Origin of the sequence: Spongiimicrobium sp. 3-5 (genome assembly GCF_046557915.1) — a bacterium.
GTDB lineage: Bacteria > Bacteroidota > Bacteroidia > Flavobacteriales > Flavobacteriaceae > JBHEBG01.
Window position 1 is genome coordinate 230,687 of record NZ_JBHEBG010000003.1, and the last position, 57,671, is coordinate 288,357.

The following is a 57,671-nucleotide window of genomic DNA, read 5'->3' on the forward strand; positions in this document are numbered from 1 at the left end:
AATAAAAAAATAGCTTTGGCGGTACAGTTTCTCAAAACTTCCGACAAATCGGTCAACGAAATTGCCTATGATTGTGGTTTTGAGGACCCTTCCCACTTTATCAAAGTCTTTAAAAAGCACCAAAAGGTTACTCCCCTTGCGTATCGGAATGCCGTTACCCTCTAGTACTCCTAGCAATCATCAAAATTGTTACTATAGGTTCATTTTCCTATGAACCGATTATACCATTTATAGAACTTATGGCACCATTTTAACGGGACGGTACCCGATACTTTTGTGATATAAATATTCAGTTAAAGAAATTGAACAACCAGTAATCACTTAAAGTATCATTTTATGGACTCGAAAAACTTTTCCAGACGCAACTTTATACAAAAGGGAGCACTAGCAGGTATTGCGACTACAACCATTATTGGCAATGGTTTTGGTAGATCGAATAAGCCGTCGATAACAGATAAAAAGGGCACCGCTACATTTAATTACCCGTCATCAGCGACCAAGAAACTCACGGAGTTATTGAATGTAAAGTACCCTATAATACAGGCTCCGACCGGGGGTGTGGTAAACAGTTCCTTTACCGCCGCGGTAGCTAATAGTGGGGGGTTGGGGGCTTTGCCCTTAAGTTGGTCCGAACCCGATTATGCAATTAAACAGATCGAAGCCATTAAAGGAAAAACCAAAAACCCCTTTTTTGCAAATTTTGTACTGAATTTTGAGCCAAAGGCTTTTGATGTGGCCATAGCCAGTGGCGTGCCCATTATACAGTTTTCTTGGGGTATGCCAACGAAAGACATGGTGGCCAAAATGAAGGAGGCGAAAGTAATCTTGGGCATACAGGTTACCAGTGAGGCCAGTGCTAGGGCAGCTTTGGATCTGGGAGCAGATTATTTGATATGTCAGGGTACCGAAGCTGGTGGTCATGTGCATGCATCCCGGCCATTGGCAGAAGCGTTACAGCGTGTTTTAAAAATTGCGGGAGATATACCAGTAGTTGCTTCCGGAGGCATAGCCACGGGGCATAAAATGCGTGAATATATGCAAATGGGGGCCGCTGGCGTTGTTATGGGATCAAGATTTGTGGCTACTATAGAAAGTGGCGCGCATGATGTTTATAAGAAGTCGCTGGTAGCATCCGCTGCTGAGGATACCGTTTTTACCACCTGTATGAATAAAGGGTTCGAAAATACGACCCATAGAATTTTACGCAACTCAACTTTTGAGATGTGGGAATCCGCAGGCTGCCCTGCAGTTGGTGAGAGACCCGGAGAAAAGGACATTGTAGTGCAATTTGGGCCCGATTACGATGTAGAACGATACAGTATTAACGCGCCCAATCTAAACTATACGGGTGAAATTGAGGCCATGGCAAACTATGCCGGAACCAGTGTGAACGATATACACGATATACCTACCGTAGCCGAATTGATAGGGCGCATTTGGAGCGAGTTCAAAGAACAGCAGCATTAAGTTACAAACCTTAATATCAAAAGAATGTCAAAAAATCTCTTTTCTAGACGTAATTTTATTAAAAAAAGTGCGCTTACCGGCATTGGTGCAACCACTGTTGCCGGTTACAGTTTTGGTAGATCAAGGAATTTGATTCTTAAGGAAACAAATGAAGCTATTGAATTTAGCTATCCTTCTTCGGCAACCAAAAGACTCATCAAATTGCTAAATATTAAATACCCGATAGTACAAGCGCCTACAGCAGGAGTAGTTACTACAGCCTTAGTATCCGAAGTAACTAAGTCTGGAGCGTTAGGAGGGCTACCCCTTACATGGACAACGCCTAAAGATTCGAGAAGAAGAATTAAAGACGTTCAGAAAATTACAAATGGCTCTTTCTACGCAAATTTTGTTTTGAATTTTGAGCCTAAAGCACTGGATAGTGCCATAAAATCGGGAATAAAAATCATACAATTTTCATGGGGTATTCCATCTAAGCAGATAGTACAAAAAATTAAGAGGGCCAATATTATTTTAGGCATACAAGTAACTAGTGAAGACAGTGCTATAAGCGCTATCCATGCCGGAGCCGATTATCTTGTTTGTCAGGGTACCGAAGCTGGTGGTCATGTACACGCTTCGAGGCCGTTACATGAAGCCTTGGAAGAAGTGCTGGCAGTTGCCGGGAATATCCCGGTGGTAGCATCGGGAGGAATTGCGACCGGAAAGGACATATATACATATTTATCATTGGGAGCTGCGGGGGTGGTTATGGGATCGCGTTTTGTAGCTACGGAAGAAAGCAGCGCGCATCCAAAATATAAACAAGCATTGATCAATTCATCGGCAAAAGACACTGTTTTTACTGTGTGTTTAAACAAAGGGTGGAGCAATGCAACACATCGAATTATAAGAAATAAAACATTTAAAATGTGGGAAGCCGCCGGTTGTCCCGTGGAAGGAAACAGACCAAATGAAAATGAAGTACTGGTAACATACAAGGATAGCGATGCAACGGTCACTAGGTATGAGGGGAATGTCCCAAATACGGATATGATGGGCAAAGTTGAAGAAATTGGCATGTATGCCGGCAAGGGTGTAGGTCATATAAACGATATACCTACGGTAGCAGAGTTAATTAATAGCATTTGGAACGAATTTTTAAACAAATAAATAACCTAAAGCACAAAAAGATGAACACCACAAGCACACAAGTAAATGGTTTCGATATTGAAGCCATTGAGAACACAGTTTTGGCATTACAGAGCAATCCTAAAATTGCTGAGTTTAAATTTAAGGCAACCAACAAATGGGAATCGGGGCCCCGAAATAAAAGCCAGATCAGAGGATTTTACGGCGCTTGCCAGGAAGATATAACAAGAACCCTCCCATTTGAGTGCGGTACGGATATGCCCACTGTTTTAAACGGTACGGATACAGCACCAAGTCCGCCAGAGTTTTTACTGCATACCTTGGCAAGTTGTATAACCACTTCCATGATGTTGTTGGCTTCGGCAAATGGTATTGAGGTAGATGGTGTTACCATACGTGTAGAAGGCGATTTAAATTTAAATGGATTTCTAGGTCTGGACGCCTGTATCTTAAAGGAATACGGGCAAATAAAAGTGCATATCGATGTGGAGGGCAATTTATCCGAAGCGGAAAAGCAAACATTGTTGGCGTTTGCGAAAAAATCACCTATCTACAACACTATACTCAACCCCGGTGCAATAGTTGTATCATTGCATGGTTAAGGCAATAAAGGGGCGTACTCTTCGGATGGGTAGCCCCTGATTTTGAGTGCTTTTTAACAACTATTCCTATTTTTCACTACTTTGTAAAGAATTTAAATACAGCAGTTTATAGTTGTTTTAATTAGTTGATCAACGCTTGCCGCTTGTTTAATCAATTGTGTATTATATCATCTAAAATTTTGAGTAACATGAAATCCATTTTAACCGTCGTCATTTTCGCTTTATTTTTTTTAAACCTGTCTGGTCAACAACAACCTTTCGAGCAAATCGATTTTTCAAAAGGGGATTATTATTTGCTGGGGGTTAAATGGACGGGGGAAGAAACCGATTTGGTAAAATCTATTGGCAATTGGTATGTGGATGAAATTGATGTTTTAAACAAGATTAAATCGGAATGGGTTTTTGATACCCCCGGAAAACAATATGCTTGCGGATACCATTACAAAATACAGTTATGCCGTAATCACGAAATTATAAAGAAGTTTTACGTTAATCTGTATTGCAATGAAATGTTGATGGAGGGCGAATACTTTTATTTCGATACAGAAAAGCTGACCTCTATCCAGCCTAATCTTAAAAAACCGATCCACAAGGCCGAATCTTTTAATTCGCTAAAGGCTGCCAGGGATTACCACAAAAGCATTCTGGGCGATTCCACTTTAATTTGGGCAAGTTCTCCAAAATGGTTGAAATTTGAAGGGACCTTCGGCTTTACCTATACCGATCCAAATGGTGATTTTGACTTTTCTGATGATGCTGAGGAAATTTTGTCCGAGCTAACGGAAGAAATAAAAACCAAATACCCAAGGGAAGTGTTTACCCTGGATAATGTAGGCAGATCAAATGACGAGCTGTATGTTAAAGTGCATTGCAATAAATCATTGGCAGATGCATTTGATATTTATTCCCGAAGGAATACCTGGGAGACACTTCCATTACATCTAAATAGCTATTGGGTGAGGTAAGAAATAAATCACAAAAGTTTTCATACAAATCATCTGTTTATGTAAATAACTAATACATTGTATGTTATAACGTATTCGGCATACTAAAAATACAGTGTAATTGTCACAAAATACTTTTTTTAAATAGGTGAAAAATGGTTAACTTTTAACAATAATAAAGCTCTAAAAGGTTCTTTCCCCCGAGTATTACCATACTAATCTTCATATTGAGCGATGGTTTTGTCTATTTCTTTATGAAGATATCTTTTTTAAGAATATTGTTATTTCTATTATGCCTTCCGTCTGGAGGAATACTTCTTTTGAAGGCGTATGGCATTGCGGATATGCATAAGACCGCTCTGGCCATTTTCCTTCCATCACTACTATTGTTATTGTTGATTTGGGTTTACCTATTCTTAAAAAAAGATGATTTAAAAAACGTTTTGCTGTTGGGGGCCGTTGGTGGTCTACTGGGAACATTTGGTTACGATCTAATCCGAATCCCCATTATGCTTTTGGGCAATCGGATCTTTGCACCCATCAACATGTATGGCATGTGGCTAACCGATGCTACGGCGAGCAGCACATTTACCGATCTGGTAGGTTGGTTATATCATTTTTCTAACGGAATTACCTTTGGCATTATGTACGCTTTGGTAATGAAGGGAAAGAATCTGTGGTGGGCCGTTCTCTATGCTTTACTATTGGAAACAATTTTTGTTGTTTCTCCCTTTGGAGAACTTTTTGGCCTTACCAGCAAACCCATGTCCTTGTTTGCGGCATATTTGGGACATGTGGCTTATGGATACCCACTGGGGAAAATGGTTCAGAATTATAAAGGTTCAATGACTACCTTAAACTTCTTTAGAAAAGGGTTGATTGTCATTTCCGTGATAGCCATCACTTTTTCAGCGGTTTTATGGGGCTCCACATCGGGAGACCTAAGTTCTGAGACGGTGTTTAGGGTGAACCAAGAAAAAATTACCCCGGGTATTTTGCGAGTCGATAAAGGTGCTACGATAACTTTTCAAAACGATACGGGTAGAGCGGTATCATTTTACTTGCCGTTACTAGATATGGAAATTAAGGTAATACCCGAAGCACAGGAAACCAAAAAATTTGAGCATCCCGGTATTTACCATGTTGTCATTAAAGATTTGGAATCGATCAAAGGAGCTTTTATACTTTATGAACCAGTAGAACAATATAAATAGGGAATTATGGAAATCAATTATTCTAAGAATGAGCTTTCTTCGTTTGCTAAGCACATCATGTATTATTTGTCGCTTGGAATTGCTTTAAACCTCTTTTACTTAATAATTACATGGTTGTTAAGTGAGCAAGATCTCTCCAAAATCTATTCCAACCCATTTTTTTCTCCCTACAACGGTTTGTTTGGATGGATGCTGCTAGGAGCTCTTGTTGGCTTGTTTCGACTTAACAAAAAATACACTTTTAGCCGCAAAAAATGGAGCAGGACTTTTCTCTTCATGGTTATTTTCTCGGTATTCATCACCTCTTTTCAAATTTATTATGTGCATAGGATAAAGAAGGGATGGAATGGGCTAACCTATACAGAAAAGGGATTACCAAAGTTTCACTCTTTCTTTTTGATTGAAGATAAAGGGCATTTTAAGGATTTGGATGCAGATATAAGAAGTTTCGAAAAACAGAAGAATTCGTATGAACCCGGATATTATTTTTATAATCCAATTGATCAATATAAAGGCGAATTTATCGATTATGATGTGATTACACCTAGAATTATGTGGATTCTAGTGGTGTTTATAGTCTTTTCCCTAATAGAACTGATGAGAAGATATGGACCTATAGGTTTTTATAAAAATTTAGGCGCATATGGCAATTTATGGAAGTATAGCTTTTCTAGTTACAACAGAAAAAAATTAGGGTTAGTACTCATGGGAGCATCCATAAACCTGATTTTTCTAGCTTTTTTGCCAAAGATCAATGGTTACCCCAGACATATAATATCCGTGTTCCTAATTTTGGGAGCTTTGGTAGCCACTATCCGCTACTTTTTGCTGATATCCGGGAATGGGGAGGCAATAACACGGGATAAGATTCCTAAATGGTTCCTATTGCTCTTGGGCGTAATTGTGTCAAGCTTATTGCTAGCCGTCTTTGGAATGAGGATAATCTACTATCTGTTGGTAATTTGCTGTTTAAGTTATTTGCTAGTGACCAAAAGGTTATCACCGTCCATAATTAAGTCCATAGTTCTGGTATTCCTTATCATGGATTCAGATATATTGATGGCAGATGATGCCACTTGGAAAGAAGGCAGTAATCTAAGTAGTGATCCCGATGGTGGAAGAGCCATTCAGCAAGCAAAAAAGGCAGGGGATGCAGGAGCCATGACCGCTAGCGTGGCTGGTTTAAAAGAAAAACTGGTATCAATTGACCCTAACAAAGGTGGTAAAAAAGAGGATAAATTTGAAAAGGGCTCTGGGGAAGGGTTCGAAAATCCCTTTGCAAAAAAACCAACGGAGACTAATGATTCCGAAGCTTCCGATAACCAAGATTCCGGTTCAGGAATTATTATCGATGAACCCCTTGGGGAAGATTAAAAACCATATCCTATGAAAACTAACAAATACTATCTTCTTTTCTTGCTTGTAGGTGTGTTTCAGGCAATGAACGCACAGCTTGACTATTCTGGTCAGTGGAAAATCGTTAACCAAGAAACAATGGATACAACCATTGCAAGAATATTCGTTAGCAAGAACGATATGATATTGCAAACAAGTAACAAGGTGCAGTATTCTGGTGTTATTGATGGTAATAATGAATTTGAACTTAACTTTGTTTATCCTACAATGGACGATGTTCCGGATCTTGAATATGCCAAAAACCCTAGAGATCCCAAACTCCTAAAACTTTATACCAAGGATGCAGAACCACTTAATCCTATTAAATTTAAGGGTGTTTTTATCCCGAACGACAGTTTGCGCTTAGTACAGATCATACCTCAATTTGACGGGGTTTCCTTACAGGCCGATGAGCCTAAGGAGATAGAATATTCGATGCTTCCGGACAATATAATTTATGTGTATGATAAAACAGGGAAAGAGTCTGGCATTGCGGCAAATTTCTCCAACCCTTTTCCTACCGTAATAATAAATCCAAACAGTATTGACATTGGTTCGGTCTCCGAGAATAAAGCAACTATTTACTTTGAAGCCGATATTAGGGATCCGTTAGCAGATATTGTAAAAAATAAAGCTGATATCAAGGAAGTTTATCTTGAGTATATAGACCCGTCAACTGAAGATTTTATCGTAATTCAAAATCTACAAATAAAAAAAACTCCGGAAAATACATCTAAATGGCGCCCTTTTGCACATAAGATTAGCGTTAGTATTCCATCAACCAGTGTACCATTAATTGGTAAGGAAACGAATATAAACCTACGTGTGGTAAACGCATTGGGTAATACAAGCACAGCATCTGTAATTCTGGTATCGGAGGAAAAGGAACCGCAAAAGGATGACTTCCTTCAGTTTTATGAATACAGTTATCAAAGTTTCAAGCATACGGATGCAATAAACAACGGATATGCAAACCCGTTACAAATCAGCTTAATAAAAGCAGACTATATTAAAGTTCCCCTAGAAGAGGAACTCGCAAGGGATACGCTAATATATAATAATCAGAAGTTGGAAATTTATCCTGAAAAAAATAGTAATAAACCCAATGAGTTTTACATCAGAACTCCCATTATGGCTCTAGGGTTTATCCCCGATGAATTAAAAGATGTTCCTAATTTGATAAGCCCAGAAACAGAAAATGATTTTGAGATAAACTACAAAGATACTGCCAAAGAATTTTATTGGACCTATTCCACAAATAGCCCTTACGATATTTACACATATGCCATTGGTTTAACCTATAAACATAGGGTGGAAAGCAAAATGTTTGAGAAGTTTGATGTAATAGGAATTGATGGTATTTATGATTTAAACGGGAATTTACTAATTAATAAGAATGCTGTTACTGTTGGTCCGGAAGTAAAGGGTAGTGCCGGAAATTATTCTTGGATAAAAAGATATTTTGATATAAAAATACCAAAAGAGAGGAGGCTGTTGGGTAAACAAGCCATATTACAGGGGGTATGGCAGAAAAAGGGCACAAATAGGATCATAAAAGGGCCAATAAGTACTTTCTTTATTAGTTCACTAAAAACAATAATAGTTGGCGTTGATGGGTTTGCGTACGATTCTGCACTGGCAGTAGTTAATAATGATGATGCGGACGGTTTTAAATCTGCCTTTAATAGCGGATTTCGGGATAAGGCACTAAAACAACCGGTATTATCTGCTATTCCTACGGTAACCTGGTGTAACTGGACCGGTATTTATAGTGGGCAACGACCGGGAGAACATGGTATAAACGGAAATTCATATTTGGGATTTAATTCGCAGGGAGAAGTATCGGGGGTAGTTAATGCTTCGGCGGTAATAGGTGGTTTTAATAATAGAGCAAGAAACAATGCCGGAAGTTTATATGACAATCTTATTACCGATTATCCGAATGGTTCCAATAACCCCAAATCATTGAATATAATTTCACTTTATCCTTGGTACTCATATTCGAAAAATGACAACGCAACTGTCACTTCAATTGGGTACAGCAAAAATGTTATAGATGATCTGAAAAAAGTCGCTAAGGAATCTTACTATATTCCCGGTCTAACTATAAGGAAAACGTACGATAAAGATATTGTTCTAAAACAACATAATCCCTTAGCCGCACGTAGATTGGATCTTGAGACATCTGCAATGTTCTTATCCAATGTTTCGGAGAATCTTAAGTATGACAGTGAAAACCTAGTGGATTTTGTTTCTTTATATTATCCAGGACCAGATAATGTTGCCCATCATATAGGCAACAAAGAACCAGAAGATATTAAAGAAGCGTACGATTTTGAACAAGATTTAGTGGGTGTTCGGTATCACAAAGGTCCTGCGTTGCCTAATGTGGCAGATCCTTTGTTGGCTATTCAAGAGCATGCACTACAAGTAACCAATTATTACTTTAAAAAGGTTACTGATTTTTTATTTCACAATGGCTTGTTGTATTCTACAATGTTTGTCCTAATTGCCGATCATGGTCTTCACGCTTATCACAATGATGAGCATCCTTCGGATAGAGAGGATACTAAGCTAAATCAGTTCAATATTTTTCCAAAAGACATTTTGGATGCAGTAAAATTGCGTTCACGTAACTTTTTATTGGATGATAAAAGGTTTGATAAATATATTGAGGAAATGGATAGGAGGAAGGTGAGAGGAGAAAAGGATTTGGATGATTTTTTAGATTCTGATGTATATACTTATTCTCCAAATGGAGGGATGGGACATTTATATATTAGAACGGCATTGCCCTATATGGACAATTTGTTGGCTTTAGAGAGTGCCAAGGCGCTTTTTTTGGCCAGTACAGGTAAAGGTGATGTGAATCTTGATAATACCAAATTAGGACCTAAAAATAGAAATCCATCAAAACAAGAAAGTTTTGAAAAAGATCATGGCGCCTTTGGTAGATTTCCTGCCATATTCGTAAAGGCGTGTCAAAATGATGATTGTTCAGTAGATGGGGAGGATTATTTGGAGAATAGAATGTTGGCCAGATATCGTTGGGTTGAATCGGTTGATCCTGCTAATGGAGAAATTAAATTGAACAGTATTAATGCTTTCTTAATGAAAAGTGGTCATATGGAGGATTGGCCAGATTTTGAGGCACGTTTGGAAGAAATGAACGATCCCATGTGGAATAGTCGCTCTGGAGACGTGGTAGTATTTACAGATGGCGAAATGGGATATTTAACGGTCAATGAAGGAGATCAAATGAATGGTTGGCATGGAGGGGCGACTATTTCCGAATCGTTTATTCCCATGTTTATTAATATTCCGGGCAATGTTGCCGATGAATCATTTATAAGAGATGCTTTTAGAAAAGTAGAATCGACATGGAAAAGCAAGACGGAGACCAGACCAAATTCTGAATTCCTTAGAAACTGGCATTTATCTGAAGTATTATCCGAAATTTATAAAAATATAGAATAACAAATTTAAAAAAAGTTAATATGCTGATCTGGTCCGGAAGAGGTTTTCTCGTAGTTGTAGTGCTCGTGGGATTGATTGTAATTTCGGAATATTTACTTCCCAAGCAATATTCTGATTATGGTTTTATCATAGCATTCTTTGGTACGGCAGTATTTAGCTGGTATTTTGGAATTAGATGGAACAATAAAAATGCCCGAGCAGTAATAGATAAGGAAACCGGAAAAGAATTCTTGCTAAAAAACAATCACAGCCTTTTTTGGATTAAAATGCAATATTGGGCCATTGTTTTTGGGTTTTTAGGAACCATTACGGCGTTGCAAATTGTTTCCGAGTCTGTATAAATATATAATTCCGCTTCCAATTTAGGAATGCGGACAACCTGCTTATTTAGCCCATTTGGATAAAAATTGTATTCCTTTAAGCGATGCCTTAACCGCTTTTTAGTTGTTACTTCTAGTCACTCAGGTTCAATAGATTAGAAATTTAAACAACTACATAATAACCTTATAAATTCTATGGTTTTTCTACAGTCCTATTAGGGGATTTATTGCTAAATTAAGGTTTTTTCCCACCCCAAAATTTTATAGATCTTCCTATACGTTTGCCAAATTGCATACCGTGAAAATACCTATGAATGGGGATTATCCGGTATGGATGGCCTTATTACTTTTGAGTTTAACACTAAAAATTAATAACACTATGCAAAACTTTGAAGATCAAGAATTAGGAACATCGGTAAATTTGGGTTACGGGCAAGCCGATAAAGAATCTGTATATCATTTCCTCTACGGTTCCGAACTCTATGGAACTCTATTTGGTGTTTTCGGAAGGTTTCACTTTGATAGGTCGGCGGATGGGGATTTATGCCGCATTAAAAAGGTTTCCTTAAAACTTTTAAACTACCGAGGAAACGTCAACATAGGTTTTTCTAGGCACTCACCATATTATGACGGGGAGAAAAATGTTTATTTTGGGGTAAAGGGTACTAGAAAAAGTTATAAAAATAAGTATAGCTTTAAAAGCCCCATAGAAATTAAAAAAGGAGAGCGTTTTCCATTAGTATTTAATCGAATATTATACCCACTACCCGGCTTTAATTTTAATGTAGGTAAATGGAATTCATCTGATTATTCAGAACCTATCGAAGGGGATATTCCTAGGACCAGGGTTTTCGATTCTGAGTTTTATTACAGAAATGGAATCGATCACTATAAACGCATTTTAAGGCCTGGAATGGTGGGGTATGACGGATTGAGTATTGAAAGTCTAGAGGAGGGCCAACAGTTTCCCTCACCAAGATGTCATCATAGCTTTGTGAACCTGTTTTTTTAATGCGAAAAGTTGCTAATCTTATTATGCTATTGCTGCCTTGGATGCTCTTGTCTTCACAACCTGAAAGCATAAAATCCTTTTTTTATCATTTAAAGCAACTGGAATTTGAAAAGGCAAAAATGGTTTCCTATCAGTTGGAAGATACCACCGTGCGCAATGAGTTGGAGCGTCTTGCCGAAATTCTATACTATGAGGGGCAAAAAGAACGGGACTATTTTCAACTGGTGTTAGTAAGCAACAGAGAAACCGAAAGTAAAGAGTTATCCGTCATTCGATCATTGCAAAAAGGATATCTGGACCTGTTCTATAACAGGGCACAAGGATCGGCCTATAGGGAATTTTATGCTGCATATCAGATGGCCAATGATTTAAATAAACCTTTTTTGATCAAAGCCTGTCTTTTGGCTTTTTTCAAATATCATAATTACGAATTCGCTCAAAATAGTGATTCCTATAAGGCCTATTTGGAACATTTTAAAAAAATATCAAGTGATTCCATGGATGAAATTTGGGTGTCGATTTACGAAATGATCTTTTGGTCCAAATCCTTTGTGGAATTTGACGAAGATTATTTCGAAGTGGCCAAAAAGCTGGACCGTTTTGAGAATGAGGTAAATATAAATAGCCCAGTGCTGGCCAATATCTACTATGAAAAAGCTTTGATGTTGGATATCCAAGGAGAAATAGAAAGTGCTTCGGAGTATTACAAAAAAACTATCTTTTTGGCAAAGGGCTATCCCTTTCATAAGAGTTTGGCTTTTTTTTCCTCAATCAAGCTAATGATGTTGGAAACCAAGAGAAAAAATTTTCAAAGAGCCAATCAATTTTTGGAATCGGCCCAAGAGCATATCAACACGGCCGATCCCTTGAGGTCGGATTATTATCTAAACCTTAATAGTGCCTTTTTTCATAGGGAACAGGAAGAAAAGAATATTCCCTATGATTTTTTGTTGGCCGCATACCGTCAGGAATTTGAGCTGGATTTTAGAAGGAATACACTGGAAATAAACAGATTGAATGTGGTTTTGGAAAATGAAAAACAACTCAAGGAAAACCTACAGTTAAGGAACAAGAATCTTCAGGCCGAAGCGGAGAACGACCGAAATCGTGGTCTATTGGTCGCATCGCTTATATCACTTATTTTAATTGCATCATTAGCGGTTCTCTTGCACAAAAACACTTCTAAAAAGCGAAAACTGGCCGAGCAACGGCAGGTATTGGAAAAACAAAAAGTGGAAACCTTGCTCAAAGAACAAGAATTAGTCAGTATCGACGCTATGATTGCTGGCCAAGAAAAAGAAAGGCAGCGCGTAGCCAATGAGCTGCACGACGATCTTGGGAGTTTAATGGCCACGGTAAAATTGCATTTTGAAAATATTAATACGGCCAAAGACGATGATTCCCTAAACAATGCAAGCGAATTGTTAGAGAAGGCCTATCAAAAAATAAGAGGGTTGGCACATTCCAAAAATTCTGGGGTAATGGCAAACCAAGGGTTGGTGCCGGCAGTTAGAAAGATGGCCAAAACTATCTCGGAAGCTAACAAGATTAAATTGGACGTTACGGATTTTGGTCTGCAAGATCGCATGGAGAACTCTACAGAGCTCATAATTTTTCGGATTGTCCAAGAATTGGTCACCAATGTAATAAAACATTCAAAAGCGACTAAAGCAGCTATAAACCTAACGCAACACGAAGATATTTTGAACATTGTGGTAGAGGACAACGGAACGGGATTCAACACCTCTACGATTAAACATTCTGGTGAAGGTATGGGGTTGCACAATATTGAAAAACGTATAGAACATTTGGAAGGTAGCTTTACCATAGACAGTGTTGCAGACAAGGGAACCTCGATCATTATAGATATACCGATATGATAACTGTAGTTTTAGCGGAAGACCACCAAGCGCTTATAGATGGCATAAGATCCTATCTAGAAACCGAGGATGACATTAAGATCGTGGGGCACGCCAATGACGGGGAAGCGTTATTGGAAATGGTCAAAAAGAAATCGCCCACATTGGTCCTTTGTGATATCCGTATGCCGAAAATAGACGGAATTGCTGCTGCCAGAATCATTAAAAAGCAATATCCCGGTACAAAGGTCATTGCCTTTACCATGTTTGATCAGGAAAATGCCATTGCCCAAATGTTGGATGCAGGTGTTGCGGGGTATATCTTAAAGAATTCTTCAATGCAAGTGGTGCTAGAGGCTATACGGGTGGTTGGCCAAGGAAAAACATACTTTGATAAGAAAATTCACCTTCCGTTTGCAACCAAGAATAAATCCAAAAGTATATTGTCCGCTCGCGAACAGGAAATCTTGGGACTTATAAGCCGCGGAAAGACCTCCTATGAAATTGCGGACCAACTTTTTATTGGGAAGACCACGGTAGATACCCATCGTAAGAACATGATTCGCAAATTGGGGTTGAGCGGTGCCGGTGAATTGTTACGGTACGCGCTGGAGAAAAAATACGATTTTTAGAAAAAAAGCTCGTGTACATGGCAAAAATCCCCACTAATGGGGATTTTTTTTTGTACCTGCCCATGGTAGCTTTGACAAAGACCAAGCATTGGGAAATGAAGCAACAGACCTTCCCAATTCCGATGCCTTTTTACAAAAACAACTAAAAACCTTTCAAATGAAAAAAACAATCTTTATTGCCGTTGTTTCACTGATAATCTACGGATGTGGGGAAACTGAAAACAAAAATGCGAATCAGGAAAATCCTGAGGAGTTTATGGTGGGAGACAGAATGTACGTTATAGATACATTGGCCCTACTTCCCGAAGACCACAGTTTTATAGAAAACTTTAGCCCAAATCAGTTATATGAGGAATTTAGTTTGGCCATGGCTACGGATAGTCTTAAGGCAAACAAAATGGCAGCCTTGGACCGTGATGATTGCGGTAATATTCCCACTAATTTGGCAGCCTTGGACGGTGGCATAGAGCGGTATGTACTAAAGTACAACAGGAGTGCTGGCGTTAATCTGGAAATTTTTGGTCATAAGGGAGGCTTGGAAAGAAAAGATGTGCTTATAGTGTCCGATTTTGTGCAACGCAAAAAAATAGTTTGCAGCTCTTCTGAAACCAGAACTTATGGGGTAGGCGTACGGTTGGTTATACACGTTAAAAACCGTAAAAAGAGTATTAACCTGTCGTTGCCAAAACTTGCTGCCAACGTTGAGTTGGAAAGGGCCAGGGCAAGTTTTAAACTTACTACTATAGGTATAACCGGGCCCAAAATAATAGACCTGTTGCCATCCTCGGATAGTTTTGATGTGGAAAATTATAAAGAGGTCATGAATGCCGTGGACTCTATTATTGGAGTGATAAAGGACGATCAAGAAGGCGTAATTATAAAGCCTACCCTGCTTCCTAACTTAAACTGAATCTAGAGCTTTGGAATGCTCTTCTAACAATCATAAAGGATCTTTGCCCTTTGCCAGGGGTAATGGAGCAAGGTTCACATTTGACCAGTTAAATTATTACAGTATGAGAACACTGCTAGTTTTAATTTTTGTATTCATGGTTGGATCATGGGTGCAATCTCAGGAAAATCTAAATCTTAAAACCATCTATTATGTTGAAAAGTGCTATGGCCCTAAATGTCTTAAAACATCTAAGACAATCAAGAAAACTATTTTAAAAAAGGGTGATGAGGTTGAGGGCTGGCAAAAAGTCAAAATAGGCGAAGTAGAAACTACAATAAAAAAGAAGTTTAAGGTTGATAAAGATGTTACGACTGGCATATCAAATATAGTTTTGGTCGATGAATGGCCCCTGCAAGCAAAGGCATTTGTAAGATTTAAGGAAGACAAACTATATGTTAATCGGTATTTGATATTTGATGAAAATGGAGAGGACGAGCATAGGGATGGTACGTATTTTTTCAAATTCAAAAATAGGGAGACCATATCCCTAAACCACAGAGGTGTTTATTTGTCCGCTTTGACCATACCAATAAAGTACAGGCCACCTTTAACCGATAAGGAAGGCAATAAAATAAAAGAAGAATTTGTTGCGGATTTCAACGCCAATTTGTTTTTATCTACTACTATTTGGGGAAAGACCAACTTTACGTACCTCAAAAATGTGGATAATAGTATTCGTGATCACAGTTTAAGGATAGGTGGTTTTATAGGAGGTTCTTCTATTAAGCTAAATCCGGGCAATACTGAAAATGCGCCTAACGGAAGGGCACTCCAGGCGGGACAAGAAATTACCAAAGGCCTTTTCTCGTTTGGCGGCGGCCTTACCTATACTTATAACACCATAGGAGTAGGTGCATTTATAGGATGGGATTTGGCAGTTGGAAGAGGCAGCAATATTTGGGACTATGATGGCGCTCCTTGGCTAGGTTTATCCCTTGGGGTGGATTTATTAAAAATAGGCAGGGGAACAAACTAGACCAATCTTAGTAGGTTTATGGAAAACTAGAAAATGTCGAATAGTGCTGTTTATTTATTCAGCTCTGGAAATCTTTAAAATTTTGGAAATTCCCTTGTTGAGGTTGATAAATTTTTAAATGAATGTCCGGGAGCATTCGTTTAACACTGATCAACTTTTTTTTATTCAAAAGTTACCCTCTCATTTTATCCAAAAACTCCCCTTTCTCAAAGGGCATACGTTTCGCGGCCAGTTCTAAAACAGTTTGGATATGTAGGCTGGGTTCTGTTACCGAGCCTTATTCACAGTTTGGCTCTCCTGAGTCGGGTTACAAAACCACATGCTCTATGAGGACAAGTCCAGTAGAGCCATTTTAAGTATTACATCCTATAAGTTCTTCAATAAGGTAAATGACCCTAATTCAGCCAAATACTATAAGTTTTTTTTGAAATTATTAGAAAGGAAACCACGAGTATAAACGGTGGACATAACCTAAATTTCGATACTCGAATTACCAGAGGGGAACGAGAAATTTCCAAAATTAGAGCCGACGTTTCCATTCGCGTGAAACAAGGAGAGTTCATTGTTTTTGCTCATGGAAATAAAAGAAATGTTCGTTTTAAGCATCAACTATCAGTGGAGATTTTTCAAACTTTTCTTTAATGGATTGCGATCTAAACGCTATGAGAATTTATAATGTAACAGGAAAAATTAGTTTGTTGAATTCACCTGTATTTGTAGATGAATGATACTTTAAGAATTTGTTACCTTTCTATTAAAAAGGCCTGAATATTGACTACCCGTTAACTAATACAAGCAATAATTTAGAAAAAATGAATAATTTAGCTGCTCTACCTATGGATAGAATTTTAAATAATGAGTAATCTTAGGCAAGATAGTGTTAAGCTTTTAGTGCTGGAATTGCAGAAGGGTAACGAAAAAGCCTTTCAAGCTCTCTATGACCGCTATCATAATAAGTTATATCATTACATTCTACAGTATGTTAAATCTGTCCACACAGCTGAAGAATTAGTTCAGGAAGCCTTCATCAAAATATGGTTGAAAAGAGCGGAACTAAATGAGAAAAAAGATTTCGCATCATTTTTATTTGTAATGACCCGCAATATGATTTATGATCATTTACGTAAAGCGGCTGTAGATAATTCATTGCGGAAAACCTATTACGAGTTTAAAGAACATGTAAACAACAAAACCCCAGATGATATACAAATGAAAGAGTATGAAAGGGTTTTGGATAATATAATTGAAGAACTGCCAAAGCAGAAACAAAAAATATACATTTTATCGAGAAAAGAAGGTAAAAACAATCAAGAGATAGCCGAAATTCTTGGGATAAGCTCCAAAACCGTAAAAAATAACCTTTGGGAGACGTTAAAAATAATTAAAGAACAATTACAACCTCTATTTAAGTTTAAAATTCCACTTGTTATTTTTATTCTCGAAGTTCTTCATCACTAATTACATTCCTTCTGTATTCCAGGTTTTAATACTGAAATGTTAAAAGTTTAATTTTTACGGGACTTTTGTCCTTTAGAAACGTACTCCTATAAAAGTGCCTAAGCACTACTAGAAGATAAATTATTATGGGTACGTCTGAACATACAATCAAAGACTTACTTTTTAAGTACACTAAGAATACCATTTCAGAGAAAGAGCTGGGTATATTGCATGCGTTACTGAAAGATGGAATGACCGAGGATGAAGTAAAAAAAGTACTAGATCAGCATTGGATAACCTTAGAAGACGAGGAAACTGATATTGAAAGTATTTTACCAGAAGTTTTTTTCGAAAAAATTCTTGAAAAAGCCAAGGATAGAGAACAGATTGCCATAAGAAAACGAACAAGTTGGTCTTCGTTGTCCAGAATTGCTGCGGTCTTTATTGGTTTAATGGCAATTGGGGGATTATTCTATTTCAGCTTGGATACCAATACCCCTACCAATTTAATATCCGAGTATACGGGAATTGGGGAACAGAAAACAATTTCTTTACCAGATGGATCAAAAGTTACTCTTAATGTAGCCTCTCAATTAACCTATCCTGAAACATTTAATGATACCATAAGGGAAATATTCTTAACAGGAGAAGCGTTTTTTGAGGTTGCCAGAAATGAACAACAGCCTTTTGTTATAAGAAGCCGGGATATGGAAACAAGGGTGTTGGGGACATCTTTTAATGTAAAAGCTTATCAGAATGATGAACAGATACAGGTTTCGGTTGCAACTGGCAAAGTAAAGGTAAGCAGAGAAATCAATAAACCTTCCCGTTTAAATGGAATGATTCTTCAGCCTGGAGAGCAAGCGGTTTACGATACCGATACCGGTAATTTTACAAAGCAATATGTAGATGCCGATATGTTAACATCATGGAGAGATGGGGTCTTAATTTTTGAAAAGATCACCGTGAGGGATGCCATAAAAACAATGGAAAGATGGTATGATGTGGATATAGAATTGGACAACTACGCCATAGCCGATTGTATAATAAGAAGTAAACTGGATAATGCAGACCTTGAAGACGTACTGGAGACATTAAAGTTTATTTTAAATATTGAGTATGAACAAATAGATGGAAAAGTAGTACTTAAAGGAGGAGCCTGTAGCTCCAATACATTAAAAACGCCAAAAAACTTAAACTAACACTCTAAAACAGCAACATATGACATAAAGAAAAAAAGCCCCCCAACTCCTGTTGTCGCATTAGTTCAGAGGGCATAAAGATTAAACAAAACCAAACGAAGTTTCATTTAAATCTATTCAAAATTATGAAAAATAAACCATTTAAGGTTTGTTCTATACTCTGCTTGAAAACATTTATTTTATGCATATGGATGTGTACGTTGGGGCTTTTTGCCTTCAACGGCAGTGCTCAGGGCATTGATGATGTTAATATATCATTAAATGTGAAAGATGCAACTGTAAAATATCTTTTGCATACAATAGAACAAAAAACCCCTTTTACATTTGCTTATCAAGAAAGCTTGGTTTCAGGGATTTCCAAAAAGGTTTCCATTAAGGCCAATGAACAATCAGTAGCAAGTGTTCTAAATTATATCTCTGGCATTACCAATTTATCTTTTAAACAGGTCAATGTCAACACCATAGCCATCAATCTTATAGCCGATAATCGTTCCTTATTTAATCCAGGTCCGAAATCCATGGCCCAAACCCAAATTAAGGGTAGGGTTTCAGATGGTATTGGTCAACCCCTGCCAGGAGCAAATGTCGTTGAAAAAGGCACTTCTAATGGCACGCAGACCGATTTTGACGGAAATTTTTCAATAAATGTCAATAATGAAAATGCTGTCTTGGTTATTTCTTATCTAGGGTTTTTAACTAGAGAAATTCCATTAAACGGACAGACGAACATTACGGTTTCCCTACAAGAAGACGCGGCTGGTCTGGATGAAGTTGTGGTGATCGGATTTGGAACCATAAAAAAGGCTAACCTTACCGGCTCGGTAGACCAGTTGGACGTTGATGGACTGGGAATTCGCCCCAATAGTAGTGTAATTGCCTCTTTGCAAGGAACTTTGCCCGGCTTGGTTGTGCAAAACAACAACGGAGATCCAAGACAAAATGCTGAAATCAATGTTAGGGGTTTCAATTCCATAAATGGTGGGTCTCCACTTGTCTTGATAGACGGAATAGCAGGGAATATAAACTTGTTAAACCCAAATGATATAGAAAGCGTTACCGTACTTAAAGACGCCGGTTCTGCCGCCATTTATGGTGCAAGAGCGGCTTTTGGAGTGATTTTGGTAACTACGAAAAAAGGGAAGGAAGGTAAAGTCCAAATCAACTACTCAAATACGTTGGCGGTAACTAGTACAGCTGCTAGAACAGATTATATTTCAGATCCTGTGTTATATGGAAGAACGATCGACGCGGCACAGGGAGGGTTCAATGGAACAACTTTGACAGGCTACACCAGCGAGGAGGATTGGAGAAGATTACAGGAGGTGGCCAGCGGAAGAGTTTTACCGTATAGAGAGTTACAGGCCAACGGCACGTTCAAATTTTATGACGACACCGATTGGCACGAGTATCTTTTCAAAAAATCCGTAATATCCAAAATTCATAATATTTCAATTTCGGGTGGTTCAGAAAAACTAAAAACCTATCTCTCCGGAAGGGTTTTTAATACAGGGACAGTTCAAAGATTAAGGGATGAGGAGGTCAATAGATACAACCTCAAAGCAAATCTATCGCTTAAACTTAACGATTGGCTCGAAATCTCTAGCGATACACAATATAATTCCGGAAACCAGATAGAATATGGGGGAAGAGATAGAGGATGGGGTTTAAACTGGACTTATGCGAACAATTACTTGCATGCTTTTCACCCCACCGAAATTGATGGTATTCCGTATGACAACAGAGGTCAGAGTACCCATGCTTCAATAATTGCCGGGCAAAGTTTTGAGGACTATGATTACAAGCAGTTGGTGAACATGTTGAGTGCTAAAATCACTCCTTTCAATAATCTAAGTATCAATATTGACTACAGTAAAAGATTTACCAACGAGAATTTTAAGAGAAGACTAAATCCGTTTCAGTACTTGATTGGTCCCAATACAGAATTACGCACAACAGGTTTGAATAGACTTACCGAAGAAGATACTGAAAGTATTTACAATGTGCTTAATGTTTATTCAACGGTTGAGGCTTCCATCTCCGAAAAGCATAATTTTAAGTTGCTGGTGGGCTACAATCAGGAAGATTTTGATGAAGAAGCTGTTACAGCGGAACAGGGTGAACTTTTTGATCCGAACTTTTCAAATTTAAACCTGGGAACAGAGTTATTGCAAATTGATGGTTCTACAAGTAGGTGGGCCGTCCAAGGTGTTTTCGGTCGGTTTAATTATGATTTTGACAAGAAATATTTACTCGAGATAAATGCCAGGTATGATGGGTCTTCCCGCTTTCCGGAAGAAAGTAGATTTGGATTTTTCCCGTCGGCATCCGCAGGTTGGCATGTTAGCCGAGAAGGGTTCTGGAAACCATTGGAAAATGCAATAAGTAATTTCAAGATTAGGGGCTCTTTTGGGGAATTGGGAAATCAAAATGTTGGACTTTATACTTTTTCACAACTTTTGGCCATAGGGAGAACCAATTGGTTAACAAAAGATGCGCCTTTAAATTTTGCCGGAGCTCCTTCCCCGCTACCCAGTGTGGTTACATGGGAGAGAACATTAACCACAAATCTTGGGCTCGATTTAAGTTTCTTCAACAATAAGCTTAGTGCTACTCTAGACGTATTTCAAAAACAAGTTAAGGATATGTACTTGCCAGGAGAACCCTTGCCCAGCGTTTTTGGTGCGGCAGAACCTAGGGAAAACAACGCAGATTTAGAAGTAAAAGGTTTTGAACTCTCGGTAGGCTACAATGATAGTTTTATAGTAGGTGAAAGTCCCTTAAATCTTAGGGTAACAGCCAGTTTGACCAATTCGACAGGACGTATAACCAAGTACTCCAATCCCAATGGTATTTTGAGCTCTTTTTATGAGGGGCAACGCCTAGGTGATATTTGGGGCTACCGTGTAGACGGGCAATTTCAGTCAGATCAGGAAGCTGCAGCATATCAAGACCAATTTGAAAATCCATCAGTGAACCTGGGTCAGGTATACAATTTCGCCCAGAATGTAACACAAAACAGTGATTGGCAAGGGTTGAGGGCAGGAGATTTAAAATATCTTGATGTGGATGGCGATGGAGAAATAAGCAGAGCGGAAAATACGCTTCAAGATCCTGGTGATCTCCAGGTGATCGGAAACGGAATGCCAAGATTCCCTTTTGGATTTACAATCGGTGCAGATTGGAAAGGGATAGACCTTTTTATCCAAGGTGCCGGGGTAGGTTCTCAAGATTGGTACCCACGAGGAAGACTTTATTGGGGAACATATGAACGCCCTTACGTAGCATTTATAAGGAAAGATTTGGTTGCCCAAGCCTGGAGCCCAGAAAATCCAAATGGAAAATTTCCACAAATAAACAGGGGATATACCGCTTTGTCATCCAATAGGCAGTTAAGTGCTATAAATGATCATTTTCTTACCAATCTAGGTTATTTAAGGATAAAAAATCTTACGCTGGGGTACACCCTACCGGTAAATATCACCCAAAAAGTTGGGATTGACAGATTTCGATTGTTTTTGAGTGGAGAGAACATCTTTACCTTCAGTTTTGGAGGTTTAACCCGCTACATAGATCCCGAACAAGCTGGATCGGGAATTAGTTTATCAAATCCCAATGGAGCATTTCCAAATACCTCAAGAGATAGGAATGCCGTTGAAGACTATCCTTTGGGAAAGACAATTTCTTTGGGCTTGGACATCACTTTATAAACATTTAAAAATGAATTTTCAAATGAAAACGATATATCCAATAATAGTACTGGTATTAGTGTTGGTTACCGGTTGTGAAAAAGATTATCTGGACAGGCCACCTGGACATTTGATCGAAGCTTCTGATTTTTTCCGTACGGAAGCTCAACTAGTATCATACACTAACGGATTTTACGACATGTTTCCTGGACAAAGTGTTTATGAAGACGATGCCGCATCCGATAATATTATTCCCTTGGCCTTGGCAGAAAGAGTAAGGGGTGCTCGCATAGTCCCTGTGGATAGGGGAAGCGGGGGATGGTCTTGGGATGATCTTCGCAGCATCAATTTCTTTCTAGAAAATGTTAAAAAAGTAAATGATGAAGCCCTGGTAAAAAGATATTCCGGTATCGCCAAGTTTTTTAGAGCTCAATTCTATTTCAGCAAAGTAAGGAGGTTTGGCGATGTTCCTTGGTACGATACCGTTTTGGATGCGGATGATGAGAATCTTTTTAAAGCAAGGGATTCAAGAAAGTTTGTAATGGATAAGGTATTGGAAGATATTGATGAGGCAATTTCAAGTTTACCGTCCGAAATAGAGCTGAACATAGTAACAAGATACACCGCGCTTGCATTGAAAGCCAGAATGTTTCTTTTTGAAGGAACTTTTAGAAAGTATCACGGTTTGGGAGATTTTGAAAATTATCTTACTGAAGCATCAAATGCAGCAGAGGAATTGATTAATTCAGGGGCATACACATTATACAACAATGGAAACCCTGAAACGTCGTATCGGGAACTATTTGATTTGATTGACCAGAATGCTGTAGAAACCATTTTGGCCAGAGATTTCAATGCAGATTTCATAACACATAATATTGGAAATCTGGCCACTTCACCCACAAATGGTTCGTTTGGGATGCCCAAGGATTTGATCAATTCGTATTTATTGATAGATGGTAGCCGATTTACCGATTTACCCAACTATGATGAAGTTGAATATTTTGATGAAATGCAGAATAGGGATCCTCGTTTGACCCAAACCACGGCAGGACCAAATTTTACCGCATATCTGTCCGAAGTTCCCGAACCGGTGGATTTAAGCGTTACTACCACCGGATATAGGGTAATCAAGAGCATATCTTCAAAGCAACAATGGGGCAATAGAAGTTCTGTCAATGACATAATACTCTTTAGATATGCCGAAACCTTATTGGTCTATGCAGAGGCCAAGGCAGAATTGGGGACCCTTACTCAGGCCGACTTAGATATTTCAATTAACAAACTCAGAGGAAGAGTGGGTATCCCTGACCTTATACTGTCCGACGCAAATTCAGACCCTGACCCTTTCTTAGAGGGTATGTACCCAAATGTGAATAATGGGGCTAACAAGGGTGTTATTTTGGAAATACGACGCGAACGTAGAATAGAACTTTTTATGGAAGGTCAGCGATGGGATGATTTAATGAGATGGAAAGAAGGCAAAAAATTGGAGCAGCCCATGGTAGGGATTTATTTTTCTGGACTAGGCGGGTACGATTTTGATGGTGACGGCGACATAGATGTCTATCTACATGATGGAAACACATCAGGTATACCCGCAGGAACTCCAACAGTGATTAACGTCAATGAAAGGCCTCTAACAAATATAGTTTCGGGCAATCTGGACCCATCCAATCAGCCTAAAATTTTTGATGAAACTAAGGATTATCTCTACCCCATCCCTATAGAAGACCTCAATCTTAATGACAATTTGCAGCAAAACCCGGGCTGGTAACATAATTCAGTAAAACGTAATTCTAAAACTAAAATAACTGCAATGAGAACATATTCTAAAAAACCATGTGTATTCAATACCATGATAGTAATTTTATCCATTCTCTTTTTGAGTTGTAGCTCCGAAAATGATCGTTTTGAACCTATTGAAAAAGTGTTTACTCCGATTATAGAATTTTCCTATTCCCCAGATGTGCTTCGCGCACAACAAGAAATAAATTTTACGGGAAGGTGGGCAACAGGTTCAAGTGTAATTGAGACGTGGCGATGGGATTTTGGTGATGATTTGGCTTCTACCGAAAATACCAAGGATGCGGTCTTTGTATATCCTGAGGAAGGAACGTTTAAAGTTTCTTTGACCGCCACGGATGCGGATGGTGCATCAAGTACAGTATCGCAAGATATAACCGTGATCGAACCACTAAAAAAACCTTTTGAAGCGTCAATTGCGTGGTCATTTTCAAATGAAACTGCAATTCCCAATCCAAACGATGCATCGAAGCCTGCCATAGGTGACGACGGAACTATTTACTATTCAGAAAATTATGCCAATGCAGACAGTAGAATAGTGGCTGTTGAGGATTTGGGAGCTACTGCATCAAAAAAATGGGAAGTATTGCCAGGGTATCGCATACGCCAATCACCCGCTATTGGCCCAAATGGCAATTTATATATTGGATTATGGGCCGTTGATGAGTCAATCGTTCAGGTAAATACTGATTCTGGGAATTTTGTCTACTTCGATGGTGTTGGAGCTGGCATATCCAATTCCACTACAGCAATCGATCAAACAGGAAATATTTATTATGGAACAAGATCGGAAGGAATATTTTCCTTTGATGTTAGCGGTACAGAACGTTGGAACTTCCAATCTTCAACATCAGGAGCCCGCTATTATGCCTCTCCGGCTTTAAGTGCCGACGGTACAATAGTTTATGCTATGATGACCAACGGAGAGATTTATGCAATAAATACCGCTGATGGATCAGCAAAATGGTCGGAGCCATACACTTTTGATGGTGACGGTACGGGAGCTTCCCTGTCCATAGATGCTGATGGAACTATTTATTATACAACTTCTACAGAAGTAGGGGCAATACAGGATAATGGTACAAGTGGTTCAGTTAAATGGAGTTATGCTACAACGGGGGCCAATAGCAGTGGTGTATCAATAGGTCTGGAAAGTACTTTATACGTAGGTACTGCCTCCGGCTTAGTATCGCTTAATGCAACGGATGGTTCTGAAAACTGGACATATGAGACGATCATTGAAGAAAGTGTGCCGGCAGTTGATAATGATGGCAATGTTTATGTAGGTACCAAAGATGGCCTCCTTTTGGTCATTAACTCCGATGGAGAGCTTTTAAAACAATTCAATTTAAGTGATAATATAGTCAACTCCCCATTAATAACAGATGACGGCAATATTTTCGTAGAAGCCTATGACGGTTCAAAGATTACACTACATAAAATTACTGTGATAAATGGCAGTGGTCCTGCAGAAACTGCATGGCCAATGAAGGGACAGAATGGGAAAAATACCGCGAGTGCCATTATACCCTGATTTGACGTATAAAAATCATCCAGCTTAAACCAATAGAATATTAATGTAAAAACTTTTTAAAATGAAAAACAATAAAAGAAAAACTTTGGGCTTAAAATACGTGGCCTTTGCGTTATTGGCTACAACGTACTTTCAGTGTAGTAAAGATTACACCATAGAAGAAAATACCGAACAAACAGAACTTACAAGTAGTGGGCAAGATAATGTAAAACTACTTACACTAAACGTTGGATTTGGGGCAAACAGAGAATATAATTGTGATGAAGAGATTAATCCAACCATCGATAAAATACGCTTTGGAGATTTTGATGGGGATGATAAAATAGATGTTTTCTCAGTTGACGATTGTCAGTGGCGCTATTCATCGGGGGGAGATAGCAATTGGATTAATCTAAATTCCACTTCGGATCACTTAGATGAGTTACGTTTTGGGGATTTTGATGGAGATGGAAAAACCGATGTTTTTTCGAAGAATGGTAGCCAATGGAGGTATTCATGCAGTGGTTCAAGCCTATGGACGAACTTAAATTCCTCAACGGATGCCTTATCCCAACTACGTTTCGGATATTTTGATGGTGATGACAAAACCGATGTTTTTTCATACAATAATGGTGACTGGCGGTTTTCTTCCGGGGGTTCTGGCGCCTGGGAGAACCTTAACACTTCAACGGATCCTTTATCCGAACTACGTTTTGGAGATTTTAATGGTGATGGAAAAACCGATGTTTTTTCATACAATAATGGTGATTGGCGCTACTCTTCCGGAGGAGAAGGTCCGTGGGTAGATATGAGTTCCCCTTCGGTATCTCCAGCATTAGACAATCTACGTTTTGGTGATTTTAATGGAGATGACACAACGGACGTTTTCTCAATCGATAATGACCAATGGCGATATTACAATGCTCAGGATTCATCGTGGGTAAACCTTAACTCTTCAACAAAACCTTTATCGGAACTACGCTTTGAGGATTTTGACGGGGATGGCACAACTGACGTTTTTTCAATATCTTCCGAAAAGGAGTGGCGCTATTCCGATGGGGGAAATGGGCCGTGGGAATATCTCAGTTCCCCGTATTGCCGAAGCTGTGTAAAACCACTTTTTTTAAAGGAGCATTCAGTTAAAAAAATAGCCGATTTCATATATGATGAATTTAATTTCCAAGATCTGGACGGGATAATATGTTTACAGGAGGTAGATACTAACTACAAGTATGATGGAAAAGATGTTTTAGGTCATATAAAAGATAAACTTGGGAATGAGTGGTATTCTGAGTTTTTCAGTCCTGAAAACAGTTCTTATGGAATAGCAATAATAAGTAATATAAGCAATACTAAAAAACAATTGTGGAACCTGCCTCAAGAGGGCAATTCTGAGAAAAGGGGGGCTATAGCGTTAAAGTTTCAACATGAGAACAATCAAGCATGGGTGGTCAATACGCATTTAGGGTTGACAGCCTTAGAGAGAGAACATCAAATAGATACGATCGTAGCTAAATATCAAACATTCACTACAAACGTTCCAGTGACAATAGTAGGGGACTTTAACGTTGCGGATACATATCGGATCGGATCAAATTTTAGACCAAATGGGGACGAAATATCCCATTATAACAATACTATTGGTGATTTAACAAAAGCCGGACTTTCAAAGCTTGAGTATGAATCTTCGGAAACCCATCCAATGACCTTTCATTCATGGAATAGTTTTTCTAAAAGTAAAATATTGGACTACATCTTTTGGAGGGACCCCAACAACAATAAACCAGAGGTTTCAAACCTTTCACCAGGTCCTTTCGATGCCGATGAAAGTAAGTGTCTGTGCCCAGGTACAAATCCGGCAAATAGGTATTTGACCGACCATAATGGGGTAGTGTTGGATTATAATATTTTTGGATTATAATTTTCTATGTTGCTGATTTATTGAACTAGTTCCCATTTATTTTAATTAGAAGGATTCCTCGCAGCTTGTTGCGAGGAAGTTCTTTTATTGTTCAAAACAGAAAAATGATAACAGATAACATTTTAGTATGATAGGTAAGATTTATTATAAGTTGCCTGGGTTTATTGTTCTATTGGCACTATTATGTCAGGCCTGTAGTTCGCCGCCTAAAAATGAAGAGGAATTAAATTTAAGATTCATGTCCTTTAATATTCATTATGGTTACACGGAAGAGGGAATTTTTGATTTGAGCAAGGCTGCCAAGCAGATTGTAAAATTAGATCCAGATATAGTTGCTCTACAGGAAGTAGACGTTTTAACCAATAGATCAAAATTGACCGATATTCCGAAAGAGCTTGGTAAAATGACCGGCCTTAACCCTGTCTTTGGTAAGGCCATTGATTATGACGGTGGTGCCTATGGATTGGCCGTCCTAACAAAGTATCCCATTATAAACACGAAGATCCATAAATTGCCAAACAGTGGTGAAGCCGAACAGCGAATTGCGCTTGAAGTTATATTGCAACCCGATGAAAACAGTAGCATAAGAATAGTAAGCACTCATTTGGATTATACAAATGACGCGTTGATATTATTGCAATCCAAGACTGTCAATGCACTTTTTTCCGATGGGACCCCCACTATTTTAGCAGGCGATCTTAATCAAACCCCCGATAGTCCAGGAGTGAAAGTGTTAAAAGAAAATTGGCAACCGGTATTTGATGCCAGTCAAAACACGTTTCCCGCAGATAATCCAACTAAGAAAATAGATTATATGCTTTTGCACCCGTATAATAGCTGGAAAGTTGATAATGCACGGATAGCTGCCAGTAATGGTGCTTCCGATCACCTACCAATGGTGGCCACTGTAACGCTTACAACGCAGAAGCAATAAGCCCATACAATAAATACAGCAATACGATATATCAATTTGGCTGCTTTGCTAATGAATAATCAATTGCAAATTATGGTAGATAAGAAATTTTATAGTTAGTGGTTTAGTTAGTTTTGGCGCGGTGTTAATGCCGCGCCTTTTCTAAAATTTTTCACTTAGGCAGTATAGGAGGGCTTTTAAAAATTGCAATCTGACTTTTGTCTCATGGGCTTTCGAATCCCGGAGGCAAAACGAAAAAAAACCACCGAAAGGTGGCTTAATCAGAGATACCATTACTTTTTATAATTAAAATATGATACTGTCCCTATCAACCGCTGGTAGGTTATAGTTACCATATTCAACTTGTATTTTACCTTGGTCAATCAGCTCCACTCCCTTCTTACCCAAATTTGGCTTAAAAATATATATTCTTTCCAGCTTTTTAAAACCTGTCAACTTGTCCAAGTATTCTTCTTTGAATTTGGAATAGGACAGATTTATGGTTTTTAGATGCTCCAATGACCTTAGCAGGACTATTTGTTCCCCAGTAATCCTAGTGTTGTCCAGTTTTAAAATAGTTAAGTTCGGTAAGTTTAAAATATCCTTAAAAATACTGTCTGTTACCTGCGTGTTACCAAGGTCTAGAATTGCTATTTGTTGCGCAATGGAATGTAGGACTTGAAAGTCGGAATCACTAAAACTCGGCTTGTTCAATGCGGAAACCTTTAAAAAAGATGTGCTTTCACTTATGGGCTCTATATAAAGTCCCGAGCTTTTGACAAGATGGATGCTATCTTGTGGTGCGGAGGCAATCTCAATATCCGGATAATCCGTATTTATCGTTTTAGGAAAAAAGGGAAGAAAAAGCGATTTTTCCAATCCTAACTCCCCAATGGTCTTGTCAAAGGGATGGCCATTTTCTATCCAAACACGAATAAGTGCTATAGCTTCTTTAGAAGGTTGTGTTTTCCCATCCGGTGGCATATGATTATCGTCTTCTTTTGGAAGTTCCAATCTAATGAAGAGTTCACTCTTACTCGGAGCGCCTGCGGTTATAACGGTACCATGTTCACCTCCTTTTAATATGTTCTTACTGGTGTTTAAAAGTAATTCACCCTTTGTCTTTTTAGGGTTATGACAACTTATGCAATTATTGTTTAGAATAGGATGTATTACATCGGTATACAAAATTGCGGTTTCCCAATTCTCATCGGTAAGCACTATTTTCTTCTTTTCAAAAATTTCATACCCCAACGCAGATTTTATGGAATTTGGCAAAGGCTCCACCAAGTATTCTTCCCCATGGGTAATGCTACCTCCTTGGTGGCCAGTAACTGAAATCAATATGAAAAACAGAACCGATAAAGCTAGTACGGGAATTTTGGAAAGAAAGGTCAATATTGAAAGGCCTTTTAATCTTGCCCACATTACAAAAGAAAAAAGTGCGGTTACTATTCCTGACCATAGGTGCAATTTAACCGAATCAAAGGAATAGCCTTCTCCTAAATATTGCAGATATCCTGTTATACAGGCGAAAATAGCGAAGAATCCTGCCCAAAGATAAATTAGGGATATAACCTTATTATATGCTTTTTTATTTCGGTCATGCACCTGTAACAGTAAACCTAGGATAATGAATCCTATGGGTAAATGCACAATAAGTGGGTGTAACCTTCCTAAAAGCTGTTCAAAAATATCCATGTTCCTAGCGCTTTACTCAATATTCAATCGTTCCTTGATCACTTTCATCATATAGAGATTTGCTTTCCATTGATTTGCAACGGGCAATCTTGTATAGGGTAAGGTAGGCATGTAGTCTGCTGGCCCAAATTCTGTTGTTAGTGTAAAATTGTTGCTGGTCTCCCAATTTCTCCTAATTATTTTCTCCCATATATCAACATGTCTGTTTACGGCATCTTTCCATTCCGGGGCCTCCGGGTCGTTTACCTGTGGTCCTTGGGCATGGCCTACACGTGCATGTAGGTGATGTGTGCGGTTTATCACATCCAAAAGATCCTGGTCTTGATTTTCTAACAAGGATTCATGTACCACCATCCAATGACTAATATCTAGATTTAACTTTAGTTCTGGTATTTGAGAGATATAGGTTTTGGTTGCTGGTAGGTTAAAACTAAACCGACCTCTGTGGGTTTCGTGGTAAATTGGAATGTTGGTTTCCTTTGAGATTTTGTTTGCCAAGTCTATAAACGCCTTGTTCTGTTCAAAAGAGAAAAAGTCACTTCCGGTATGACAGTTTATATACTCAGGAGACCAGCTGGCCAACTTTCTTAAGTGTTGCCCATATCCTTTTAAACTTTCTTCAAAGGGTATGGACTTATTTGTGCCGTTTAGAAGGCCTAGTTTTAAATTGTATTTTTTAAGAGCGCCCTTTAATTGCATTTGGGCTTTCTCGTCCCTCGGTAACCATATTTCAATACCATCATAACCTTCTTTATGTGTTTTTTCGCAAAAAACATCCCAAGAGGAGGTACGGCCCCAATCGGTTTGAAAAAATTGAATGGTTTTGTTCTCTTGACCGTGAATTTGAATCCCAAATAAGAACAGTGTAAAAAGAAGTATGCTATTTTTCATTTTTATAGAAGTTGGTTAGGCTAAAATCTCACGGATTACTTCTCCTTCCACATCGGTAAGGCGGAACGGTCTTCCTTGAAAATTAAAGGTAAATTGTTCATGGTCAAAACCAAGTAAGTGTAAAACTGTGGCATGTACATCATGAACGGAAACTCTACCATCTATACCGGAAAAGCCTATTGCATCTGTTTGGCCATGGGAAGCTCCTTTTTTAATGCCTCCGCCAGCCATCCACATGGTAAAGGCATCTCCATGATGGTCACGACCCTTGAAGCCCATGGTTTTCCCTTCCCTGTTCTCCTGCATGGGAGTCCTGCCAAATTCACCGCCCCAAACCACTAATGTATCTTCTAAAAGTCCTCTTTGTTTTAAATCCAGTAAGAGCGCTGTCATGGGCCTATCTATCTCCCTACATTTATTTCTAAGCCCTAAATCGACCGCCGTATCGGCATCTGTACCATGAGCATCCCATCCCCAGTCAAACAATTGTACAAAGCGAACACCGTCTTCGACTAATTTTCTTGCTAAAAGGCAGTTGTTGGCAAAAGATTCCTTACCCGGTTCCACCCCGTACATTTCTTTTATGTATTCCGGTTCATTATTTATGTTCATGATTTCGGGAACTGCGATCTGCATTCTATAGGCCATTTCATATTGATTGATTCTAGCTAAAATCTCTGGATCGGCATATCTGGCATATTCTTTCTTATTGATTTCATTGATGGCATGGATAGTGCTTTTTTTAAGGTCTCGTGAAATACCGTCGGGATCTTCAATATATAGTACCGGATCACCTTTAGATCGGCATTGTACTCCTTGATAGACAGAAGGTAAGAATCCACTTCCCCAAACACTTTTCCCTGCACTTGGTGCCTTACCGCCGGAAGTAAGTACTACAAATCCCGGTAGATTTTGATTTTCTGAACCTAAGCCATACGTTATCCATGACCCTATACTAGGTCTTCCCAATCTTGGACTGCCCGTATGCATGAACAGTTGTGCAGGACCATGGTTGAATTGATCGGTATGAACCGCTTTTAAAAATGCTACTTCATCAACCACTTTTTTAAAATGTGGTAGATTGTCCGATACCCAATTGCCAGATTCCCCTTCCTTTTTAAAGGTTGCCTGAGGGCCTAAAAGTTTGGGTGTACCTCGTATAAATGCAAACTTTTTTCCTTCCAAAAGGGATTGTGGGCATTCTTGATTATTGAGCTTGGCCAACTCCGGTTTGTAGTCGAACATTTCCAATTGGGAGGGTGCCCCCGCCATGTGTAGGAATATGACATTTTTCACCTTAGGAGAAAAAGGTGGAGGCAAAGTGGCCAAAGGATTCAGGTCTCGTTCCGAGAAACCGGATTTGAGATTGTTGCCGGTTTCTCTAGAGTTTAAAGGGTCGCATCCCATAAAGATAGATCCCAAAGCTAGACCGCCCATTCCCGTAGCACATTGTTTAATAAAATGCCTTCGGGTCTTGGTTTCCAAATCCCTTTGTACTTTTTCGGCTATGAGTCTATCTAAATAATTGTTCATGTAAAATTCTTTGTCTGAAACGATTATGCCTTTGTCAAAAATTCGTCCAGGTTCATTATGGCATTGGCTACCACGGTCAATGCCGCTAATTTGGCACTTGGGGTTTCCTCTAGTCCAATAAAATTTTGTTCAGGCTTTATTCCAGTGGTAAATTCGGCCAGTGCTTGATTATATAGGTTCTTTAAAACGTTTAATTTCCCCTCGTCAATCTCATATAATGTCGCTTTTTTAAATCCGTTTGAAATTCCTATATCTATATTTTCTACATCCATCGATTTGGCTAATTCGTAGGCCGCCTCTAAATAAACCGGGTCGTTAAGAGTGACCAAGGCCTGTAGTGGTGTGTTGGTGACCGTGCGACGAATGGTACAAACCTCCCTACTGCCTGCGTCAAAAGTAATGAATGATGGGTATGGGCTTGTGCGTTTTAAATAGGTATAAATTCCACGTCTATATTTATCCTCTCCTTTGCTTTCTTCCCACGATGCATCACTATACACCGTCTGCCATACCCCATCTGGTTGCGGTGGCATTACACTGGGGCCGTACATTTTTTTGCTCAGCAAACCAGAAACGGCCAATGCTTGGTCCCTAATCTCTTCTGCGGTTAAGCGTAATCTAGGTCCGCGCGCATAAAGCTCATTATTGGGGTCTTTTTGATATACTTCAGGTGTAATTATAGAACTTTGCCTATAGGTGCCGGACATAACAATCTCTTTTATCAATGCTTTCATACCCCAATCATGCTTATTCATAAAACGAAGGGAAAGCCAATCCAATAGCTCAGGATGACTTGGAGGGTCCGATTGGGTACCCATGTCTTCTAAAGAGGCTACAATTCCCCTTCCGAAAATTTGATGCCATACACGATTTACCATGGTACGGGCCGTCAATGGATTTTCTTTGCTTACTATCCATTTTGAAAGTCCTAAACGATTATTCGGCCATTCCTTCTTAAACGGATTGAGCGATTTTGGAGTGCCGGGTTGTACCGTATCCGTTTGCACTAACCAACTGCCGCGTTCAAATACTTGAGTTGCCCTGGCCATATCGCTATGGTTTTCAACCATAATGGGAAGTTCTGGTGTGTTGGCGTTCAATAATTCCAAAAATGACTTATTTACCTGAGTATACCCCGTTTCAGTATGTCCGGGAATATTCTTTAAAAACGCAAACCATGTAATATAACTTGTTGAAACCTGATTTGGAATTTCATCATTATTAGTTTCAAAATAAAGATCAATGGGTCCATCAATATTTTTGAAAGGTATTCTCCTAATAATATTGCCATCCGTCTTATTGATTTTGAACTGTGTCAATATTTCCCCTTCTTTATCCTTTTTTCTTATGGTCATGGAGGTTCCGCTTAAGGAGGCGCTAAAGTTCATGTACATGGCGGATGCACCTTGCGTATTTACGTTTTTAAAAATACAGGAACCATCGTCCCAAAGGGCCAAATACTTAGTATCCGCAAGTTCCCCATTTACAAAGTCCTGTGCATCATGTGCTAAATATTTAGGTTCCATGGATAGTAGGAAATCTTCATAGAAATCAGCTTCCTTTTGAGTACCGTATTTTTTTATCCAAGAGATAACATCGTTTTTTTTTCGATGCTGTTCTTCATTATAAAATCTGAGGTTGGGGCTTTCATCCGGGGTATCCTCATCGGTTGTATTATTAAAAAAGGCCATGGCCTTATAATATTCTTTATGTTTAAAGGGGTCATAAGGATGGCTGTGGCATTGTACACATTCCATGGTTGTGCTCTGCCAAACGGAAAAAGTAGTATTTACCCTATCCAATACGGAAGCCACCCTAAATTCCTCATCATCCGTTCCGCCTTCATCATTGTTCATGGTATTCCTGTGAAATGCGGTGGCAATAAGTTGATCTACCGATGGATCGGGTAACAAATCACCTGCCAATTGTTCTGTAGTAAAACGATTATAGGGCATGTCAATATTAAAAGCGTTAATGACCCAATCCCTATAGCGCCACATGGTTCTTTCGTTATCCTTTTCATAGCCTTTTGTATCGGCATACCTTGCTAGATCTAACCACCAACTGGCCCATTTTTCGCCAAATGTGGCCTGTGCCAACAGACTATCTACAGCGTTCTCGTAGGATATCTTTCCGTTGGTAAAATCTTCTGCCATTGTATTGGTAGGGGGTAATCCTGTAAGGTCGAAGGCTAATCTCCTGATAATTACATTTTTCTCAGCAGGACTATTCGGAAACAATGCTTCATTTTTTAAACGGGCCAAAATAAAATAGTCGATATCATTTTGCAGAAAGTCATTACCGATATCCGGTGTTACGCTAGCTTCTAGGGTAACTGAAGGAACATCAACTTCTTCGGGTAATGAATATGCCCAATGTTGACCCCATTTCGCTCCTTGATCGATCCACTTGGTCAGTAATTCTATTTCTTTCTCCGATAATTTTGGCTTTTCATAAGGCATTCTTAACTCTGGGTTTTCCTCATGAAGTCTTTTTATTAACTCGCTACTACCGGCATGTCCCGGGATAATGGCCGGTTTGCCCGATTCTGTATTGGCAAAGGCTTCTTCCTTAAATAATAGGCTAAAACCACCACTTTTTTTTATACCACCATGACAGGTAATGCATTTTTTGTTTAGGATAGGTTTTATTTGAGTGCTAAAATCTATTTGCTCAGAAGACGTATCACAAGAATAAATCAATGTAAAAACTACCAATAACACAAAACTTCCGGTATATGAAAAGAGGTCGGTCTTATTCATATCTGTTAGAAATTTCTCAATAGTTGGAAGAAGTTTCATTCTGTTGGCTTTTGCACTCAGAGTCTATTCAAAAAAATTTGTGTAAAGAATTCATCTTACGCTATCTGCAAATTCTCGTTGGGCAAGATTCACCTTTATTGTACGCACTTTATCCGTTCAGATAGCACACCCATTAAATAATTCTAAATATAGAGAATTATCTGTTATTTGATCAGCGAGGTATTTTTGAGTGTCGTGGAGCCGGAGACGGCCGAGCGTAAAGAGAATGTCCTGCGGACATTTTTAGCGCAGGAGCGAGCTGGCGCGTGGGCCTTCGAATCCCGGAGATGAAACGAAAAAAGCCACCGCAAGGTGGCTTTTATAGTGGAGCCGGAGACGGCCGAGCGTAAAGAAAATGTCCTGTGGACATTTTTAGCACAGGAGCGAGCTGGCGCGTGGGCTTTCGAATCCCGTAGGCGAAACGAAAAAAAGCCACCGCAAGGTGGCTTTTATAGTGGAGCCGGAGGGATTACCTAGCGGTTTTCCCTCCTAACCATTGTTGCAAATAAAAATACCCGTTGCTAGAGCAACGGGCATCTTAAAACTTTCCAAAATACTCAAGCAAGCTTGGTATTTTTCCAAGTTTTAATCTGCGTAGTATTTTTGAGTGTCGTGGAGCCGGAGGGATTCGAACCCTCGTCCAAACAAGCAATTGCAATATTTTCTACATGCTTAGTTTTTGATTGATTGTAGATGTATACCTGACCAAAAACAGCCTAATATACACTTAGCTTCTTTAGTTTTAAGACCGTGCCAAAGCCTCACGATCCCTATGTTGACATTTATGGTGCCCCGGAATGGATCGCCGTCAACAAGGGCTATCCAGGGACATCTCGCTTTCCCGCCTTGCGGGAACGAGGCCAATCCTACTATAATTCGGATTAAGCGGCAAGAGCGTAGTTATTATCGCCAATTAAAAGTGTGAAATATGAGATTTACGAGCTGTACCTCAGCGCTCGGCATGCTTACATTCCAATTGGTCTCGCTGTCAAAACCAGTCGGCCCCTTCAATGCTCGGAAAATTACTTCCAAAACACCTTTTTTTTCAATGAACTCCTTGGGCGTTGCCACTATCACAGATAGCCGCCGGGCTTTTCGCTATATCTTTTTTACCTTTGCCAAAACGTAAAAAAGGATGTCACTACAATCCCTAACGCAACTCCCATCCCCGCAAGAACAACCTTGGCAGGGCAGGTCGGCAAAGATACCCCAAAAAGTATTCCAAAAAAAGTTTTGTAAGGCCGTAACCAACTGTTACATTTGAAACTAGAATAACCATAAAAGTTACAAAACCATATATTTTATGAAATTTGGTATCATCAGAGAACGTAAAAATCCGCCTGATAGGCGCGTAGTACTGTCCCCTACAGCCTGTAAAAAAATCGTAGCATCGCATCCCAATGCCCAAATAACCGTAGAACCTTCGCCCATACGGGTCTTTAACGATGAAGAATACGCTAAGGCCGGTATTGCTGTGGCTTCCCAGATGGAGGCCTGTGATGTACTATTTGGTGTTAAGGAAGTGCCTATAGAAGCCCTGATACCCAATAAATCCTATTTTTTCTTTTCGCACACCATAAAAAAGCAACCCTATAACCGCAAATTATTACAGGCGGTGTTGGAGAAGAACATTACACTTTACGATCATGAGGTTATTACCGACCAAAAAAACAGGCGTTTGGTAGCTTTTGGTAGGTATGCCGGTATCGTAGGAGCCTACAACGGTTTTAGGACCTACGGTATAAAAACACGGGGCTATGATATCCCCAAGGCCGAGGAACTGCCAGATCAACAAGCATTGATTGCCACACTTAAGAAAATTCCACTACCCAACATAAAAATATTGCTCACCGGAAAGGGTAGGGTAGGTAATGGTTCCAAAGAAATGTTAGACGGCATGGGCCTTAAGGAAGTTAGCGTCCTAGATTATCTAAACAACGAATTTAATGTACCTGTCTATTGCCAGATCGATGTATCCGAATACAATCTAAGAAAAGACGGCGTAAAGGGCAATATGCAAGACTTTTTTGATAATCCGGGCGAGTACAAGTCCAACTTCTTTCGTTTTGCCAAGGTAACCGACTTCTATATAGCTGGGCATTTTTATGGGGATGGGGCGCCTTTTCTCTACACCCGCGAGGATGTGAAGCAACCCGATTTTAAGATTCGGGTGGTAGCCGACATCAGTTGCGATATAGATGGCCCTGTGGCGACTACACTACGCGCTTCTACCGTGGCCGATCCTATCTATGGGTACGACCCGCAGACCGAAACCGAGACCGATTTTATGGCACCCAATGCCGTAGCCGTAATGGCAGTGGACAATCTGCCATGCGAATTACCACGCGATGCCAGTGAAGGTTTTGGCCAATCGTTCGTAGACCACGTAATACCGGCCTTTTTCAACGGTGACGCCAATGGGGTATTGGAACGTGCAAGGATGACGCAAAACGGCCAACTCACAGCAAATTTCGCTTATTTACAAGACTATGTAGACGGTAAGGAATAAACTTTATTCTACCGTAACGTCCCAACTTAGGGTAGGTTGTGTCTTTGGAGCTGTATAGGCACGTAGCGCCTTTAGCCTTAGATCCACAGCTTTCATTCGTTCTAAGGTTTTTATCTGCAAAACAACGGTACCCTTCGCCGGCGCTTCAAAAATGGGAGCGCGACTATAAAAAGTGTAAGGCATAGCATTCTCAAACAGCAGGTCACTACTGCTCACATTCCTAAGTACCACTTCCAAAATATCGCTATCTGGTATATAGGAGGCTTTAGTTATTTGAATACAGCTTTGTAATAACGGATTAAGAAACTCTGGCCTTCCAACCAAAAGGTCGTTGTAGGCTGCCACGGTACGCCGTTGAAACAGAGCTTCGCGTATGCTGGCCTCGCTCTTTTCCTTGGCAAAGATTAGGGTTATGGGCCTGTGGTTGTCTTCTTGGGTATAGTCCCAGGTAATAAGATCGTGCACATCACTGGTTCCCATAATGGTCAGGTTATGCTCCAAGGCCAGGGCTAACGATTCCTCCGCATAATCCTTGCTGTTGATCACCTCAATACCGTGCAGTTCGTTGTTTTTTATGCGATCCTTTTGGAAGTCGCTCAAAATAGGATTGCCAGTTCGGCTCTGAGGATACCATGCCGGATGGTTCCAAAAAACAAAGGCCCCTTGCTTTTTCGCTTCGGCAAAGGCGGCCACCGAATCTTTTACTAACATTGGATTGGCGTCGGTAATAAAGATGGCATTGCTATGCCCTGCTGGGGGTTGTCGGGTGATTTCGGTACCATGCACTACCAACAAATTATGATCCTTGGCCTCGGCAAGCGCCAATTTAAATGATCGGTTACGATCCGGGTGTGGAATATCATCGATGTGGGGCTGGTATTCCAAGTGTTCCGTAAGTGAAATAACGTCCAGGCTATCGCGTAAAGCTTCCATTACCCGTATTCGTGGCCAAACATTGCCGTCCGAAAAAACGGTATGTTGGTGTAGATCTGCTTTTAGGGTAATATAGCCTTCGATATTGGGATAGGTTATGGCCCCGGGGCCTGTATGTGAGTGACTTTGGGCCGAAAGATTTACTATGGCCAACAAGCAAAGGAGAAGCGTGGTAATTCTTTTCATGTTCCGTGGTATTTTCTTCAAAATTAATGGATAAATCATAGTGTGCATTAAGTCTGGGAATTATCAATATTAAGAAAAGGTTAAATAAATTTCCCGATTATTAACTGTTACGGGCATAAGGGTGTCGTAAGCCCATGCCAAAGAACCGCTTGCCGATGACATGGTTAAATTTAAGGCAAAAAATAGTATATTGGTTAGCTATTTTAATAGAAAAAAGTGAAATTTAACTGGATAGGTGCCAAAGATTCCAAGAACAACATTAAAAAGTTCTGCATAGAATTGGAATATGAGCTAAGGCCAAAGATTACCCGTTTTCTAATGTCGCGTTTAGAAAATGAATGCCATGGTGATTTCTCTAGTTTTCACTTTGATATCAATATGGACACAAAACAAGTGACCATATCTGATAAGACCCCGAAAGAATATACCAAAAAAATACAGTCAGATTTTGATATGGAAATCAACAATCCTTGTTGTTAACTTTTGACCTTAATTACTTAATTAGAGGTTATTGGCATGAACCCTTCCGAAACTTACATACTAAATCAACCAGAACCTTATAGGGGTATATTACTTCACCTTCAATCAGTGATAGAGCAAACCGTACCGGAAGTAGATCTAAAATACAAGTACAAAATCCCTTTTTACTATATCAATGGAAAACCTTTTTGTTATTTAAACAAGGCCAAAGACTATGTAGATTTAGGTTTTTGGCACGCATCACATCTTACGGTACATTTGGAACATATGACCGCGGCCGGGAGAAAAGTAATGCGTTCCCTTAGATATAAAACCTTGGAAGAAATAGATCATCAAATACTTTCGGATATACTTAAAGACGCCTATTCGGTAAGAGAAAAGAAGTTTTATAAACAGTGAATAGTTGTTAACTGGCAATAATCGATCACCATCAGTTCATTGCCAATCACTAACTTTTCTTTAGGACAATAAACGATTTGTTCTGAATATTGACAATATGAGTAAAAAAATCCTTTAGTGAGGAGTAGATATCTGGGTTGTAATAGGGGTTCTTTAACGCAAGATCAAAGAAAATAACTATGTTCTGGTTGTTGGTAGCGCCACATTCAAACTTCAGGGTTGCCCTGTCTCCCTCCAAAGTGAACATCTGCTTTTTAGGAAGTTCCAAAACTTCATATCCCTCGGGCAATATTATATTCAAATTGTAGGTGTAATTTCTGGTGTACCCAAAATCTATGGGATAGTTCCTTTCTTCTAACGTAAAAGGGTTTTTGCTGAAGAATTTGATAATAAATGGGTCTAAATAAATCTTTTCATTGTCAACGATGTCTTCTACTTCATATTCAAACCGTTCAGTGGTCATACGATCGGTGCTTCTTTCTTCAAACAAAGTGTAGTTGGTAACGTAGCAATCTTTACCTACCTTTTCTTCCACCCTGCGCAAGTAGTCTTCCTCATTGGAATTTGTCATGGAGTTTCGTTTTGAAACAGCAAAATAGCCTTCGTTTGTTTCATCAAAAACCCCAATTACCTTCTCATTTTCCAAATCAAATTTTATTTGGGCCCTTACAGTACGTTTGTTTTTGCCTGCTGGTATAATGTTTTCCCAGTAGCTTTCATTTTTAAAATCCATTACCCTTCCGTAATGATTAAGGCATCTAAAGGGTAGCATACCAAAAGGGCTCACTTTATCCGAGGCATCCAATAAATAAGCTTGTCCATCAATGGTTACTTGGGCAATAACATAGTTAAAATCACTCATCACGGGGTGCACCTTTTTTGGAAGGCCATTTTGTCTTGTGGACAGTAGCATTAATTTGGCGTTTATTCCCGCAGAATTTAACAAATTGATCAACGATATGTTGATTTCCCCAATATTCCCCTTCCTTTCATCAAATGCTTTTTTTACCCGTATATTTCTGTAAATACCATATTTACCATTCCATGCAAAATGATTTTGGACAAATGCGTAGATGTTTTTGGCTCTAGTAATCGCGTCACCTTCAACAAGCAAACTTGCAGGAACGTTCTTTTCAAAAAACCCTTTTTTGGTCAATTGTCTACCGATATCCTTGTCCAATCTAAATTCCTTGTCTACATCCTTCCAGCTTTTTGTGAATTGGTCTTTTGTGCCGTCAAATCGGATTAATTCGGAGAGTTCGAAATCGATTTTCGAAATATAATTGGATGCAGAAAGCATATAATCCTCCTCCTCTTTAAAGGCAGGCACGTTTTTCATAGCGTATTTTAAAACCTCACAAGAAGCATCTTTGGAGGTTCCTGTAACGTGAAGACAATCCCTTTTTATACTAGCATCGTTAACGTCCAATTTTAAGAACCCGGTTAGACTGCGGTTATAGAGGAAATTACCTGGTATCTTGGCATTAAACTCGCTATAGACCTTTGGGATGTTGGCTTGAAAATACCATCCATTAAAGTTAAAGTAGAATGGTGAAACTAGGGTATAAGAGTATTCCAATACCGATCCAATTTTTACATTCGAAAATGTAAACTTTTTTTGAGACCACCTTTCGCTGGTGTCCTCTGAATAAATCTTGTCCGGTAACAAGTAATCCCTTAGATTTCCGTTATGCGTCACCGCTTTAATTTTTTCTACTTTTTCCGATAGTTTGCTACCCCGGTAATAGGGGATTTCAATATTAGCCTCCTGTATACCTGCTTCCTTTAAAATTTTAATTTTTATGTGGTACTTCTTTACTACCTGTAGCCTACCGGAAATTTCTTGGAAATAATTGTCTCCCCGCTCATACAGTACAACGGCCACAGCTGTGGTATCTTGGTCATAAATCTGGAAGTTCTCTTCTTCTGGTGTAAGTTTCCCAAAGTCGTCTTTCTGGGAATACATAATGGATGTGCAGCACAAAACAGTCAAAACTAGTAGGTAGTTCTTGTTCATATTTAAAAATTTGGGTAAACAATAATCAAATTAAAGTAGGTTTATTCTAAACTATTCACAGTTTTTCGTAGGGCAGTTAAATTGGCGAGCAACTTCTCCAAATGATCTAGATGAAGCATGTTGGCCCCGTCGCTTTTGGCATTTGCCGGGTCAAAATGAGTCTCCATAAAAATACCGTCTACACCGGCAGCAATTCCTGCACGGGCAACGGTTTCAATCATATCTGGCCTGCCACCTGTAACGCCGGCAGCTTGGTTGGGTTGTTGTAAGGAATGGGTAACATCTAATACCACCGGTGCATATTGTTTCATGGTAGGGACACCCCTAAAATCGACCACCATATCCTGATACCCGAACATTGTGCCCCTATCGGTGATCCATACTTGCTGGTTACCAGAATCGACTACCTTGGTAACCGCATGTTTCATGCTCTCCGGACTCATAAACTGGCCTTTTTTTAGGTTTACCACCTTGCCCGTTTTTGCGGCGGCAACGACCAAATCTGTCTGCCTTACCAAAAAAGCAGGTATTTGCAGTACGTCTACATAGGCGGCGGCCTTTTCCGCATCCGAAACCTCATGAATATCGGTGACCGTAGGTACCTTAAAGGTGTCCGATACTTTTTTCAATATTTTTAATGCCTTTTCATCACCAATTCCGGTAAACGAATCTACCCGGCTGCGGTTGGCCTTTTTAAAGCTTCCCTTAAAAACATAGGGTATTTTTAGCTTATCCGTAACCGTCACAATTCTTTCGGCAATACGCATGGCCATATCCTCGCCTTCTATGGCACAGGGTCCGGAAAGCAGAAAAAAATTGTTGCTGTCGGTATGTTTTATTTGTGGAATTAAATCAAGTTTCATGCACATCTAATTAACAGGGCAAAGATAACAGTTTTAGAATGCTTAGAACTGGCTCAAAATCAATAAGATAAAAATAATGTAAGTTTATGCTACGGTGCAAAAAATAGCAGTATCTTTGCACGCTCAAAACAGCACTATGTCAGCTACAAAGAATATTGCCATTATTGCCCACGTAGACCACGGTAAAACAACCTTGGTAGATAAAATTATGCACCATTGTTCGCTTTTCCGCGAAAACGAAAAAACGGGCGACTTAATTTTGGACAATAACGATTTGGAACGAGAACGTGGTATTACCATTGTTTCCAAAAACGTTTCCGTAGTGTACAAGGACACTAAGATCAATATAATAGACACTCCCGGTCACGCCGATTTTGGAGGGGAAGTAGAACGTGTCCTTAACATGGCTGATGGTGTATTGCTATTGGTGGATGCTTTTGAAGGACCCATGCCGCAAACCCGTTTTGTATTACAAAAGGCCATTGATCTGGGGCTAAAACCATGCGTGGTGATCAATAAGGTTGACAAGGAAAATTGTACACCCGAAGAAGTACACGAAAAGGTTTTTGATCTTATGTTCGAATTGGGTGCAGAAGAATGGCAGTTAGATTTTCCCACGGTTTACGGATCTGCCAAGAACAACTGGATGAACGAAGATTGGAAGCAAGAGACAGATTCTATTGAGCCCTTATTGGACATGGTGGTAGAACATATTCCAGAATTTAAACCAGAAGAGGGAAACACCCAAATGTTGATTACCTCCTTGGATTTTTCTTCCTTCACCGGAAGAATCGCAATTGGTAGATTACAACGTGGTAGCCTTAATGAAGGACAACAGATATCGCTGGTAAAGCGAGATGGAAGCATAGTGAAATCTAAAATAAAGGAACTTTTCACCTTTGAAGGTCTTGGAAGAAAGAAAGTAACGGAAGTAGTTACCGGAGATATATGTGCCATAGTAGGCTTGGAGGGTTTTGAAATAGGAGATACAATTGCCGATTTGGAAAACCCCGAAGGCCTTAAGACAATTGCCATTGATGAACCTACAATGAGCATGCTATTTACTATCAACGACAGTCCTTTCTTTGGGCAAGATGGTAAATTTGTTACTTCAAGGCACATTAAAGAGCGGTTGGAGCGCGAGTTGGAAAAGAACTTGGCACTTAGGGTAAATGAAACGGATAGCGCAGACAAATTCTTGGTATTTGGCCGTGGGGTATTGCACCTTTCGGTTTTAATAGAAACCATGAGGAGAGAGGGTTATGAGCTACAGATAGGACAACCCCAGGTGATTATTAAAACGGTGGACGGTGTAAAATGTGAGCCTATAGAACAGCTTACCATAGATTTACCCGAAGAAGTTTCCGGTAAGGCCGTGGAGATGGTCTCTATCCGTAAAGGAGAAATGACCAGTATGGAAGCCAAAGGAGATAGAATGGTATGTGAGTTCATAATTCCATCAAGGGGCATTATCGGCCTAAGGAACCAATTGCTTACTGCTACCGCCGGAGAAGCCATTATGGCACACCGGTTTTTGGAATATCAACCTATGAAAGGAGATATCCCACAACGCCAAAATGGTTCTTTGGTATCCATGGAGAAAGGTAAGGCCATTCCATATTCTATTGATAAATTACAGGATAGAGGTCGGTTTTTTGTAGATCCGGGAGAGGATATCTATGAAGGACAGGTCATTGGAGAGAATTCTCGTGGCGATGACATGACCATAAATATTACCAAAACAAAGAAGCTTTCCAATGTACGTTCGGCAGGGGCCGATGATAAAGCCAAAATTGTTCCCGCCATTAAATTCTCATTGGAGGAGGCGTTGGAATATATTCAGAAAGACGAATATGTTGAGGTTACTCCAAAATTCCTTCGTCTTAGAAAGGTTTTTTTAACAGAAGTAGAGCGTAAAAGAAATAAGATAGCGTAAACCGCTTATCTTTTGAATGCTAGGAAAGCCATGGATATTTCTATGGCTTTTCTGTATCCATTACTTCGCCATACTTTTTTACGCAAGCTGTAGCCGCTCCAATGATTCCAGCGTGGTTTTGCAAACCGGCAGGAATTACAAGTGTGTCCACATCTATATATTGGGCGTATTCTTCCCATTCTTTAGACATACCACCACCAATTATGATCAATTCAGGGGCAATAACAAGATTTACGTAGTTTAAGAACTTGTTAAAACGTTTTCCCCATTTTTCATAGCTAAGACCTTCTCGGTCTTTAGCGGACCCGGCGGCCCAGGATTCTATTTTTTCATATTTTTTATAAGGAATTTGACCAAGTTCAAAATTTGGAATCAATCTGCCGTCTAGAAAAGCGCCGCTACCTAGCCCAGTGCCAATGGTTATCATAACCACAAACCCGTCCTTGCCCCTGCCAACGCCATAGTTCATGGCGGCATAACCCGCAGCATCGGCATCATTGATTACAGTAAAGGGTAAGCCCGTGGCCGAGGTAAATAGCTCTTCGGCATTTACACCCCTCCATTTTTTATGTAGGTTGCCATTAGATTTACAGACCCCCTTTTTTATTACTGTAGGAAATCCGCAACCTACAGGCCCCGTATAATTAAAATGTGAAACAATTTGGGCCACAACTTGGGCCATTTCTTCTGGCTTTCGCGATTCGGGAGTGGGTATTCGAAAACGTTTTGTCAGCATTTCCCCAGTTTCTATGTTTACTAGGGCACCTTTAATACCGGAACCACCGATATCAATTCCAAGAACTTCCATTAAGACAAATTATGATTAGCAGCGCAAAGTAACAAAACTTTTTGGGAGGGGGAAAACGCTTTTTAAATCAAGGCTCCTTTTTCTTTCAGAAAACTAAAAATTATTTTGTCCACGGCAGCAATACGGTCTTGGTCATTGAACCCCAACCAAGCTATTTCCGCTATTTCGGAATCGGGTTTAAGCACACCTTTGTAAGTAGCGTAGTAGCAGGTCATCCTTACTATAATGCCCGGTTTGTGCCCATCTGCCGGTGCTTCAAAAATACCCATATATGCTAAGGAAGCCGTGTCCAGGTCTACTGTAAGTTCTTCCTTTATTTCCCGGATCAGGGTTTGGGCATCAGATTCTCCCAGTTCTCTTTTACCACCAGGAATGTAGAATTTTTCCTTGCCCTTGCTCCTAGTACTAAGGATTTTACCGTCTTCCAGGTATATCCAAGCCAGCTTGTCTATGATTTCTTCGGTAGGCTCTATGTAATAGTCAATGGAATCTAGAGTATGGTTGGGATCTATAAAATCCAATAGCTTATCTATTCCCCTGCCAAAACCGGTTAGGGTACCCAATACCTTATTTCTACCTAAGGCACTAGATATGGTCTCATCTCGGTTTCCAAATTTGTACCCATCTTTTTTAACCCATAGCACGTTCAAAAGGTGCTGCATCATTACATTGCCCAACTGGTCCACAGAAATGGCAATCTTTAGGGTATAGACGCCAAGGCCTTTGAAACCTTTGGTGAAAAGTGTATGTAACAATCCATAGATAAAACCTAGAGGGCCAGTGATTATCAATAAAATAAGTGAAATAAAGAACAGCAAAATCCCCAACAAGGGATTTACTTTTTTATCAGCACGATAAACGCGTTTTTTTAGGATCATGTGTTTCCCCAAGGGTGTTAAACGGCCTTTTGAATTACTTCAAAGACCTTGTTGCCATCACATTTTAGCGTTTTTGAGGGGTATTTCAAAATAAGGGCATAATCATGCGTTGCCATGAGGATGGTTCTTCCAGCCTTATTGATTTCTTGCAGCACTTTCATTACCTCCACGCTGGTTTGTGGATCCAAATTACCCGTGGGCTCATCAGCCAATATAAGTTCTGGGTCGTTCAATAGGGCACGGGCTATGGCAATACGCTGCTGTTCCCCACCAGAGAGTTCATGGGGAAATTTAAAACCTTTTGTTTTCATTCCTACCTTATCCAAAACATCTTCTACTTTTGCTGCCATTTTATCGGGATCCTTCCACCCTGTGGCTTTCAAAACAAAAAGTAGATTATTGTTAACGTTCCGGTCTGGTAGTAGTTTAAAATCCTGGAATACAATCCCCAATTTTCTTCTTAAAAAAGGGATATCCTTTTCTTCCAATGTCTTAAGGTTAAAGCCCACAATTCTTCCATTGCCTTCCTGCAAGGGTAAATCGGCATATAGGGTTTTCATAAAGCTACTCTTTCCGCTTCCGGTCTTCCCTATTAAATACACAAAATCTCCCTTTTTAACCTCAAGGGTAATATCGTTGAGTACCATATTCTCCTTTTGGAAAACTGCCACATCCTTTAGTTTTAAAATGCCTTCTGCCATAGCTTTTGTTGTTTTAGCGAGTCCGTTCTTTAAGCCGGTGGGTTAAATTCCTCAATTGTTGCTTCGCCTTACCAAGGAAAGCATCAATCCACTAAAGATTAAGAGGGCACCTACAATTTTGTTTTGTAAATATACCTTTTCATTATTTTCCAGATAACTCTTAAGTCGTTCTGCAAATCTCGAATAGATTAAGAGCGATAAGCCATCAATACTTAGAAAGGTTACGGCCAAGATTGCCACTTGTGGTACAAATGGTAGTGCGGGGTCTATAAACAGGGGAAACAAGGCGGCAAAAAAAACAATGGCCTTAGGATTTGCGGCCGACATAAGAAAGCCTTCGGAATACATACTAAAAAAAGTCCTTGTCCTTACGGTACTTTTCATTTTTTGATTTTTAGGTCGATGTATTATTTTTTGTACCCCCATATAGATTAAATACGCGACCCCAAGCCATTTTATAAGCTGAAACAATTCTCCCGAAGCAATCACTATAGAGGCTAGCCCTGCGGAGGCCAGAACAATCTGGCAAAGATTGGCCGATAGATCGCCCAAGATTGTGCCAACAGTTTTTTTAACCCCATAATTCATGCTATTGGCGGTAGCCAGTAGCACACTGGGGCCAGGGGTAAACGCCAAAATAAGGGCGGCACCTACAAACGATATCCATATTGTAAACTCCATAGACTATAAAGATAATGTGTTAAACCTAGCGGCTGTTGTGGTTATAAAAGTAATAAGTTATTGCATAAACTATTTCAGAAGTAAATAAAAAATTACTTTTTGCTTTGATAATATTATACTTGGGAACAATATTTGACGTTATTCAGGTATTATATCGGTAATTCGTAACTGCTAGAGAACATTATGCGAAAGAAAAAAACCGCTTTACTGCCCATTTTATTGGGAGTTTTTTACTTGGGATTGGCCCAAGAATCCAAGATTTACACCCACGATCAAAAAGACTATTTAGATGCTTTGGTGCTGTACAACAATATGCAGTACCAAGCTGCCCAGACCATTTTTGAAAAGGTTAAGTACTCTACCGATGATCTGGAAACCAAAGCAAACAGCGCCTATTATGTAGCTAATGCTGCTATACGGTTAAACCAATTGGGGGCAGATCGTCTTATGGAAGATTTTGTTGCCCAACACCCTACCTCTACAAAAAGAAATTCGGCATTTATAGACGTAGCGGATTACTATTTTGAGACAGGAAAGTATCCGTATGCTTTAAAATGGTATAAAAAAGTAGATCAAAGTGCTATGTCCAAAAAAGACAAGGAGCGCTTTAACTTTAACAATGGATATGCCCTTTTTTCTTCTAGGAAGACGAAAGATGCGGAACGCTACCTAAGCAAAGTGGCCAACTCTCCCACTTATGGTTCCCAGGCAAAATACTATTTGGGGTATATAGCCTATCAACAAGATGATTATGAAGGGGCCAATGAGCAATTTGATAAGATTGCGGATCAAGAGCTTTTAGATGAGAAGCTTTCCTATTTCCAGGCCGATATGAATTTCAAACTGGGCAATTTTGAGGAATCTATCGCATTGGCAAAAAAACAGTTGCCTAAATCAGATCGGAAGGAAATCTCAGAATTGAACAAGATCATAGGCGAAAGTTATTTTAACCTAGAACAATACGCAAATGCTGTTCCTTATTTGGAAAAGTATAGGGGCAAGCGTGGTAAATGGAACAATACCGATTATTACTTACTTGGGTATTGCTATTATAAACAAGGCGATTTTGCCAATGCCATTCAACAGTTCAATAAAATAATAGGGGGTACTAACAGCGTTTCTCAGAATGCCTACTATCACTTGGCAGAGTGTTATTTAAAACTCGATAAAAAACAAGAAGCGCTAAATGCCTTTCGGAATGCATCCCAAATGGATTTCTCCGCGGAGATAAAGAAAGATGCCTATTTAAACTATGCCCGATTAAGTTACGAAATTGGAAATGCATACGAGGCGGTTCCAAAAGTACTTTCCGACTATTTGGATAACTATCCCAATGATGAACATGCCAAGGAAATACAAGAACTGTTGGTAGATTCTTATATCACCTCCAAGAATTTTGCGGGAGCCATGACCTTGTTGGAAGAAAACAAGAACTATGCAAGTAAAGAAACATACCAAAAAGTGGCCTTTTTTAGAGGTGTTGAATTGTTCTTGGATACAGATTACGAAGAGGCATTAAGCAGTTTCGATAAATCGTTGAGTACAGGAGATAACCAGTCTTTTAAGGCAAAGGCCAATTATTGGAAGGCAGAATCGGAGTATTTGCTGGGGAAATATGATGCAGCCCTGAAAAGCTTTGTCCAGTTTCAGAAAAACCCGAGCGCCACCAACGCATCAGAATACGCAGAACTGGATTATAATTTGGCCTATACTTATTTTAAGCTAAAAGATTATACCAACGCTATTACCTATTTTACCAAAGCCTCCAATTCAGCTGCCATGGATACTGAAAAATTGAACGACAGCTATCTACGACTGGGCGATAGCCATTTTGTAAATAGCAAATATTGGCCAGCTATGGAAGCCTATAATAAGGCATTGGCATTGAACGGGGCAGAAAGCGATTATGCCTCCTTTCAAAAAGCATTGAGCTATGGTTTTGTGGGCAGGGGCAGTACTAAAATTGACGAGTTGAAAGCCTTTGTAACAAAATATCCAAGATCTACCTTAAAAGACGATGCCTTGTTTGAACTTGGTAACTCGTATATAAAGACCAACAACACCCAACAAGGGCTTAATGCCTATGACCAGCTAATACGAGAATACAGAGGAAGTTCTTTGGTTCCTAGGGCGCTTTTACGTCAAGGTCTAGTTCACTACAATACAAATGCCAATGAAGCCGCCTTGGGAAAATTTAAGGTTGTGGCCAGGGACTATCCCGGATCTCAGGAAGCCATGCAGGCAGTAGCTACCGCCAAGTTAATTTATGTAGATCTTGGCCGTGTAAACGAATATGCATCATGGGTAAAGGGACTCGACTTTGTTGAGGTTACCGATGCAGAACTGGACAATGCAAGTTTTGAGTCGGCAAATAAACAATTGCTTGAAGGCAAAAAAGAAGCTGCGTTGCGAAGCTTGGAAAGTTACATTAAAGAGTTTCCCAATGGAATACATTCGTTAAAAGCCAATTTTAACCTGGCACAGTTGTACTTTGAAAAAGACCAACAAGACAAGGCGCTTATTTACTACAGAAATGTAGCTGATAAAGGTACTAATGAATATTCCGAGCAAGCGTTGACCCGTGTATGTGAAATTTATATAGGCAAAAATGACTATGTGGCGGCAATCCCACATTTGGAAAGTTTGGAGCGTACTGCTGAAATAACACAAAATATCACCTTTGCACGCTCTAACCTAATGAAAGGATATTATGGTCAGCAACGTTATGATCTAACGATGTCCTATGCCGAAAAAGTGCTGGCATCCCCTAAACTGGACAATCGTATTAGGAGCGATGCCCATGTAATGATTGCGAGGTCGGCAATAAAAACAGCCAACGAAGACAGAGCACAAAATGCCTACACCGAGGTGAAAAAAATAGCAACTGGGGCCATAGCAGCGGAAGCATGGTATTATGATGCCTATTTTAAACACAAAGCGGGTAGTTATGAGTCTTCCAATATCTCGGTTCAGAAACTGGCAAAGGACTATGCAGTTTATAAAGAATGGGGAGGAAAAGGATTGATTATAATGGCCAAAAATTTCTATGCCCTACAAGATGCTTTTCAGGCTACCTATATTTTGGAAAGTGTTATCACTAATTTTGCGCAGTACCCAGAAATTACTGCCGAGGCCCAAGGGGAATTGTCCATAATAAAAGCAAAGGAGGCGCAGAGCAATTCATCAATAAATTCCGAGGGCAACTAAAATCATCAGCAGAACACATTATGCAAAAGCACATCACTATAACCCTTATAATACTAATTGGATACGTTAAGACAGGTATTTCCCAAGAAAGAGATCCTAACGATATCGGTACGCAGACAGTAACGGTTACAAGGCCTTATTCTCCAACGATTTCCGATGCGTTTAAAGTTAAATCCCTTCCTAATCTTAACGATTCTATTGTTCTGCAAAAAAAACCTATTGAATACAACATTTTCTCGGTCCCAGTGGCATCTACCTTTACCCCGGCAAAAGGAAAGGCTTCTAGGGTAGAAAGGACACCGCCACCAAAGTTGTTTAATTCATATGCCTCTGTAGGACTGGGGAATTATAACAATGCCCTTGTGGACTTCTACACCAGTAGAGATATTGATAGGGGTGAAGATCTTTTGGATGTTGGGTTTAACCACCATTCCTCTAGAGGCAATATAGATGGTACGGTGTTGGATAATGATTTTTATAATTCAAAAATAGATGTCGTTTATGCCAAAAAGGCAAGAGATCTGGATTGGGGTGCCGATATAGGGTTGCAACACCAATTGTATAACTGGTATGGCGTAGCGCCCGGAGCTTTTGATGAGGCCGTTATCAATACCATAGATGAACGTCAGAATTATTTCAATGCCCAAGCTGGCGCTCACCTAAACATGGAGGATTCTTTTTTTAAAAAAGGAAAGATTTTGATAAGAAGGTTTTGGGATGATGTTGAATCTGGTGAAAATAGAGTGATATTGGAGCCTACTTTTGAACTCCCTATTACCAGTGAAACACTAACCCTAGGTGCAAAATTGGACTACGTAAGCGGAAGTTTTAAGAACGCCGATCTAAACAATACAACTAATTTATTCCAGATAAACTATAGTCATGTCCAAATAGGTATTACACCCACTTTGCTTGTTTCGCAAGATGAACTTACAATTAATTTGGGTGCAACTTTTGTGTACGGCGTGGATACGGAGAACAGCGACAGTAATTTCTATATTTACCCGGCGGTAACGGCCTCCTATAGGCTTTTGGATGAAAATGTTATTGCTTACGGAGGTATCGAAGGACAGTTGCAGCAGAACTCGTATTACAATTTTGTAAACGACAACCCCTATGTTTCCCCTACACTGACCATAACACCTACCGACAGGCAATACGATGCATATATTGGCCTAAAAGGTAAAATACTTTCTAATCTCAGCTACAATATCAAGGGGTCGTATAGTGCGGAGAACAAAAGACCGCTTTTTCTGTTGAATCCGGAGAATTTGTTTAGGACCGATGAAAAAGGGTATTTCTATGGCAATTCATTTCAGATCTTTTATGACGATATAAAAACCTTGGGAATTTTTGGTGAGCTCAATGTAGATGTAAATCGAAATTTCTCACTGGGCGTCCGAGCGGAAGTTTACGACTATGATACCGAAACGGACAATCCTGCTTGGAATCTTCCCAATCTTACGGGATCGCTCTTTATGGACTATCAAATTGGAGAAAAGTGGTTCTTGGGTGCCAATTTATTCTTTGTGGGCGAACGAGAAGATCTTAGCTCCCAGGCTGTACAAAACGTGTTGCCATCAGAATTCCCTTCCGTAATGTTGACTTTGGACAGCTACTTCGATGCCAATGCGCATGTCGGATACCACATTAACGAGCAATTGTCCTTATTTGTTAAAGCTTCTAACATAGCCAATAACGATTACCAACGATGGGCCAATCTACCAGTACAAGGATTTCAGGCTTTGGCAGGGGCCACCTACAAATTTGATTTCTAGGAACCAATAAAACCCATATTTTTTGCTCAGATTCTCCTAGGTAAAGGTATTTTTAGAAAAGATGTTAGCACATATCTTTAAGTCCAATTGAACAAAAATTTGGACCGAATAGACAAATAAACGCTGGTAAATTGTCATAAATTTAGCGCCAAATACATTGATATGGTTAAAGACCATTGGCAGTTTGATCTGTATGGTAAAAAAATATTCGAAAAGGTGGTGGTATCCCCGCCATTTCGTTTTTTCTATAGTATGCCCGATGAGGCCTGTTTTTATTATATCTGCCAAGGAAAGAACAGAATATTTGCCCCTACTGGCAAGGTAGAAGTTGATGCGGAGGAAGGTTTGGTAATGCAATGTGGTAATTATCTGGGCGATATTCTGTCCTCACAACTTTCGGAACATTGTGAAGCCATAGCGATACACCTACCCATAGATGTACTGCGGATGATCTATGACACCGAGTTTCCAGATTTTTTATTGCATGTAAACAGGGTAAAACCTATGAATTACAGTAAGTACAAGTCCTCCGAACTGCTTAAAAACTATATAGACAGTTTGCAATTTTATTTTAGCAACCCAAGTTTGGTGAATGAGGAGCTTTTGAAACTTAAATTAAAGGAATTGGTACTGCTATTGGCAAGAACCAACAATGCGGAGGCTGTGCAACAATTATTGGCAAGTATGTTTACTAGCGTAGAAGTTGCTTTCAAAGAAGTGGTGGAGGCCAATTTGTACAACAACCTTACAACGGATGAGCTAGCTAAACTAACCAGCTTAAGCCTTTCTTCATTTAAACGCGAGTTTGCCAAACATTACAAAACCTCCCCGGCAAAATATATCCGTGGACGGAAACTTAGAAAAGCGAGAAAATTATTATTGGCGACCGATCTTCGTGTTTCAGAAGTGGCATTCGATTGCGGATTTACCGATTTGGCTCATTTTTCAAAATCCTTTCATAAATCATATCAATGTTCCCCTACGGAATATAGGTTGAACCTAACGAACAAACCTTTGGACTGATATACCAAAAGCCTTACTAGCATCATCTTCATCTTTGTGTTAAACAAGTAGTAGTAACATTTAAATCAAAAGAAGATGAAAAGTACAGTTCGAAAATCTGTTTTATTGCTTTTTGCCAGCACTATTGCCGTTTCTGCACAGACGCAAAAAAAAGTACAACAATTTACGCTTTCTAAAGTTTTGAACGTTTCAGCGGAAAAAGTATGGTCCGTTGTAGGGGAAGACTATGGAGCTATAGCCAATTCGCATCCAAAAATTCTCTCATCATCATATATCGATGGTTCTTTAAAAGCTGAAGAGGGAGCTACAAGGGTATGTAACTTTAACGAGAAAGGCACAAAATTCCTAAAAGAACAAATGGTTAACTACAACCCTTCAGAAATGACCTTTACCAATAAAGTTTTCCAAGCGGGCCGCTTTCCGGTAAATCCAGAGTATACTCGTGCCATCTATAAGGTAGAGGATTTAGGCAATGGTAAGAGCAAAATCTCCTTTGATATGGAATTCCGCACCAAACCGGCGTTTATGGGAGGTATGGCAAAAGGAAGTTTTAAGAAACTGATTAAAGACTATTTTATCGCCATAGAGCATCATGCCAAAACTGGCGAGAAAGTCACTAAGGAGAATTTTAAAGATATTAAGAAGAAGTATTCTTAGTAAAGGCTTGCAAATTTGAAAATAAGGATGGTGATATAGGTTTTGATTTCACTGGATCTAAACAACCCTGGCCCTTAATTGGGCCAGGGTTGTTTTGTTTAGAAACCCAGTATTGGTCAAAAGGGCGAAAAAACATCGAAAATTAACTGTTTTTGGAAAATAATCAATAATAGAAAGTCGTTGAAAGGGTACAAATTAACATTTACCCGAAAAAGTGGTTCCTTTAATCGAAACGGGGCGTTGTGTTGGGGAAACATGCGGTATAATGAGTAATTTAGAGTAGTTAAACCATGCAAACAACACTTTGTCGAAACGGATAAAACATATTTTGATCGTTTGTTTTGTGCTATTGGGTAGCGTCGCTATTGCCCAAAATTTGGTAGTGGATCCAAGTTTTGAAGCATTGAAAGGGTGCCCAAGAAATTTGAGCAATTTCAATTTTGATCTAAAATACTGGTCTACCCCTACAAGAGGTACCACGGATTACTTTCATACCTGTGGGGAGCGTATGGGGATACCTAATAATTTTAATGGGTTTCAAAGGGCCAAATCCGGAAACGGATACGCGGGCCTATATTTGTTTGCACCACAGGATTACCGAGAATACATACAGGCCCAGTTGCAAGATACTTTGGTTAAGGGAGAAAAATATACGATCTCTTTTTACGTTAGCCTAGCCGAAGGGTCAGACTACGCTTTGTACGAATTAGGGGTGCTTTTCACAGAAAAAAACCTCAGCCTGCCAACGGACAAGAATCTGTCCAGGGCCCAATTGGGAAAAATTAGGGATCAATCTTATTATTTGGTAGAGATTGAAAAGAAGGGATCCTTTTCAGATTCCAAAAAATGGACCAAGGTATCTACCGAGATAACCGCAAAAGGAGGGGAACGTTATATTACAATAGGCAACTTTAAGGATAACGCCCGATCTGGTAGGGTTAAACCTAAAAATATAGGGCCAAAACCCAAACGAAAGCAAAAAGGAGAAGTGGCCTATTATTATATTGATATGATGGAAGTTAGGTCTGTAAATGAAGTAGTGGCGCAAAATAATCCACAGCCTTATACGTTGGATAAAACCCACGTATTCCAAAATTTACTGTTTGGGTTTGATAATTTTCACTTATTGGATTCTTCCATGGCCGATGTGCAGCATGTATATGAATATTTAAGGGAAAATACCGTGTTGTCCATTACCATAAATGGGCATACGGATAGTATAGGTACCGTGCCATATAACCTTACTCTTTCTAACAATAGGGCCAGAGCGGTAGCAGATTGCCTATTAAAATTGGGTCTGCCAAAAGAACGGATCGTTTGGCAAGGGCATGGAGGTAAAAAACCTATTGCTACCAATACTACAAAAGAAGGCAGACAACAAAACAGGAGGGTAGAATTTGTGATTTCCGAAAAAAAACAAATTCAAAAACCTTAGCATACCTTACTTTAGCGGTAAAACAATTACTTGTAGCATTGGAAATGGGCAGAAAAAATGTTTTATCGGGTTCTCCTTATGAAAAAACCATTGGTTTCTCTAGAGCTGTTAAGGTGGGCAACCTAATAGCAGTTTCTGGGACCGCGCCAATTTTGGAAGATGGCTCTACAGCTTTCCCGGGAAATGTACGGAAACAGACCAAAAAATGTCTTTTGATCATGAAAAGTGCCATAGAGGAGGCCGGTGGTACACTTCAAAATGTGGTGCGCACTCGTATTTACCTAAAAGATGCAAAAGACTGGGAAAAGGCCGCAGAGGCTCATGGTAAATTTTTCTCCAAAATTAAACCAGCCTGCACTTTCGTTGAGGTAAAAGGTTTTATTTCGGAAGATTGGTTGGTTGAAACCGAAGCGGACTGTATAATTTGAAATTATCAGGAAGTTTGGCATACCTTATATACTTAATTGCTTTCCACCTTGTATTTCTGTATTTTTAGCTAAACAGAACGGTAATTTAAATTCCCTATGACCACTTTAGTTGTCAATAACTGGGTAGTTTGTTGGGGAATAGGTCAATAGTATGGATTCTTTCGGAACTGACTGCGTTTTTGTAAAAACTTGTAATACCTATGGAAGTAAAATTGGCCGTTTTAATAGATGGAGATAACATACCCTCCGCTTTTGTAAAGGAAATGATGGAAGAGATCGCAAAGTATGGCAATCCCACTATAAAAAGGATTTACGGGGATTGGACAAATCCTCAGCTAAATAAATGGAAAAATTTACTGTTGGAAAATGCGATTACTCCCATTCAACAATATGGCTATACCAAAGGGAAAAATGCAACGGATTCTGCCATGATAATTGATGCCATGGATATTTTATATTCCGGTAAGGTCAACGGTTTTTGTTTGGTATCCAGTGATAGCGATTTTACAAGATTGGCTACCAGATTAAGGGAAGCAGGGATGCAAGTATTTGGTATCGGGGAAAAGAAGACACCAAATCCCTTTATTGTGGCCTGCGACAAGTTTATCTATTTGGAAATACTTAAAAAACAATCGTCGACAGATACTGCGGAGACTGCCGAGAACAAGGAAGACGCCAAAGATACTTTTGATAAGATTACTCAAAAGGAAATCAAATTAATATCCACGACCATAAACGACGTTGCCGATGATGATGGCTGGGCTTTTCTTGGGGACGTAGGTAGTTTACTCCAGAAAAAACAACCCAATTTCGATTCTAGGAATTACGGTTTTCAAAAACTTACACCACTGATCGGGGCGATAGAAAAATTTGAGATTGAACGTAGGGAAGATGCAAAGGGGCGAAAAAAATTGATATACGTAAAAATTAAGGAATCGCGCCTATCGCGATCTCATAAATAATTACCATATTTATGCAATACAATTTTTTGGTTTAATAGTGCATTTTATGAAAATTCTCTTTTCCTCACTTGGTTTACTACTTTTATTTTTTACATCGTGCAAAGAACAAAAATCGACTGAAACGGCAAGCTTAACCGTTGCTGTTGACAGTCTTTTCAGAGAATATTACGAATTTAAAAAGGCAATCAATCCTATAGAGGCTACCAAAGCAGGGTATGCCAAATACAATGACACCATAGCCAATTACGTGTCGGATGAATACCAGAGGGAATTGATTGAAAAGTACACAAGTTTTTTGACCAGACTTAAATCTATTGAACTAGCCGAGGTATCTCCTTCGCAAGCCTTAAGCCTTAGGGTGATGCAATGGGACTGCCAAATAAAAAAGGAGGGTTTAACCAATGA

44 protein-coding genes and 1 other RNA gene (2 of these 45 running past the window's edge) are annotated in these 57,671 nt (G+C 39.5%); 33 read left to right on the forward strand and 12 right to left on the reverse strand.

Annotated features, from left to right (window positions below; genetic code table 11):
- From ACEQ81_RS12560 to ACEQ81_RS12660, 21 genes are all read left to right on the forward strand, one after another.
- A protein-coding gene (locus ACEQ81_RS12560; protein ID WP_411031249.1) for a helix-turn-helix domain-containing protein crosses the window boundary here: on the forward strand, positions 1-165 show its end. The gene continues 705 nt to the left of window position 1, outside the view; only the last 165 of its 870 coding nucleotides appear in the window; the start codon falls outside the window, past its left edge; its stop codon occupies positions 163-165.
- 171 nt (positions 166-336) lie between these two features.
- Entirely contained in the window at positions 337-1,467 is a 1,131-nt protein-coding gene (locus ACEQ81_RS12565; RefSeq protein ID WP_411031250.1) for an NAD(P)H-dependent flavin oxidoreductase, read from the forward strand.
- Positions 1,468-1,491: 24 nt separating this feature from the next.
- Entirely contained in the window at positions 1,492-2,619 is a 1,128-nt protein-coding gene (locus ACEQ81_RS12570; RefSeq protein ID WP_411031251.1) for an NAD(P)H-dependent flavin oxidoreductase, read from the forward strand.
- A gap of 20 nt (positions 2,620-2,639) precedes the next feature.
- The gene (locus ACEQ81_RS12575; RefSeq protein ID WP_411031252.1) at positions 2,640-3,200 is read left to right on the forward strand and encodes an OsmC family protein; all 561 of its coding nucleotides are present in this window, start codon (positions 2,640-2,642) and stop codon (positions 3,198-3,200) included.
- A 188-nt stretch (positions 3,201-3,388) separates the two neighbouring features.
- On the forward strand, positions 3,389-4,165 hold the full coding sequence (locus ACEQ81_RS12580) for a hypothetical protein (RefSeq protein WP_411031253.1): 777 nt from the start codon (positions 3,389-3,391) through the stop codon (positions 4,163-4,165).
- Positions 4,166-4,398: 233 nt separating this feature from the next.
- Complete coding sequence (locus ACEQ81_RS12585) at positions 4,399-5,358, forward strand: hypothetical protein (RefSeq protein ID WP_411031254.1); 960 nt, start codon at positions 4,399-4,401, stop codon at positions 5,356-5,358.
- A 6-nt stretch (positions 5,359-5,364) separates the two neighbouring features.
- Positions 5,365-6,732, forward strand: a complete 1,368-nt coding sequence (locus ACEQ81_RS12590) for a hypothetical protein (protein WP_411031255.1) — start codon at positions 5,365-5,367, stop codon at positions 6,730-6,732.
- A 12-nt stretch (positions 6,733-6,744) separates the two neighbouring features.
- Positions 6,745-10,230 (forward strand): alkaline phosphatase family protein, encoded by a 3,486-nt coding sequence (locus ACEQ81_RS12595; protein WP_411031256.1) that lies wholly within the window; start codon positions 6,745-6,747, stop codon positions 10,228-10,230.
- A 20-nt stretch (positions 10,231-10,250) separates the two neighbouring features.
- Complete coding sequence (locus ACEQ81_RS12600) at positions 10,251-10,571, forward strand: hypothetical protein (protein WP_411031257.1); 321 nt, start codon at positions 10,251-10,253, stop codon at positions 10,569-10,571.
- Between the two features lie 277 nt (positions 10,572-10,848).
- Positions 10,849-11,562, forward strand: coding sequence for a hypothetical protein (locus tag ACEQ81_RS12605; protein WP_411031258.1), 714 nt, complete (start codon positions 10,849-10,851; stop codon positions 11,560-11,562).
- The gene (locus ACEQ81_RS12610) at positions 11,562-13,442 is read left to right on the forward strand and encodes a sensor histidine kinase (protein WP_411031259.1); all 1,881 of its coding nucleotides are present in this window, start codon (positions 11,562-11,564) and stop codon (positions 13,440-13,442) included. The genes ACEQ81_RS12605 and ACEQ81_RS12610 overlap by 1 nt, the downstream gene beginning before the upstream one ends.
- A complete protein-coding gene (locus ACEQ81_RS12615) occupies positions 13,439-14,053 on the forward strand; it encodes a response regulator (RefSeq protein WP_411031260.1) in 615 nt (204 codons plus the stop codon). The genes ACEQ81_RS12610 and ACEQ81_RS12615 overlap by 4 nt, the downstream gene beginning before the upstream one ends.
- A gap of 157 nt (positions 14,054-14,210) precedes the next feature.
- Positions 14,211-14,963 (forward strand): hypothetical protein, encoded by a 753-nt coding sequence (locus ACEQ81_RS12620; protein WP_411031261.1) that lies wholly within the window; start codon positions 14,211-14,213, stop codon positions 14,961-14,963.
- 103 nt (positions 14,964-15,066) lie between these two features.
- A complete protein-coding gene (locus tag ACEQ81_RS12625; RefSeq protein ID WP_411031262.1) occupies positions 15,067-15,981 on the forward strand; it encodes a hypothetical protein in 915 nt (304 codons plus the stop codon).
- Between the two features lie 855 nt (positions 15,982-16,836).
- Positions 16,837-17,439, forward strand: coding sequence for an RNA polymerase sigma factor (locus ACEQ81_RS12630; protein WP_411031263.1), 603 nt, complete (start codon positions 16,837-16,839; stop codon positions 17,437-17,439).
- A gap of 125 nt (positions 17,440-17,564) precedes the next feature.
- Positions 17,565-18,620 carry a FecR family protein gene (locus ACEQ81_RS12635; protein WP_411031264.1) on the forward strand — a complete coding sequence of 352 codons (1,056 nt, stop codon included), beginning with the start codon at positions 17,565-17,567 and terminating at the stop codon, positions 18,618-18,620.
- A 125-nt stretch (positions 18,621-18,745) separates the two neighbouring features.
- Positions 18,746-22,327: a SusC/RagA family TonB-linked outer membrane protein gene (locus ACEQ81_RS12640; protein WP_411031265.1), complete on the forward strand. Its 3,582-nt coding sequence runs from the start codon at positions 18,746-18,748 to the stop codon at positions 22,325-22,327.
- A 22-nt stretch (positions 22,328-22,349) separates the two neighbouring features.
- Positions 22,350-24,083 carry a RagB/SusD family nutrient uptake outer membrane protein gene (locus ACEQ81_RS12645; protein WP_411031266.1) on the forward strand — a complete coding sequence of 578 codons (1,734 nt, stop codon included), beginning with the start codon at positions 22,350-22,352 and terminating at the stop codon, positions 24,081-24,083.
- A gap of 42 nt (positions 24,084-24,125) precedes the next feature.
- A complete protein-coding gene (locus ACEQ81_RS12650; RefSeq protein WP_411031267.1) occupies positions 24,126-25,646 on the forward strand; it encodes a PQQ-binding-like beta-propeller repeat protein in 1,521 nt (506 codons plus the stop codon).
- A gap of 61 nt (positions 25,647-25,707) precedes the next feature.
- Entirely contained in the window at positions 25,708-27,546 is a 1,839-nt protein-coding gene (locus ACEQ81_RS12655) for an FG-GAP-like repeat-containing protein (protein WP_411031268.1), read from the forward strand.
- A 127-nt stretch (positions 27,547-27,673) separates the two neighbouring features.
- On the forward strand, positions 27,674-28,480 hold the full coding sequence (locus ACEQ81_RS12660; protein WP_411031269.1) for an endonuclease/exonuclease/phosphatase family protein: 807 nt from the start codon (positions 27,674-27,676) through the stop codon (positions 28,478-28,480).
- A 285-nt stretch (positions 28,481-28,765) separates the two neighbouring features.
- Here the strand turns inward: ACEQ81_RS12660 and ACEQ81_RS12665 are convergent, their stop codons facing one another.
- The 5 genes from ACEQ81_RS12665 to ssrA form a co-directional block, all read right to left on the reverse strand.
- Positions 28,766-30,160, reverse strand: coding sequence for a c-type cytochrome domain-containing protein (locus tag ACEQ81_RS12665; RefSeq protein WP_411031270.1), 1,395 nt, complete (start codon positions 30,158-30,160; stop codon positions 28,766-28,768).
- 12 nt (positions 30,161-30,172) lie between these two features.
- Complete coding sequence (locus ACEQ81_RS12670) at positions 30,173-31,051, reverse strand: sugar phosphate isomerase/epimerase family protein (RefSeq protein ID WP_411031271.1); 879 nt, start codon at positions 31,049-31,051, stop codon at positions 30,173-30,175.
- Between the two features lie 15 nt (positions 31,052-31,066).
- On the reverse strand, positions 31,067-32,584 hold the full coding sequence (locus ACEQ81_RS12675; RefSeq protein ID WP_411031272.1) for a DUF1501 domain-containing protein: 1,518 nt from the start codon (positions 32,582-32,584) through the stop codon (positions 31,067-31,069).
- 23 nt (positions 32,585-32,607) lie between these two features.
- The gene (locus ACEQ81_RS12680; protein WP_411031273.1) at positions 32,608-35,385 is read right to left on the reverse strand and encodes a PSD1 and planctomycete cytochrome C domain-containing protein; all 2,778 of its coding nucleotides are present in this window, start codon (positions 35,383-35,385) and stop codon (positions 32,608-32,610) included.
- Between the two features lie 610 nt (positions 35,386-35,995).
- Positions 35,996-36,391, reverse strand: a transfer-messenger RNA (tmRNA) gene (gene ssrA, locus ACEQ81_RS12685).
- A 297-nt stretch (positions 36,392-36,688) separates the two neighbouring features.
- Between ssrA and ACEQ81_RS12690 the strand changes: the two genes are divergently transcribed.
- Positions 36,689-37,894 (forward strand): NAD(P)-dependent oxidoreductase, encoded by a 1,206-nt coding sequence (locus ACEQ81_RS12690; RefSeq protein ID WP_411031274.1) that lies wholly within the window; start codon positions 36,689-36,691, stop codon positions 37,892-37,894.
- A 3-nt stretch (positions 37,895-37,897) separates the two neighbouring features.
- Here the strand turns inward: ACEQ81_RS12690 and ACEQ81_RS12695 are convergent, their stop codons facing one another.
- A complete protein-coding gene (locus ACEQ81_RS12695; protein WP_411031275.1) occupies positions 37,898-39,013 on the reverse strand; it encodes an Sb-PDE family phosphodiesterase in 1,116 nt (371 codons plus the stop codon).
- Between the two features lie 216 nt (positions 39,014-39,229).
- Between ACEQ81_RS12695 and ACEQ81_RS12700 the strand changes: the two genes are divergently transcribed.
- Both ACEQ81_RS12700 and ACEQ81_RS12705 read left to right on the forward strand, forming a co-directional pair.
- A complete protein-coding gene (locus ACEQ81_RS12700) occupies positions 39,230-39,493 on the forward strand; it encodes a hypothetical protein (RefSeq protein ID WP_411031276.1) in 264 nt (87 codons plus the stop codon).
- A 36-nt stretch (positions 39,494-39,529) separates the two neighbouring features.
- Positions 39,530-39,892, forward strand: coding sequence for a DUF1801 domain-containing protein (locus ACEQ81_RS12705; protein ID WP_411031277.1), 363 nt, complete (start codon positions 39,530-39,532; stop codon positions 39,890-39,892).
- A 49-nt stretch (positions 39,893-39,941) separates the two neighbouring features.
- Here the strand turns inward: ACEQ81_RS12705 and ACEQ81_RS12710 are convergent, their stop codons facing one another.
- Positions 39,942-41,909, reverse strand: a complete 1,968-nt coding sequence (locus ACEQ81_RS12710; RefSeq protein WP_411031278.1) for a DUF3857 domain-containing protein — start codon at positions 41,907-41,909, stop codon at positions 39,942-39,944.
- A gap of 41 nt (positions 41,910-41,950) precedes the next feature.
- Entirely contained in the window at positions 41,951-42,772 is an 822-nt protein-coding gene (gene kdsA, locus ACEQ81_RS12715) for a 3-deoxy-8-phosphooctulonate synthase (protein ID WP_411031279.1), read from the reverse strand.
- Between the two features lie 136 nt (positions 42,773-42,908).
- Between kdsA and typA the strand changes: the two genes are divergently transcribed.
- Positions 42,909-44,708: a translational GTPase TypA gene (gene typA / locus ACEQ81_RS12720; RefSeq protein WP_411031280.1), complete on the forward strand. Its 1,800-nt coding sequence runs from the start codon at positions 42,909-42,911 to the stop codon at positions 44,706-44,708.
- Between the two features lie 40 nt (positions 44,709-44,748).
- Here typA and ppgK read toward each other — a convergent pair whose 3' ends face one another.
- From ppgK to ACEQ81_RS12740, 4 genes are all read right to left on the reverse strand, one after another.
- Positions 44,749-45,516 (reverse strand): polyphosphate--glucose phosphotransferase, encoded by a 768-nt coding sequence (ppgK, locus tag ACEQ81_RS12725; protein ID WP_411031281.1) that lies wholly within the window; start codon positions 45,514-45,516, stop codon positions 44,749-44,751.
- Positions 45,517-45,578: 62 nt separating this feature from the next.
- A complete protein-coding gene (locus tag ACEQ81_RS12730; protein ID WP_411031282.1) occupies positions 45,579-46,394 on the reverse strand; it encodes an NUDIX hydrolase in 816 nt (271 codons plus the stop codon).
- Between the two features lie 17 nt (positions 46,395-46,411).
- Complete coding sequence (locus ACEQ81_RS12735; protein WP_411031283.1) at positions 46,412-47,095, reverse strand: cell division ATP-binding protein FtsE; 684 nt, start codon at positions 47,093-47,095, stop codon at positions 46,412-46,414.
- 51 nt (positions 47,096-47,146) lie between these two features.
- Positions 47,147-47,776 carry a LysE family translocator gene (locus ACEQ81_RS12740; protein ID WP_411031284.1) on the reverse strand — a complete coding sequence of 210 codons (630 nt, stop codon included), beginning with the start codon at positions 47,774-47,776 and terminating at the stop codon, positions 47,147-47,149.
- A 183-nt stretch (positions 47,777-47,959) separates the two neighbouring features.
- On the opposite strand from ACEQ81_RS12740, the gene ACEQ81_RS12745 reads away from it, so the two are divergent.
- The 8 genes from ACEQ81_RS12745 to ACEQ81_RS12780 all read left to right on the forward strand — a co-directional run.
- Complete coding sequence (locus ACEQ81_RS12745; protein ID WP_411031285.1) at positions 47,960-50,983, forward strand: tetratricopeptide repeat protein; 3,024 nt, start codon at positions 47,960-47,962, stop codon at positions 50,981-50,983.
- Positions 50,984-51,003: 20 nt separating this feature from the next.
- Positions 51,004-52,761: a TonB-dependent receptor gene (locus ACEQ81_RS12750; protein ID WP_411031286.1), complete on the forward strand. Its 1,758-nt coding sequence runs from the start codon at positions 51,004-51,006 to the stop codon at positions 52,759-52,761.
- Positions 52,762-52,923: 162 nt separating this feature from the next.
- A complete protein-coding gene (locus ACEQ81_RS12755) occupies positions 52,924-53,784 on the forward strand; it encodes a helix-turn-helix domain-containing protein (protein ID WP_411031287.1) in 861 nt (286 codons plus the stop codon).
- A 75-nt stretch (positions 53,785-53,859) separates the two neighbouring features.
- Positions 53,860-54,441 carry an SRPBCC family protein gene (locus ACEQ81_RS12760; protein ID WP_411031288.1) on the forward strand — a complete coding sequence of 194 codons (582 nt, stop codon included), beginning with the start codon at positions 53,860-53,862 and terminating at the stop codon, positions 54,439-54,441.
- Positions 54,442-54,745: 304 nt separating this feature from the next.
- Positions 54,746-55,876: an OmpA family protein gene (locus ACEQ81_RS12765; protein ID WP_411031289.1), complete on the forward strand. Its 1,131-nt coding sequence runs from the start codon at positions 54,746-54,748 to the stop codon at positions 55,874-55,876.
- A gap of 44 nt (positions 55,877-55,920) precedes the next feature.
- The gene (locus ACEQ81_RS12770) at positions 55,921-56,304 is read left to right on the forward strand and encodes a RidA family protein (protein WP_411031290.1); all 384 of its coding nucleotides are present in this window, start codon (positions 55,921-55,923) and stop codon (positions 56,302-56,304) included.
- A 200-nt stretch (positions 56,305-56,504) separates the two neighbouring features.
- The gene (locus ACEQ81_RS12775) at positions 56,505-57,266 is read left to right on the forward strand and encodes an NYN domain-containing protein (RefSeq protein ID WP_411031291.1); all 762 of its coding nucleotides are present in this window, start codon (positions 56,505-56,507) and stop codon (positions 57,264-57,266) included.
- A gap of 46 nt (positions 57,267-57,312) precedes the next feature.
- Positions 57,313-57,671 carry the 5' end (the start) of a DUF885 domain-containing protein gene (locus tag ACEQ81_RS12780; protein ID WP_411031292.1) on the forward strand. Its footprint extends 1,471 nt past the window's final position, so the window shows 359 of its 1,830 coding nt (coding positions 1-359); the start codon lies at positions 57,313-57,315; its stop codon lies beyond the right edge, outside the window.

Bases quoted from the DNA above. Each gene is read 5' to 3' on its own strand.
- ACEQ81_RS12565 (WP_411031250.1), top strand. From the start codon at position 337: ATGGACTCGAAAAACTTTTCCAGACGCAACTTTATACAAAAGGGAGCA.
- ACEQ81_RS12570 (WP_411031251.1), top strand. From the start codon at position 1,492: ATGTCAAAAAATCTCTTTTCTAGACGTAATTTTATTAAAAAAAGTGCG.
- ACEQ81_RS12575 (WP_411031252.1), top strand. From the start codon at position 2,640: ATGAACACCACAAGCACACAAGTAAATGGTTTCGATATTGAAGCCATT.
- ACEQ81_RS12580 (WP_411031253.1), top strand. From the start codon at position 3,389: ATGAAATCCATTTTAACCGTCGTCATTTTCGCTTTATTTTTTTTAAAC.
- ACEQ81_RS12585 (WP_411031254.1), top strand. From the start codon at position 4,399: ATGAAGATATCTTTTTTAAGAATATTGTTATTTCTATTATGCCTTCCG.
- ACEQ81_RS12590 (WP_411031255.1), top strand. From the start codon at position 5,365: ATGGAAATCAATTATTCTAAGAATGAGCTTTCTTCGTTTGCTAAGCAC.
- ACEQ81_RS12595 (WP_411031256.1), top strand. From the start codon at position 6,745: ATGAAAACTAACAAATACTATCTTCTTTTCTTGCTTGTAGGTGTGTTT.
- ACEQ81_RS12600 (WP_411031257.1), top strand. From the start codon at position 10,251: ATGCTGATCTGGTCCGGAAGAGGTTTTCTCGTAGTTGTAGTGCTCGTG.
- ACEQ81_RS12610 (WP_411031259.1), top strand. From the start codon at position 11,562: ATGCGAAAAGTTGCTAATCTTATTATGCTATTGCTGCCTTGGATGCTC.
- ACEQ81_RS12615 (WP_411031260.1), top strand. From the start codon at position 13,439: ATGATAACTGTAGTTTTAGCGGAAGACCACCAAGCGCTTATAGATGGC.
- ACEQ81_RS12620 (WP_411031261.1), top strand. From the start codon at position 14,211: ATGAAAAAAACAATCTTTATTGCCGTTGTTTCACTGATAATCTACGGA.
- ACEQ81_RS12625 (WP_411031262.1), top strand. From the start codon at position 15,067: ATGAGAACACTGCTAGTTTTAATTTTTGTATTCATGGTTGGATCATGG.
- ACEQ81_RS12630 (WP_411031263.1), top strand. From the start codon at position 16,837: ATGAGTAATCTTAGGCAAGATAGTGTTAAGCTTTTAGTGCTGGAATTG.
- ACEQ81_RS12635 (WP_411031264.1), top strand. From the start codon at position 17,565: ATGGGTACGTCTGAACATACAATCAAAGACTTACTTTTTAAGTACACT.
- ACEQ81_RS12640 (WP_411031265.1), top strand. From the start codon at position 18,746: ATGAAAAATAAACCATTTAAGGTTTGTTCTATACTCTGCTTGAAAACA.
- ACEQ81_RS12645 (WP_411031266.1), top strand. From the start codon at position 22,350: ATGAAAACGATATATCCAATAATAGTACTGGTATTAGTGTTGGTTACC.
- ACEQ81_RS12650 (WP_411031267.1), top strand. From the start codon at position 24,126: ATGAGAACATATTCTAAAAAACCATGTGTATTCAATACCATGATAGTA.
- ACEQ81_RS12655 (WP_411031268.1), top strand. From the start codon at position 25,708: ATGAAAAACAATAAAAGAAAAACTTTGGGCTTAAAATACGTGGCCTTT.
- ACEQ81_RS12660 (WP_411031269.1), top strand. From the start codon at position 27,674: ATGATAGGTAAGATTTATTATAAGTTGCCTGGGTTTATTGTTCTATTG.
- ACEQ81_RS12665 (WP_411031270.1), bottom strand. From the start codon at position 30,160: ATGGATATTTTTGAACAGCTTTTAGGAAGGTTACACCCACTTATTGTG.
- ACEQ81_RS12670 (WP_411031271.1), bottom strand. From the start codon at position 31,051: ATGAAAAATAGCATACTTCTTTTTACACTGTTCTTATTTGGGATTCAA.
- ACEQ81_RS12675 (WP_411031272.1), bottom strand. From the start codon at position 32,584: ATGAACAATTATTTAGATAGACTCATAGCCGAAAAAGTACAAAGGGAT.
- ACEQ81_RS12680 (WP_411031273.1), bottom strand. From the start codon at position 35,385: ATGAAACTTCTTCCAACTATTGAGAAATTTCTAACAGATATGAATAAG.
- ACEQ81_RS12690 (WP_411031274.1), top strand. From the start codon at position 36,689: ATGAAATTTGGTATCATCAGAGAACGTAAAAATCCGCCTGATAGGCGC.
- ACEQ81_RS12695 (WP_411031275.1), bottom strand. From the start codon at position 39,013: ATGAAAAGAATTACCACGCTTCTCCTTTGCTTGTTGGCCATAGTAAAT.
- ACEQ81_RS12705 (WP_411031277.1), top strand. From the start codon at position 39,530: ATGAACCCTTCCGAAACTTACATACTAAATCAACCAGAACCTTATAGG.
- ACEQ81_RS12710 (WP_411031278.1), bottom strand. From the start codon at position 41,909: ATGAACAAGAACTACCTACTAGTTTTGACTGTTTTGTGCTGCACATCC.
- kdsA (WP_411031279.1), bottom strand. From the start codon at position 42,772: ATGAAACTTGATTTAATTCCACAAATAAAACATACCGACAGCAACAAT.
- typA (WP_411031280.1), top strand. From the start codon at position 42,909: ATGTCAGCTACAAAGAATATTGCCATTATTGCCCACGTAGACCACGGT.
- ppgK (WP_411031281.1), bottom strand. From the start codon at position 45,516: ATGGAAGTTCTTGGAATTGATATCGGTGGTTCCGGTATTAAAGGTGCC.
- ACEQ81_RS12730 (WP_411031282.1), bottom strand. From the start codon at position 46,394: ATGATCCTAAAAAAACGCGTTTATCGTGCTGATAAAAAAGTAAATCCC.
- ACEQ81_RS12735 (WP_411031283.1), bottom strand. From the start codon at position 47,095: ATGGCAGAAGGCATTTTAAAACTAAAGGATGTGGCAGTTTTCCAAAAG.
- ACEQ81_RS12740 (WP_411031284.1), bottom strand. From the start codon at position 47,776: ATGGAGTTTACAATATGGATATCGTTTGTAGGTGCCGCCCTTATTTTG.
- ACEQ81_RS12745 (WP_411031285.1), top strand. From the start codon at position 47,960: ATGCGAAAGAAAAAAACCGCTTTACTGCCCATTTTATTGGGAGTTTTT.
- ACEQ81_RS12750 (WP_411031286.1), top strand. From the start codon at position 51,004: ATGCAAAAGCACATCACTATAACCCTTATAATACTAATTGGATACGTT.
- ACEQ81_RS12755 (WP_411031287.1), top strand. From the start codon at position 52,924: ATGGTTAAAGACCATTGGCAGTTTGATCTGTATGGTAAAAAAATATTC.
- ACEQ81_RS12760 (WP_411031288.1), top strand. From the start codon at position 53,860: ATGAAAAGTACAGTTCGAAAATCTGTTTTATTGCTTTTTGCCAGCACT.
- ACEQ81_RS12770 (WP_411031290.1), top strand. From the start codon at position 55,921: ATGGGCAGAAAAAATGTTTTATCGGGTTCTCCTTATGAAAAAACCATT.
- ACEQ81_RS12775 (WP_411031291.1), top strand. From the start codon at position 56,505: ATGGAAGTAAAATTGGCCGTTTTAATAGATGGAGATAACATACCCTCC.